Genomic DNA, 44,237 nt, shown 5'->3' on the forward strand with positions numbered 1-44,237 from the left:
TTCCGTGAGTGTGGACACACGGGCACGCGAACGGCCGGTGCGGTTCGGGTAAACACCGAACCGCACCGGCCTCACGAGACAAACTCGCGGGGGCTACCCCGCCATGGGACTCAGCCCGCGTGCTTCTGCACCAGGTCGCCCACGCGCGGCAGAGCCTCGACGACGTGCTTCTTGGCCGACCCACGCATGGAGGAGTACACCTTCTGCAGGGCGGGACGACTCGACGACTCGGCGCGGGCGTCGGTCACGGCCAGCAGCGACTCGGCGACCTCGTCGGACTTCGCGGTCAGCAGGTCGGCGAAGGTGCCGGCACCCGAGGCGGCGAATTCGGCCCAGTACGGCTGGAGCTGGTCGAGCAGCTTCGGCGCCAGCGAGGCCAGCGCGTCGGGAACGATGGTCGGGCTGATCTTCTTGACCGCCGCGTAGCCACCCTTCACCGCCAGGCCGGACGCACCACCTTTGTCCGAGACCTCGGCGTCGAGAACCTCGACGGCGTCGGCAAGGAAAGCCGGACGCTTGGTCTCGTCGAGCAGGGATTCAGACAGCGCTGCAACCACTTTCAGGTTCCTCCGGATCGGTTCGTTGAACGAGCAGCCGCAACTATACGCACCGGGTGCGCGAAACACGCGATGACGGCTCGAGCTGCGGTGTTACGACCTCGTACCGGTCCGCCGGGCGATAGGGCAATAATCGTGGTCGTGACTTTCGATCCGAAGCTGTGGCGGCCCGTCCCCGGGTTCGAGGACCTGACCGACATCACCTACCACCGACATATCGAGCAGGGCACGGTGCGGGTGGCGTTCGACCGGCCGGAGGTGCGCAACGCGTTCCGCCCGCACACCGTCGACGAGCTCTACCGCGCGCTCGATCACGCGCGGATGTCGCCGGATGTCGGCGCGGTGCTGCTCACCGGCAACGGACCGAGCCCCAAGGACGGCGGCTGGGCCTTCTGCTCCGGCGGTGACCAGCGCATTCGCGGCCGCAACGGCTACCAGTACGCCGACGGCGAGACCGCCGACACCGTCGACACCGCGCGCGCGGGCAGGCTGCACATCCTCGAGGTGCAGCGGCTGATCCGGTTCATGCCCAAGGTCGTCATCGCGCTGGTCAACGGCTGGGCGGCGGGTGGCGGGCACAGCCTGCACGTGGTCTGCGATCTGACGCTGGCCTCGCGCGAGCACGCGCGGTTCAAGCAGACCGACGCCGACGTCGGCTCGTTCGACGGCGGTTACGGCAGCGCGTATCTGGCGAAGATGGTCGGGCAGAAGTTCGCCCGCGAGATCTTCTTCCTCGGCAGGCCGTACACGGCCGAGGAGATGCACCAGATGGGCGCGGTGAACAAGGTCGTCGACCACGACGAGCTGGAGAACGTCGCGCTGGAGTGGACCGCCGACATCAACGGCAAATCGCCGCAGGCCCAACGGATGCTGAAGTACGCGTTCAACCTGCTCGACGACGGCCTGGTCGGTCAGCAGCTCTTCGCGGGCGAGGCGACCAGGATGGCGTACATGACCGACGAAGCGGTCGAGGGCCGCGACGCGTTCCTGGAGAAGCGCAAGCCCGACTGGGCTCCCTACCCCTGGTACTTCTGAGTAGACGGGCAGGTCCATGGAAATTCTCAACAGCCGGATCATCGTGCGGCCCAGCGACTATGCCACCACGCTGGCGTTTTACCGGGACAGCCTCGGGCTGGCGATCGCGCGGGAGTACCCGGGCGGCACGGTGTTCTACGCGGGGCAGGGACTGCTCGAGGTCGCCGGACACGGCGGCAGCGGGGAGCCGGGCCGCTTCGACGGCGCGATCTGGCTGCAGGTGCGCGATGTGGCCGACGCGGCGGCGGAGTTGGCGCTGAAGGGAATTGCGATCGAGCGCGCGCCGGTGCTCGAACCATGGGGACTGTGGGAGATGTGGGTGCGTGACCCGGACGGTGTGGCGATCGTGCTGGTACAGGTTCCCGCCGAACACCCGATCCGGCGGGATCCGCGCTGGTCGGCGGAGTGAGCGAGTGGCTGTCGCGGCGGACCCGAGTTGCCGATCCGGGTCCGGCCGCGCACGATAGCTGCGAGCAAGCGCCCGACCGCCGTCGTCCGGACCGCAGTGCGAGTTGTCGTCCATCTACTGAATCGCAGTCGCTATGCCTGCCTTTTGGCGAACCGTTTCCCGGCAAACCGACCCGTTGGCCGGGTCTTGTCGGTCGCATGACACGATCGAAGCCGTGAGGGAGCGCAACAAGCTGTATCGGGAGGTGGTGGCGTGAGCAGAACCCTGCGGACGCTGCAGATGCCGACCGGTTCCGGTGTCGGCGAAGTGCTTCCCCATCTGCGTCAGGCGCTCGACGGCAACGGCCCGGCGTGGCTGCCGATTCCGACCACCGATCGCCGCGAGGCGCGCAGGCTCTCCGACGCGCTGAAGCCGGGCGATCCGATCGACGACGACGTCGCACTGGTGGTGACCACCTCCGGCACCACCGGCATCCCCAAGGGCGCGCTGCTCGGCGCCGAAGCCCTGCGGGCCAGCGGCAATGCCACCCACGACCGGCTCGGCGGACCCGGCAGCTGGCTGCTGGCGCTGCCGACCCACCACATCGCGGGCATCCAGGTACTGCTGCGCAGCATCCTGGCCGGCACCGAGCCGACCGTGCTCGACGTGTCGGGCGGGTTCCTGCCCGAGGCACTGGCCGGCGCGGTCGCCGCGATGCGCGGGCCGCGCCGCTACACCGCGCTGGTGCCGACGCAGCTGATCAAGTCGCTGGATTCGCCGGTGGCGGCCAAGGCGCTGGCCGAGCTCGACGGCGTGCTCGTCGGCGGGGCGGCGACGCCGTTGCCCGTCTACGAACGTGCGCTCGACGCGGGCATCACCGTCGTCCGTACCTACGGGATGAGCGAGACCTGCGGCGGGTGCGTCTACGAGGGCGTGCCGCTCGACGGCACCGAGGTGCGGATCGAGGACGGCCGGGTGCTGCTCGGCGGCGCGATGATCGCCCGCGGCTACCGCAATCTGCCCGACCACCCCGCTTTCGCCGAACCCGGCTGGTTCCGTACCGAGGACGCCGGCACGTATGAGGACGGCGTGCTCTCGATCACCGGCCGCCTCGACGAGGCGATCATGACCGGCGGTCTGCTGGTGATTCCGCAGGTGGTGGAGGCCGTGCTGGCCAATCACCCCGGGATCAGGGAGTGCATCGTGCTCGGCCTGCCCGACGAGCGGCTCGGTCAGCGGGTCGCGGTCGCGATCGTGCCCGCACCCGGTGCCGCGCCGACGCTGGACGAGATCCGCGCCCATGTCGTCGCCGAGCTCGATTCGATCGCGGCGCCGCGTGAGCTGGCCGTCCTGACCGAGATCCCGCTGCGTGGACCGGGCAAGCCCGACCGTGCCGCCCTGCGCGAACACCTGCTGGCCAACACCACACACTGACGCTTGCGTGGCTCACGCCATCGCGACGCAAGGGCCGTGCAAGGCGGGCCGGGCACCGTAGGTCACATGACATACACACCCACTTCAGCGCTCGCCGTCGAGGCGGACGGTCTGGTCAAGGTGTTCGGCAATCAGCGCGCCGTGGACGGGGTGAGCCTGGCGGTGCCGCGCGGCTCGGTCTACGGGGTGCTCGGACCGAACGGCGCGGGCAAGACGACGACCATCAAGATGCTCGCGACCCTGCTGCGTCCCGACGGGGGTAGCGCGCGGATCTTCGGCCACGACGTCGTCGAGCGACCCAACGCGGTGCGCTCGCTGATCGGTGTCACCGGCCAGTACGCGTCGGTCGACGAGATGCTCTCCGCCACCGAGAACCTGATCATCTTCGCGCGGCTGCTCGGGCTGAGCAGGCCCGGCGCCCGCCGCAGGGCCGCCGAACTGCTGGAAGAGTTCGACCTCACCGAGGCGGCGAACAAGCCGCTCAAGAACTTCTCCGGCGGCATGCGCAGGCGCCTTGACCTCGCGGCCAGCCTCATCTCCACCCCGCCACTGCTGTTCCTCGACGAACCGACCACCGGCCTCGACCCGCGCACCCGCGCCCAGATGTGGGACACCATCCGCAGGCTGGTCACCGAGGGCGCGACCGTGCTGCTCACCACCCAGTACCTCGACGAGGCCGACCAGCTGGCCGACCGGATCGCGGTGATCGACCACGGCCGGGTGATCGCCGACGGCACCGCCGACGAGCTCAAGGCCTCCATCGGCGGCTCCTCGGTGCACCTGACGCTGCTCGATCGCGAGCAACTCGACGAGGCCCGCCGCATCGTCGGCGACTTCCTCGGCGTCACCGCCCAGATCAGCCCGGAGGCGGGCAAGCTCACCGCGCCGCTGCCCGACCCCAACCTCACCGCCGACCTGCTGATCCGCCTGCGTGACTGGGAGATCGGCGTCGAGGAGATCACCGTCTCCAAGCCGACCCTCGACGAGGTCTTCCTCACCATCACCGGCCACCCGGCCGACGAATCCGACGACACCGAACGGAGCGCGGCATGACCGCAGTCCTCACCGCTCCCGCGCACACCGACGACATCGCCCAGGTCAGCGATCGGGTGGGGCTGCGCGAGACGATCTCCACCTCGTTCACCATGGCCTATCGCGGTCTGCTCAAGATCAAGCACAATCCCGAGCAGCTCTTCGACGTGACAGTGCAGCCGATCCTGTTCACCGCGCTGTTCACCTATATCTTCGGCGGCGCGATCTCGGGCAGCGTCGACAGCTACCTGCCCGTGCTCATCCCCGGCATCCTCGTGCAGACCGTCGTGCTCACCTCGGTGGTCACCGGCACCCAGCTGCGCGAGGACATGGACAAGGGCGTGTTCGACCGCTTCAAATCCCTGCCCATCGCCCGGGTTTCGGCCCTGGCCGGCGCGCTGCTGGCCGACATGGTGCGCTACGGCATCGCCTCCACGCTGACGATCATCGTCGGACTGTGCCTCGGCTACCGCCCCGGCGGCGGTTTCGCCGGCGTCATCGCGGCCTGCCTGGTGGTCGTGGTCTGCTCGTTCGCGATCAGCTGGGTGTGGGCGCTGGTCGGCGTCACCGGCAAGAGCGCCGCCTCTGTGCAGGGCGTCTCGATGATGGTGATGTTCCCGCTGACGTTCATGTCCGGCGCCTTCGCCCCGGTGAGCACCATGCCGGGCTGGATGCAGGCGATCAACCACGCCAATCCGGTGTACTACATGGTCAATACCTGCCGTGACCTGATGAACGCCAATGTCTACAGCAGCGACCTGGTGTGGTCGCTGATCGGTTCGCTCGTGGTGGTCGCGGTCTTCGCGCCGCTCACCGTGCGCGCCTACATGCGCCGGGCCTGAACCCGCGCTACCGCAACGGCATCCGATCCGTCAGGGTCGGGTGCCGTTGCCGTGTCCGTCCAGCTGGCTGACGATCTCGACGATGCGGGTGGCGGCGGCGAGCCGGCGCACACCCGCGGCACGGTGCGCAGCTTGCGCCGCGGCGACATCGCCCACCACGCCCCGGTGCATCGCGAGGTGGCGGGCCAGCTCCATCGACGGAGAGTCCTGTCTGGCCACCGACGAGGCCGCGAGGGTGAGCAGTTCGAGCCCTTCCGGCCGACCGGGATCGGTCGCCAGCAGGTAGGAACCGACAGCGCAGGCGACCGCGCCGATCTGCGGCAGGTCGAGGTACTGCGACGAGCGTTGCTCGGTCGTCGCGACGATCTGGGCCACCAGCTCGGCGGCGGCGTCGGCTCTCCCGTGCAGCACGTGGGCGCCGACCGCGGCGGCCGACACCATCATCGCGCCGGGGCCGGGACTGAGTTCGAACTCGGGCCAGCCGAGCAGATCGAGCGCCCGGTGGTAATGCCGGAGCCCGGCGTCGACGTCGCCGTCGGCCAGTTCCAGTTCGGCCACCGCGGCCGCGACGGTCGAGAGCCGGTGATTGCGGCGGACGGTGGGGTCGTCGACCTGGCCCACCCCCGCAGCGTCGGAACGCAGGACCAATGCCAGTTCCGCCCGCGCCTCTTCGCGGCGGCCGCTGCCGAGCAGGACGGCGACCAGGAAGCACCGGCTCTCCAGGATCTCGTCGTGGACGCGCAAGCGGTGCATCTGCTCCAGCGCCCTGCGGTAGTACGTCACCGCCTCGTCGTAGCGGGCGGACTGGCCGGACAGCTGGGCGAGGTGCTGGTACACCATCGATGTACCCCAGACGTCCCCGGTCTCCAGATCGGCCAGCGCGCGTAGCGAGTCGCGGACCGAGCCTGGCACGTTGCCCGCGTTCTCCCAGAAGTTGGCACGGCCGACCAGGGCGGCGACCCGCTCGGTCGGGTCCGCCGAGCGGACGCCGTCGGCGAACAACCGGCCGATGCGGAAGCCGTCGGGCCGCGCGGTGATCAGCCTGCCGAGCAGACGCAGAGCTGGGTCGAGGCCGGGGTGGGCGAGCAGCCGCCGGGCCCGCAGCCGGGCCAGCGCGACCGGTCGCATGTCGCCGCCGCTGTGGAACATCAGGTGCAGGCAGGTCAGCATGTGCGTGACCATCTGGAGGTCGACGTCCTCGCTCGACACCGGCGCCGGGGGCGCGATCGCGACCAGGAGCACCGCCCAGCCGATGAACTCCAGGTGCGCGCCTCGCATCACCCACACCGTCGCGGTCACCGGGAACACCGTGTACACGGTGTTCGCGTCGCCGTGCGCGGTGGCCGTGCGCAGGATCGCGACCAGATTGTCGAGCTCGGCGGTCACCGCCAGCACCATCGGCACCTGGTGGCCCGCGCGATAATCGCGGACGGCATCGGTCGCGAATTCCCGTGCCCATCTGGCCATCCGGTCACGTACCAGCGCGGTCTCGGCGTCCCCTGTCGCGGCGTCGACGGCCGCGAGCTGTTCGGCGCCGAACTCGCGCACCGTCTCGAGCATGCGGTAGCGGATGCCGGTGCCGTCGGGGTCGTCGAGGACGGTGAGCAGCGACTGGCCGACCAGGCCGTCGATCGCCGCGGCGACGTCGTCTCCCGCCGCGACGACTTCCGCCGCGGCCAGGGTGAATCCGGCCGGGAACCGCGACAGTCTGCGCAGCACGACCTGCTGGTCGGGATCGAGCAGGTTCCAGCTCCAGGCGATCACCGCGTGCAGCGTCCGATGCCGCTGCGGCGCGGCGCGATCGCCGCTGCGCAGCAACGCGAATCGATGTTCGAGCCTGGACTCGATCTCGGCGACGCTCATCGTGCGGACCCGCGCCGCGGCCAGTTCGATCGCCAACGGCAAGCCGTCGAGGGTGCGGCACAGCCGGGCCACGATGTCGGGGTCGAGTCGCGCGTCGGGCCGCACCGCGCGCGCACGCGCCGCGAACAGGTCCGTCGCGGGCGAGCCCGCCGCGTCGACAGCCAGCGGCGCCAGCGGATAGACCGATTCGGCGGTGATCGCCAACGGCGACCGGCTGGTGGTGAGAACGGTCAGCTGGCCGCAGCTGCCGACCAGATCGGCGACCAGCTCGGCGGCCGACTCGATCACGTGCTCGCAGTTGTCCAGGATCAGCAGCATCGGGCGTGCGTCGAGCGCCTCGCGTAACCGTCTGCGCGCGTCGACCTGCCGGGCAAGACGCAGTCCACCCGGCTCGCGCATCACCTCGCCAAGCCCCATCACGTGCCCGATCGCCGCCTCGATCTCGACGCGCGTCTTCGACCCCGCCGCTTCGGCCTGCACCGGCGCCAGCTCGACCAGCACCACCGGCAGCATGCCGGTGAGCCGTTCGCCGACCGCGTTGGCCACCCGGGTCTTGCCGGTGCCGCCGGGGCCGAGCACGGTGGTCACCCGCGAGCGGTGCACGAGTTCGGCGATCGCGTCGAGATCGGCGGCGCGACCGAGCAATTCGTTGGGCGCGGCGCGGAGACCGACCGCGGTGGACGGGCGGTTGTGCTGTTGCCCGTTCGGCCGATCGAACGGATCACCGGCGCTGTCCGATGCGGCGGGTGGCGTGGGCCGGCCGTCGGCCGTGGCATCCGGCCTGCCCGACGCCGGATTACGGGCTCGGCCCGCAACACTCGCCTGCGGACCTCGTGCCGGCTCCGCGAGCGCGGGGGAACCGGACGCCGCACTGTCGACAGCATCCGGCCCCTGACCGTTGCCACCGCGAACGCCCCGATCGGTGGTCGATGAACCCGCGACACCGTGTGGGGAGGGGTGGACCTCGGCCGAACGATCCGCAGAGGGGCGCGACTCGACCGCACGATGCGGGGCAGATCGGACGCCCGGGAGTTCGATCGGTTCGCCCCGGAGCACAGCGGTGTTGAGGGCGAGCAAGGTCGGGCCAGGGTCGGCGCCGAGTTCTTCGATCAGGCGCAGTCGGTAGGCGGCGAAGGTTTCCAGCGCGTCGCCGGAGCGGCCCGCGGCGGCGAGCAGGCGGATGAGTGTGGTGTGGGCGGACTCGTCCAAAGGGTGGGCCGCGGCTCCGGCGGCGGCCAGTGGGATCGCGGCGGAGAAGTCGCCGCGGTGGGTGTGGGCGGCGAGTTCGGTGCGGTCCAGATCGCGATGTAGCTGACCGGCGGCGGCGCGCAGGTCGTCGGCGGGGCCGGAATCGGGGAGGTCGGCGCCCGGATCGCCGCGCCACATCGCCCGGGCCGCGGCGATCGCGGCGAGGCTCGCCGTGGTCTCTCCGGTCGCGAGGAGGTCGTCCGCTCGGCGGGCCAGTGCGGTGACCGCGGTCAGGTCGACGCTGTCGGCGGGCAGGGTCAGCCGATAGCCGGCGGGGCCGATCTCCAGCGCGCCGTCGGGCAGCAGGGCGCGCAGCCGGGAGACCTGCGTGTGCAGGGCGTTCATCGGGGCGCGCGGCGGCTGATCACCCCAGACCTCGTCGACCAGCGACTGTGCGCTGCGGGCCCGGCCAGGTCGCACGGCGAGTGCCGCGAGCAGCAAACGCGCCCGGGCGCCCGGCAGCGCGAGCAGGGCGCCGTCACGCCGGATCGCGATCACGCCGAGCACCCCCACGACGAGGGGGGAGGCGACCACCGCGACGGTGGGAGGTGGCCCGTCCGGGCCGAGATGCTGTGCAGACATGCCGCAAGACATCGTAGGCGAGCGCGGCGACGAGCTCCCGTTTCCCGCGGGACGCGACACCACGGACGCACGCCGCGAAATTGTCGGTACGTCGGCTTAGGCTGACGCGCATGGGCGACTTCGAGGTGACCCGGCGCACAACCATTGCCGCCGAACCCGCACGCATCCACGGCTTCATCGACAACTTCCGCCAGTGGCGACTGTGGTCGCCCTGGGAGGATTCCGATCCGCAGCTCGCGCGCACCTACACCGGGCCCGAATCCGGCGTCGGCGCACGCTACACCTGGCGCGGCAATCGCAAGGCCGGTGCCGGCGCGATGGAGATCAAGGCCGACGCCGAGCGTGAGATCGGCATCGAGCTGGCCTTCGAGAAGCCGTTCAAGGCCACCAACTTCGTCACCTTCAGCCTCGCTCCGAAGGCGGGCGGCACCGAGGTGACCTGGCAGATGACCGGAAAGCATTCGGGCATGATGGGCGTGCTCGGCAAGGTCTTCCCGATCGACAATCTGATCGGCAAGGACTTCGACAAGGGCCTGGCCCGCCTCAAGACGATCGCCGAATCCGCCTAGTACCTCCGCCGGGGCTAGGCTTCGATCCATGGCTACAGCAGCGGAATGGATCGAGGGCGCCCGGCCGCGGACGCTGCCCAACGCGATCGCGCCGGTACTCGCGGGTACCGGCGCCGCCGCATCGATCGACGGGGCCGTCTGGTGGAAAGCGATACTGGCGCTGCTGGTTTCGCTGGCACTGATCGTCGGGGTGAACTACGCCAACGATTACTCCGACGGCATCCGCGGCACCGACGACGTGCGGGTCGGCCCGCTGCGGCTGGTCGGCTCGAAACTGGCCTCCCCCACCGCCGTCCGCAATGCCGCCGTGCTGAGCCTGGCGATCGGCGCGGTCGCCGGGCTCGTGCTGGCCGTCACGACCGCGTGGTGGCTGGTACTCGTCGGCGCGCTGTGCCTGGCGGGCGCCTGGTTCTACACCGGCGGCAGCAAGCCCTACGGCTACAGCGGTTTCGGTGAGATCGCGGTGTTCGTGTTCTTCGGTCTGATCGCGGTGCTCGGCACCCAGTACGTGCAGGCACTGCGGGTCGACTGGGTCGGGCTGCTGCTGGCGATCGGGGTCGGCGCGTTCTCCAGCGCGGTGCTGGTGGCCAACAACCTGCGTGACATCCCCACCGACACCGAAGCCGGGAAGGTCACCCTGGCGGTGAAACTCGGCGACGCGCGCACCCGAACCCTGCATCTGGTGCTGCTCGCCGCGCCGTTTGTGATCAGCCTCGCGCTGATCGCCCGCACGCCGTTGGCGCTGGCCGGACTGCTGGCGTTGCCGCTGGCGATCCGGGCCAACGCCCCCGTGCGTACGGGCAAGGGCGGGCTGGAACTGATTCCCGCCCTGCGCGATTCCGGGCTGGCGCTGCTGGCCTGGTCGGCGCTGAGCGCGCTGGCCGTCGGACTCGGCTAGTCGCCGTCCGGCACTTCAGCGGAGCCCGAGCAGAGCCTGCTAGTCGCCGTCCGGTACCAGGATGCCCAGTACCCAGTTGACCAGCGTGATGATCACACCACCCCACAGGGCTGCCCAGAAGCCGTCGACGCGCAGGCCGTAGTCGGTGATCTCGGTGATCTTGGCGGTGAGCCACAGCATCGCCGCGTTCACCAGCAGCAGGAACAGGCCGAGCGTGAGGATCACGAACGGCAGCGACAGGAGCTTCACGATCGGCTTGATCACGGCGTTGACCCCCGTGAACACGAGGGCGACGATGAGCAGGACCAGCGCCTTACCCCAGTTCCCCCACTCGGACGACCACTCTGGCGGCACGTAGATATCGATCTTGTCGATCCACGCGGCCGCGGCCCAGATGGCTATGGCGTTGATGACCAACCGTATTGCTAGCTGCATACGCGCAATGCTAGGCGCGAAATCGGACAATGCGGCGAGACTGACACACACCCGACACGGAATTCACGCCGCGCGGTCGAGCATCCCGTAGATGTCGGTGCGCAGTGCGGAGGCTCCCTCGCGGCCGCCGAGCAGGTCGGTGGTGGCCGGGTCGGCAGCGCGCAGGATCCCGAGCAGCAGGTAGGCCGTGGAGATCTCACGCTCCTTGCGGTGAATCGCCTCGCGCAGGGCGAGTTCGAGCGTCTTCTTGGCCGTGCCGGTGAACGGGATGTGCCCCGCGCCGAGCAGCCGGCCGAAGACGCCGCGCTTGACCTCCGGTTCGGCCCGATCCCAAGCCTTCGGGCCGAAGTTCTCGGCGATGCTGGCCTGCACCGCATCCAGGTCGATGCCGATCGAGCGCAGCGCCTCGGCGTCGTCGGCGCCGAGCGGCGTCACGCTCGCGCGTTCGGCGAGAGCGGTGCGCACACCGTCGGCGGTGATGCCGCGGGCGTCGAGCACCGCGCGCAGGCCGGGTTCGGCGTTGGCCACCACGCCGAGCAGCACATGCTCCGGCCCGATCTGCTTGGCGCCCAGCTCCTTGGCGTCGTCCTGGGCGCTCACCACCGCCACTCTGGCATGGCGCGTGAATTTCTCGAACATCAGCGGGTTCCGCCCTTCCGATTGTGTTTCTGATGCACCGCCTGCTTGCTGACCTCGAGCGCTTCGGCAATCGCCTGCCACGACCAGCCGTTGGCCCTGGCATTGGCCACCTGGATGGATTCGAGCCGGTCGGCCAGCCTGCGCAGGGCGAGCACCGCGCGCAGACCGACCGCCGGATCGGGATTCCCCGCCGCCGAGGCGAGCGTTGTTGCATCGGTCATGGCGTCAATTTTGGTTGACGACCCCGAGGTTTGTCAACAAAAATTGACGCCAGACGTCAGCTCAATCGGTAGACGAGTTTGGCGAATTGACCCATGCGCTCGACGTCGACCAGGCGCATCCGATCGGCGAGAATGCGGCGCGGCAGCAGGGGCGCGCCGCCACCGAGAGTCACCGGGGTGATGCCGACAATCACCTCGTCGAGCAGTCCGGCATCGGCGAACTGTCCGGCGAGGTCGCCGCCGCCGACGATCCAGATGTCGCGTCCAGCGGCGGCGGCGACCATCTGTTCGTGCACCGCCGCGACCTCACCCGCGACGAAACGCACGTTCGCCCCGGGCAACTCGGGCAGCTCACGGTGGGGCGGGTCGTCATAGAGACCGATCCTGACAGCGAAACCTGACAGCCCCGGTCAGGTTTCGCCGGCGAGAATCAGCCGTTCCAGCGACCTGTCGCGGCGAATTCGGTGAGGACAGCGGTCGGACCGGTCAGGTCGAGGTTCTGGCTGTCGACCCAGGCGTCGTCGAAATAGGTGCCCGCGTAGCGGTCACCGCCGTCGCACAGCAGGGTGACGATGCTGCCGCTGCGGCCCTCGCTCAGCAGTTCGGACACGAGGTGGAAAGCGCCCCACAGATTGGTGCCGGTCGAGCCGCCGACGCGACGGCCGAGGACGGTGCTGGCGTGGCGCGCGGTGGCGACCGAGGACGCGTCCGGCACGACGATCATCCGGTCGACCACCTGCCCGACGAAGGACGGCTCGACCCGCGGACGGCCGATTCCCTCGATCCGCGACGGCATTCCGGTCTCGTAGCCCGCGTCACCGGTCTCGTAACCGCCGAAGAACGCCGAGTACTCGGGGTCGACGACGGCCAGGCGCGTCGCGTGCCTGCGGTAACGGATGTAGCGGCCGATAGTGGCGCTGGTGCCGCCGGTGCCTGCGCCGACCACGATCCACTCCGGCACCGGGTGGGTCTCCAGCGCCAGCTGCTCGAAGATGGATTCGGCGATGTTGTTGTTGCCGCGCCAGTCGGTGGCGCGCTCGGCGTGAGTGAACTGGTCCATGAAATGCCCGCCGGTCTCGGCGGCGAGGCGCTTGGCCTCGGTGTACATCTCCGGCGCCCGCTCCACGAAATGACAACGGCCGCCCTGGGCTTCGATCAGCGCGACCTTCTGCGGCGACGTGCTCGCCGGCATCACCGCGACGAAATCCAGGCCGAGCAGCTTCGCGAAATAGGCCTCGCTCACCGCCGTCGACCCCGACGACGCCTCGACCACGGTCGTGCCCTCGGTGACCCACCCGTTGCAGATCGCGTACAGGAACAGCGAGCGTGCCAGCCGGTGCTTGAGGCTGCCGGTGATGTGGGTGGACTCGTCCTTGAGGTAGAGCTGCACCGGCCAGTCGGCGGGCAGCGGATACCGCAGGAGGTGGGTGTCGGCGGAACGCTGGGAGTCGGCGTCGATCAGCCGGACGGCATTGTCCACCCAGTCACGCGGGGCGCTGCGGTCGAGGTATTTCACGCGGCGGACCCGTCGTCGTCACCCCGCAATCGGGCCCGCAGCTGCGCCTTGTCCTGGCGGCGGCGCGCGTCGACGACGGCGATGTCCTCGTTGACCTTCGTGCGCAGCTTCTTGAACAGGGTCAGCGACAGCGGCATCGCGACGATCAGCGCGAACAGCGCCGCGACGATGATCGGCACCTCGACGCCGATGAGCTTGGCGACACCGACGATCACCGCGGCGATCACCACGACGAGCCCGAGGCGGGCCAGCGTGTAGAGGGCCAGATTGCGGACCAGCCGCTTCCCCGCGCCAGAACCTTGCTGACCAGTTGCTTCACTCACGACAACAGCGTAACCCCGCCGCGGCCTGGGCCGATGCGGCCCCGTTCGCGGCTTTTGTCTATTACTTCCCCTTTACCAAAAGTAGGTGGTTCGACTACGTGGGGGTCGCAGTGCGACGATGACGCCATCTGATGAGGGAACTGTCGAGAACGGAGAGGTTAGCTATGACTGCGATCACCGTCGGCGGCCAGGACACTCTGCTGACACCAGGCCAAGTGGCCGCCATGTTCCACGTAGACCCCAAGACCGTCACCCGGTGGGCTCATGCGGGCAGGCTCGGTTCGCTGCGCACGCCGGGCGGACATCGCCGATTCCGCGAGTCCGAGGTTCTGCAGTTGCTCAAATCGCTCACCACCGAGGCAGCGCCCCGCTGACCCGACCGGCCGACGCGAGTCCGCAGTGGGCTCGCGTTTGCCGGAAATTTCCCTTCCGTTGCGGATGTGCACACGGCGCGTACACGGCTACCCTCGATAGCAGGAGGTGAGCGACGTGACGTACCTGTTGGCCCTCATCGCAATCGCGGCCGTCGCGGTGTTGTGCTGGAAGGCGTTCGGACCCCAGAGGCCCGGCCCATCTCCGCGCAGACCGATCCTCGGCCCCGACGACGATCCGGAATTCCTCTGGCGCCTCGGCAAGCAGCACCGCGACGACTCCGGCCCGTCCGAGCCGTAGAGCTCGCGCGCGTGAGCTTACCCACATACCCCCGATGCACCGCGAAAAACCCGGGTAGATAACGTATTCCGGTGATCGATGTGCAGCAGAGTTCCATCCCGACCACCTGGCGCGCGGCCGACGGCAGCGCCGTGACGTTCACCGAGGCCAGGTCGGCGTGGACTCGCGCGGCACACGAGGTGCTCGCCGACACCGCGACCAGGTTCAACAACTTCATCGTCAACACCGAGTTGGCCGAGCTGGTCCAGGAGGAATCCGGGATCCGCACGCAGGTGAAGTGGCAGCACTGGCTGCCGGTCGTGCTGGACAAGGTCGCCGAGCACTGTCACAAGAACAACGAGCCGCCGCTGAGCGCGCTGTGCGTGCGCAAGAACCAGACGGTGGGCACCGGCTACCGCTACATCCTCGAACTCGCGGGCCTGCCCATCCCCGACGACCTGGAAATGCACGCCGCCGCCGCCCGCTGGCAGTGCTACCAGCACTACGCCACCGACCTCCCCGCCGACGGCGGCCTCCCCACCCTTCCCCCCAAGGTCGCGGCCCTGCGCCACCAGACCTCCCAGGACCTGGCCACCGCCGAAGCGGCCGAAGCGGCCACCAAGCCCAAGCGCACCGCGGCCTCGTCCAGCCGCAGCGTCACCGTTCCCAAGCCGGAACCGGTCCGCAAGCCCGTCTGCCTCAACTGCCACGTCGAACTCCCGGCCAACAAGATCTGCTACTACTGCTGATCCGAGCACCGACCGATGCCCGGACGCTCACCTGAGCATCCGGGCACAGTTGTCTCTGGAGCCCCTATGAGGTGCGCCATATCCCCCTTCACCTCAAGCATGGTTGAGCAAATAGCGTCTTTCGCATGAGCACGAACATGATTCAGCCCCCGGTCGTCGACGACGACACCGTGGATCACACCGCCGACATCGCCGCGATCCGCCAGATCGTCGCCGACACCCAGACCGCGTTCAACACCAACGACCCCGAACTGATGACCGCGCCATTCCTGGCGAACGCGGTGGTCGGCAACGCGATCGGCACCCTGATCACCGGGCGCGACGCGCTGCTCGACGCGAACCGCCGCGGATTGGCGGGATTCCTCGCCGACGAGCACGTCCGCTACGACGTCACCGACATCACCTTCCTTCGCCCCGACGTCGCCATCGCCCACAAAGAAGCCCGCGCCACCACCGCCGACGGCACCCTGATCGACACCACCCCCGCCATGGTCGCCCTGTACGTCCTGGTCAAGGAGAACAACCGCTGGTGGACCGCAGCCCGCCACAACACCCCCGTCCCCACCTCCTGACCACGGACGATCAGTGCAGTAGGCAGCCACTCACGATGAGGATCAGCGTGGAATCGGCTGCGGATCATGTCGCAATATCGGCGGTGCGGACGACGAAACGAACTTGGCCGGCGATCGATTCCGACCACCGGAGATCGAGACCGGCCTGGCTCGAACCATGCGTCGAGCCGGTCAGCCGCGATCAGGCGGCCATCGACTCAATCCTGACTCGATAGACAACCTCGGTGCCCCGTCCGGCTCAGGACGAGTCCGCGCGGGCGAGTGCCTCGGCCTCCATCGCGGCGATGAAGTCGGTGAGGTCCGAACCGTAGATGCCCCAGCTGTTCACGCCGCCGAGCTCGACGAGGCGCAGTGCGCCGTCGGGGCCGACGCCGACGTCGACGGTGAGCATGGTGGAGCCTTGCGCGAGCATGCGCGCCGCCACGGTCTCCGCGAAGGTGCGTACATGGTCGGGCACGGGGAGGTACGGCTCGAGTGGATACGAGCTTCCGCAGAAGAAACGCCCGCTACGGCAGAAGCAGCGGTACTCGTGCTCGAAGGCCACGACCTCGGACACGACGACGAGCTCGTCCCGGTGCTCGACATAGGACTGGACCAAGCGATCCAGCTCCGCGACCGCATGCACGCCCGCGGGGAAGAGCTTGTAGTTCGTGTCGCTCCGAACGAAGACCTGCTCACTGCCGAACATACGCCGCAACGGCAGACCGGGAATCGCGGAGAACGGCACGAACACGGCCGTACGCCCGAGCAGGTCGTACACGTGCCGGTAGTACGACGAGCAGCGCAAAGTCGCGTAGTCGTCGAACACCGCTTCACCCAGCCGCGGCACCCGTCGCAGCCGCGTCATCGTCGGCATGGTCCCGTATCCGACGACCGCGCGCCCCTCCTCGACAACCGGCCAGCGCCCCATCATCACGTCATATGGCTCGACGATCAGAGCATCATCGAGCGTGGCCGCGACAATGGCCGAGCCAGGGAATTCCTCGTGCAGATCGATGAGCCACAGCGGTCGCATCGCCCGATGCTACGTGCGCGACCGCAACGAGATTCGCCCGTTCAGTTCAGGCCTGCGTAGCTGTGCAATCCGCTGATCACCATGTTGATGATGAAGAGGTTGAAGAGCATGGCGACGAAGCCGGCGATGTTGATCCAGGCGGCCTTGGTGTCGCGCCAACCCGAGGTGGCTCGGGCGTGGAGGTACGCCGCGTAGAGGACCCAGGCGATGAAGGAGCAGGTTTCCTTGGGGTCCCAGCCCCAGAAGCGGCCCCAGGCGGCTTCGGCCCAGATGGCGCCGAGGATGACGCCCGCGCCGAAGAGGGGGAAGCCGATGATGGTGGTCTTGTAGGCGAGCTGGTCGAGAGTGCGGGCGTCGGGGAGGCGGCGGGCGATGGTGCCGAAGACGTTGTTCGACTCTTCGCCCGCGGGCTGGCGCATGCGGTACAGGTACAGCAGGCTGGCCACGCCGGAGACCAGGAAGACGCCGCTGCCGATGCTGACGATGGTGACGTGGATGGGCAGCCAGAACGAGCGCAGCGCGGGGACGACGGGCGCGGCGTCGGCGTAGAGGACCGTACCTGCCAGGAACATCAGGATCAGCACCGGGACAAGCAGGAACACCCACATCGACCGGTAGCGCTGATCGCGCAGGAAGTACAGGCCGATCACCACGGCGGCCGCGGTGGCCATGGTGGTGAACTCGTACATGTTGCCCAGCGGGAAGCGATGGGTGGCGAACCCGCGCAGCACGATCGAGCCGACGTGCAGCACAGCGCCGACCAGCAGCACCGCGAACGCCATATTGCCGAGCCGCTCGGCGGTCGGCTTCGCCACCGGCGTCTCGATGCGGCCGGGCAGCGACGGGTCGGCGGGCGCGCCCGCGGTGACCAGTTCGCGCGCGGCAACCTGCTTGGCCCGCGCCGAGGCGTACTGCACGAGCAGCAGCACCGTCGCCAGGGCATAGACCGCCATGGCCGACATGAAGGCGAAGTCGCTGTAGCGTGACAGCGTTTCGTCGATCGGCATCAGTTCTCCGTTTCCGCGTCCAGTACCCGCGCGCGCAGCCGGTCGAATTCGCCGCCCCAGCCCGCCTGATCGCTTCTGGCCAGACCGCCCATTTCTACTACGGTCCGTCGTTGATCCACGGTACCTGCCGCGGCCTCGGCCGGGTACGCCCGGATCCAGATCCGGCGGCGTTTCACCAGCAGCGACACCAGCAGACCGGCCATCATCGTCAGCGCGCTCACCAGCACCCACTGCTGCGCCGGATCGTGCGAGACCTGCAGGTTCACGAACTCCTGCGCGCCGTCGAAGGTCACCTTCGCGCCGCTGGGCAGCGTGGTCGACTCGCCGGGACGCAGGTTGACCCGCGCTTCCTTGGTGAGTCGGCCCTGCTTGATCATCTCCGGGTCCAGCGAGAACAACGACTGCGAGCGGCCGGTGTCGAGGCCGGTGTTGCCGCGGTAGATGTCGACCGCGACGGCCGGATCGTCCATCGTCGGGAACGACGAGGTGAGCAGGCTGCCGTGGAACATCGCCGTCGGCGCGAACAGGCCCTCGATGGCGATCTGGTTCTGACGGCGCTCCTCGTCGGTGGCGGACATGCCACCGGGCGGGTCGATCCGCAGCACACCGCTGGACAGGAATGTCTGGGCGTCGTCGGGCCGCCACTGGATGGTCTCGGTGCGGGTCTGCCCGTTCGGGAAGGTGACGGTGAACGTCGGCGCGAACCCGTGGCCCTGCAGGTAGACGCGGTCACCGGCGACACGCAGCGGATGGTTCACCCGCAGCTCGGTGCTGCGCCAGGTGTCGGTGCTCAGGTCCTGGCCCGCCTGGTACTCGATGTTCGAGCGGAACATCTCGGCCTGGCCGGTGGGCAGGTAGTCGGCCTTGAAATCCTTCACCTTGATGCACAGCGGCGTCATGCCGGTGCCGTCGTTGGTGTTGCCTGCGCGGAACGAGTCGAACACCGCGGGCGAGGTGGTGCAGAAGCCGGGGCCGTTGTTGGCGATCACGATGACATTGCCCTCGTAGCCGAACAGCTTGCCCAGCGCGATCGCGACCAGCAGCCCCACCAGCGACAGGTGGAACACCAGGTTGCCGAACTCGCGCAGGTAGCCCTTCTCCGCGGACAGCGTCACCTCGCCGTCGCGATTGCCAGGCCGCACCTCGACGCGCCAGCCACGCAGCTGTCCGCGCGCCTGCTCGACGACGTCCTCGGCGCCACGGTCGACGGTCTCGCTGAAGTGGTGCGGCAGCCTGCCGAGATTGCGCGGCGCGGCCACCGGCGGGGTGCGCAGTGCCTTGTAGTGGTCCCAGCAGCGCGGCAGGATGCAGCCGACCAGCGAGATGAACAGCAGCACGTAGATGGCGGTGAACCAGAAGCTGCCGAACACGTCGAACAGTTCGAACCGGTCCATCCACGGGCCAAGGGTCGGGCGGTCGGCGATGTACTGGTCGACCTTCTGCGCATTCAGGCTGCGCTGCGGCAGCAGGGCGCCGGGAATGGCCGCCAGCGCCAGCAGGAACAGCAGCACCAGGGCGGTACGCATGCTGGTGAGGCCGCGCCAGGTGTTGCGGGCCAGGGCCCAGGCACGGCCAGGCAGCGACTGCCGGACGGGCGGGGTGGGGGTGGTCGGAGTAGTCAGTGTGTCAGTCATCAGATCGGGAGAGTCACCTCGGAGACGAACCCGTCACGCACCCAGCCGACGAACTGATCCCATGCCCCCGTGACCAGCGCGACGCCGACGGCGACGAGCAGAACACCCCCGATTACCTGAATGGTGCGCGAATTGCGCCGCAGCCAGCCGACCCCGCGCAACGCACCGGCCGACCCGAACGCCAGCACGACGAACGGCAGCCCGAGCCCGAGGCAGTACGCCACGATCAGCACGACACCGCGCGCCGCGGTCGTGCCCTCGGTACCGGCCGACACCGCCATCACACCGGACAGCGTCGGGCCGAGACACGGCGTCCAGCCCAGCGCGAACACCCCGCCCAGCAGGGGCGCGCCGACGATGCTGGTGAACCTGCGCGGCTCCATCCTGGTGTCACGCTGCAGCGCGGGCACCAGGCCGATGAACACCAGACCCATCAGAATCGTCACCACACCGCCGATGCGCTGCAGCAGTTCCCGGTTGACGTTGAGGGTCTGGATCACGCCGAACACGGTGGCCGTGGCCAGCACGAACACCACCGTGAACCCGGCGACGAACAGTCCGGCGGCGCCGGCGACGCGCATCTTCGCGCTGCGGCGCTGCGCGGTCAGGACGCCTGCCTGCGCGGCCGTGGCCGGTGGCGCCTCGGCACCGACCAGCCCGGCCAGATACGACAGGTACCCCGGCACCAACGGCACGACACACGGTGAAGCGAACGACACCAGGCCCGCGAGCAGACAGGCACCCAGCGCCAACAGCAACGGACCCGATGCCGCGGTCTGCTGGAAGGAATCCCCGACTGCGGCGAGCACCATCACTCGGTGCTGTCCTCGTCATGCTGCTCGTCGCGGGGCAACGACAGAGTGCGCTCGGTCTCGGCCGGCTCAGCCGGACCGAAATCGAACAGGCCCGCACCGGCCACGCTGCGCGGGACGGTCGCGATGCCCGCCCAGCGATCGTCGACGGTCCACCCCGCTCCCATGCGGCGGGCACCCTGGCGGGGGCGACACGCGGTCAGATTTCCGGGACGACGACGGCTCACTGCTTCTCCTCGGCGGCGATGCGCTCGACCACGGGCTGCAGATCTTCTGCCAATAGCGAGCGAAGGAAGACCGCGGCGACCCGGTGCTGACGATCCAGGATCAACGTGGTCGGAATGACACTGGTGGGAAAGTTTCCGCCGAGAGCGAGCAAGGTTCGCATCGACGGGTCGTAGATGGACGGGTATTCGATCTTGTTGTCCACTACGAAGTCCTGGGCTTTGTCGCGCTGGTGGTCGCGGACGTTGATTCCCAGGAACGCGACGCCCTTGTCTTTGGTCGCCGCGTAGACCTTTTCGAGTGCGGGCGACTCGGCGCGGCACGGGCCACACCACTGTCCCCACAGATTGACGACCACGATCTGGTTCGGGAAATCCTCGACCGAGACGGTCTTTCCCTCGTTCATCAGATCGGGCCCCGAGAGCTTGCCGATCGTGCCGCGCGAGGCGGGCGGGTCGTAATAGATATCGGTTTTACCACCGGGCGAGACGAATTCGAAGGTGCCGCCACCGGTAGCCACCGCATCGGTACCTGTCGAACAGCCCGCGGCCGCGACGATCACCAGCAGCGCGGACAGGACGGCAGTGATCGCCCGCAGCCGATGGCTGCGGGCGGAGACCGACGTGGTGGAGCGTGTCATGCGCCGTGAACCGAAGGGTCGGAGGCGCCCGCTGGTTCGGAGTACACGATGTCTACCAGGGTATCTCCGTGGTAGACCAGCGACGTCAACGAGGCGAGCGAGCACTGGCGGTTGCGTGGGTCGTGCCACAGCCGCTGGCCCTGCAGGAACCGGCGCAGCGTCCACACGGGCAGCTGATGCGAGACCAGCACCACCTCGTGACCGGCGCCCTCGACGCGGGCCTTGTTGACCGCGGCCAGCATGCGATGCGCGATCTGCAGGTACGGCTCGCCCCACGACGGGGTGAACGGGTCGCGCAGCTTCCACCAGTGCCGGGGCTTGCGCAGCGCGCCGTCGCCGACGGACACGCGCAGGCCCTCGAAGGTGTTGCCCGCTTCGATCAGGTTCTCGTCGGTGCGCACGATCACGTCGTGGGCGGCGGCGATCGGGGCCGCGGTTTCCTGGGCGCGCTGCAGCGGGGAGGCGATCACCAGGGAGATGTCGTGGTCGGCCAGCGAGCGGGCGACGGCGCCGGCCTGCGAGCGGCCCGCCACCGAGAGGCTGAAACCGGGCAGGCGGCCGTAGAGGATGCCGTTCGGGTTGTGCACCTCGCCGTGGCGGAGCACATGCACGATGGTCTCGACGGTCGACGGGTCGTCGTCGAGGCCGGGCGGCGCGGCGGCGGGCGCGGGATGCGGCGCCTCGTCACCGTCGACCGGGGTGGCGAATTCTGCGTCGGGCTGGTCGGAGCTCACGCTGGGGATCCTTCGGGGGTTGCGGCCGCGGCCGCGAGGGCGGCGGCGGGCAGAGCGGCGGCGATACGGTCGAACGCGTCCTCGTCGAGCGCCGCGGAGACGAACCAGGCCTCGAACGCGCTCGGCGGCGCGTACACGCCCGCGTCGAGCAGGGCATGGAAGAAGGCTGGGTAACGCCAGGTCTGGCTCGCCTTGGCGGCGGCATAGTCGGTCACCGGGCGGTCGGCGAAGAACACGCTCACCATATTGCCTGCGAACTGGACCTGATGCTCGACACCGGCTTCTGTCAGGGCTTTCGCGAACAGCGAGCCGAGCCGATCGGCATTGCGGTCCAGCGCCGCGTACACCTCGGCGTCGGCGGCGCGCAGCGTCGCCAGGCCTGCCGCGACCGCCACGGGGTTACCGGAGAGGGTGCCCGCCTGATAGACGGGGCCGAGCGGGGCGAGGTTGTTCATGATCTCGGCGCGACCGCCGAACGCGGCGGCGGGCAGGCCACCGCTCATCACCTTGCCGAAGGTGTAGAGGTCACCGGCGACGCCTTCGCGGCCGTACCAACCCGACGCGCTGACCCGGAAACCGGTCATCACTTCGTCCATGATCAGCAGTGCGCCGCTGTCGTGGGCCAGCGTGCGCAGGCCCTCGTTGAAACCGGGCAGCGGCGCGACCGCGCCCATGTTGCCCGCGGCGGCCTCGGTGATGACGCACGCGATCTGGCCGGGGTTGACCTCGAACGCTGCGGCGACGGCGGTGAGGTCGTTGTAGGGCAGCACGATGGTGTCGGCGGCCTGCGCGCCGGTGACTCCGGGCGACGTGGGCAGACCCAGCGTCGCGACGCCGGAGCCGGCGTCGGCCAGCAGCGCGTCGACGTGGCCGTGGTAGCAGCCGGCGAACTTGATGATCTTGGTCCGGCCGGTGAAGCCGCGAGCCAGCCGCACGGCGCTCATCGTGGCCTCGGTGCCGGAGTTGACCAGGCGCACCCGCTCGACCGGGTCGACCCGCGCGGCGATCGCCTCGGCCAGCTCGATCTCGGCCTCGGTCGGCGCACCGAACGACAGTCCGCCCGTCGCGGCCCGCTGCACCGCTTCGACGACCGCCGGGTGCGCGTGGCCGAGGATCATCGGGCCCCACGAACAGACCAGATCGACATAGGAATTGCCGTCGGCGTCGATCAGGGTGCAACCGTTGGCCGAGGCGATGAACCGTGGAGTTCCGCCGACCGAGTTGAACGCACGGACCGGGGAATTGACACCACCCGGGATCACCGAAGCAGCCCGCTCGAAGAGCTGGGCGGAAACCGGCACCGATGACCTGGTCGCGCGCGGAGAAGAACTCACGGATTCCAGTCTCTCAGCTCGCCTCGGCGCGCCGGACGACAGGGTGGAGCACAGTGACCCAGACCGCAGCGACCCACCGGCGACACGCCCGACACGCCGCCCCCAGGCGCTGATGATTTCGATCAAGGCACGTTGGCCTGCGGCTACGCTGCGGGCTGCTCAGGCACTGAGCGGTGGGAACTCAGCGATAGCGGAAGGGTATTTCATGCGTTTCGGCGTCACCAGCATTGCCCTGGGTACAGGGTTCGTCGCGGCCGCACTGATCTTCGGCGCGGGCTCGGCCACCGCCTTCGCGCCGCAGGTCCAGCCGGATCGGATCGGCGCCCAGCTCGATCACGAGGAGACCGTCGCGCTCGGCGCCGGTCCGGTTCCGGCGCTCATCGCGATGTTCGTGCCCCCCAACCGGATCGGCGCCGGCCTGCACCGCGACACGACTCTGCACCGCGACGCCGACGGCGGCATCCGCGCCACCCTGCGTCAGGTGGTAACGGAGGCGGCGAGCCATCCCGACGGCGCCGTCACCGTGTACCTGAACGCGCCGGGCACGCGCGGCGGCCGCGTCGTCGACGTCTACCAGCACTGGGCCGATTAGGTGTACATGCAGGGAACTTCAGCCGAGATCGTGTGCAGCTGGCACATGATGCCGTTGTAGATACCGCTCGAGCCGGTCTCCGGGGCGAAGCCGCCGGCGGCCGGCTCGGCAACCATGGGGGTCAGGGGCAGGCCCGCGGCCTGGGCGGGTGCCGCTGCCAGGGCGATCGCCGCCACGGCCGCGGCCGCGGTACAGAATCCTGCGGTGAGCTTGGTCATCGATGTTCCTCCGTGCACTGCCCGCTGCGCGAGCGTCGAGATCCGCGCCGAACCCCAACGCGCACATCGAAATTCGGCCTCGTTCAGTGCATCGTTTCGGTAACGCGCGGTGCTACATTTCCGGTCACGATCCTGGCGACGGCATCGATGACGAGAACGCCGGCCAGGATCACCAGCCCGGTGGCCAGGATCAGCAGCGGTGGCACGTAGCGGACGGCCTCGAACGCGGGATGATCGTCGGCGGTGACGTATTCGGTCGTGCGCCGGGCATGGCTCCAGCTGTACGCCGCGCCGGCCAGGCAGAGCACGGCCAGGCCGAGCTCGAACAGCGCGGCGGCGATCCAGCGTCTCATCCTTGCGATCCTGCCAGGGCGGAGCGCAGTGCGGCGCGCAGGCCGATGTGGTCGATCGCCCACGCCTGCACGATCCGGCCGTCGACCAGGCGCAAGCCGATGCCGCGGCGACGGCGCGGGATGCCGCTCAGCGCGCCGAGCGGGCTGGCCTGCTCGGCGTCGTCGTCCTCGGCGGGGAGCACGGCGGCGACCTCGGCCAGTGCCAGCGATTCCACGCCCTGGTGCAGCGTGGAGTCGGTCAGTTCGACCCGGCCATGGGTGCGTCCCGCGATCACCTGGAGCACGGTGAAACCGCCGATGGCGACGGCGCAGAAACCCAGGGCGAACCCGTGCAGGGTGGCGCCCGCGAGCCATTCCACCAGCAGGATGACAGCGCAGAGCAACGGACCGTACGCGACGGCGCGCCATCGCGCGCCGGGCTCGGAGAACAAGACCATGGGGGTACTGCGACGAAGGATCAGCTGACCAGGCTCGGCAACAGAATGAGAGCGATGGTGACGACGGCGAGCAGAACCATCAATCCGATGACCAGCAGATCGCGTCGCAGGCTGTGTGGCTGTTCGATCACCACGCGCATCATTGCCTCCGCTCCGCCGGTTCCCTACCGGCTATGTCACAGTGAGTACCCCAAATCACTGTGAGCATGCTCACCATACACTGCGGCGATCCGGCGCAACGAGACGGCGGGGGTCTACCTCGCGTTCACCGACGGTTCAGCTGGAAGTACTTGGTGGAATCCGGCCGGTAACTCAGATACGCGGCGCCGACCGCGAGTACGCCCTGCACGATCGCGGTGCCACCGGCGATCATCGTGGCCACCGAGGTGTCGCCGGTGAAGGCGAACATCGTGGCGACCGCGCCGAGGCCGAGCCAGACCGCGACGACCGTGAGCACCGTGCGCGCCCACGACTTACCGCGGGCGAGTTGCTGGGCGATCAGCACGGTCACCCCGGCCAGCACGAGCCCGACGATCGCGGTCAGCACGAACGCGACCAGCACCATCACATCGACGGTCGACGCCGGGAAGTTCGGGTCCGACTTGTGCATCTCGTCGAGGAACTGCTTGCTCAGCTCGTCGCGCTGCCCGGTCATGGTGGCGATCCCGGCGCCGGTGTACACGACACCGAGCCCGGCGACGGCCCACCACAACTGGCGTGCGGTGCCGACGTCTTCGGGCATCGGGCGGGTTTCGGGTTTGCGCGGCGGAACGATCACGACAGCCAGTGTGCAGCCTCGGTCGCCCAGTAGGTGAGCACGATGTCCGCGCCCGCCCGCCGGATGCCGATCAGCGACTCCAGGATCGCGGCCCTGCGGTCGATCCAGCCGCGCTCGGCGGCGGCGGTGATCATCGCGTACTCGCCGGAGATCTGGTACGCGGCCACCGGGACCGTCGAGCGGTCGGCGACGTCGCGCAGGATGTCGAGGTAGGACATCGCCGGCTTCACCATCACGATGTCGGCGCCCTCGGCGAGGTCGAGATCGAGTTCGCGCAGCGATTCGCGGCGGTTGGCCGGATCCTGCTGGTAGGTGCGGCGATCACCTTCCAGCGACGAGCCGACGGCCTCGCGGAACGGGCCGTAGAAGGCGGAGGCGTACTTGGCCGCGTAGGCCAGGATGGCGGTGTCGGTGCGACCGACCGCGTCCAGCCCGCGCCGGATCGCGCCGACCTGGCCGTCCATCATGCCGCTGGTGCCGAGCAGATCGGCGCCTGCCTCGGCCTGGGCCAGCGCCATCTCCACGTACCGGTGCAGGGTGGCGTCGTTGTCGACCGCGCCGTCGGTGCCGATGACACCGCAGTGGCCGTGATCGGTGAACTCGTCCAGACAGGTGTCGGCCATGACGACGGTCGCGTCGCCGACCTCCTCGGACAGCGCGCGCAGGCCGCGGTTGAGGATGCCGTTGGGGTCGCTGGCCTGGCTGCCGGTGGCGTCCTTGTCCTCGGGCCGGGGCACGCCGAACAGCATCAGGCCGCCGACACCGGCGGTCACCGCTTCGACGGAAGCCTTGCGCAGCGAGTCGAGCGAGTGCTGATACACGCCGGGCATCGAGCTGATCTCGCGCGGTTCATCGATACCGTCGGCGACGAACATCGGCAGCACCAGCTGACGCGGCTCGAGCGTGGTTTCGGCGACGAGCCGACGCATAGCGGGAGTCCTGCGCAACCGCCGCGGGCGGTCGAAAGCGGTCATAGACCGCAGAATACGCCTGCGCGCGCGGCCTCGCGTCGGCGCCTACGCGGCCTCCCCCGCACGGGCCACCTCGCCCAAGATCGACTCGAAGGTGGCAAACACCGGGAGTGGACCGGCCGAGCTCCACGTCTGGTTGGTGAGCAGGATGCCGGTCACCGCACCGTCGTTGGACCACGTGGAGCCGAGGCCGCCGGACCACCCGTACGAGCCGGCGCGCGGACCGTCCGCCAGGTCGCTGAGCTGGACACCTACCCCGTAGCCCCAGCCCGCGCTGCCGTCCGGGTTCGGCCCGCCGCGGGCCAGCTGTTCGGCGGTGAGGTGGTCGCGCGTCATCGCGGCCACCGCCTGTTCGGACAGGATCCGGGTGCCGTCGAGTTCGCCGCCGTCGCGCAACATGCGGGCGAACCGGTGATAGTCGGCGAGGGTGGAGACGAGTCCGTCGCCGCCGCCCTCGAACGCGGGTGGTGTGCTCCACTGTCCGTCGACCGGGTCGAAGACGATGCGCGTGCCGTCCCGGTCGGCGTAGTGCGGCCCGAAGCGGTCGATCGTGTCCGCCGAAACAGAGAAGCCGGTGTCGACCATGCCGAGTGGGCCGAAGACGCGCTGGGCCAGGAACTCCGAGAGGGGCATGCCCGCGGCCCTGGTCACCAGGAAGCCCAGGATCGGCGCGCCGACGTGATAGAGCCAGCGCTCCCCCGGCTGGTACTGCAGCGGCAGCGTGCCGAGCCGTTCGAGCCAGGTGTCCGGCGCAGGCATCCGGGCGGGCATCGGCGGGCCCCAGCCCAGGCCGAGCTCGCTCCAGGCGGCGTCGAGCGGCTTGGGCGAGAAGTCGGCGAAGTCCATGCCCCAGCCGAGCCGGAAGGTGAGCAGGTCGTCGACGGTGATCGGGCGCTGCGCCGCGACGGTATCGGTGATCTCGGCGGCCGGATGCGTCAGCACGCGGCGGCCTGCGAGTTCGGGCAGCAGGCGATCGACGGGCTCGGTGGGGTCGAGCACGCCGTCGTCGATCAGGATCGAGGCCGCGACCGCGGTGACCGGTTTGGTCATCGAGGAGATACGGAAGATGGTGTCGGTGCGCACGGGCGCGGCGCGCGACTCGTCGAGATGACCCGCCGTGCCGGTCACCACCTGGTCGCCGGTCGAGACGAGCCAGGCCAGGCCGAGCAGTTCGTCCGCCTCGACATGGGCGCCGAGGCGCTTGCCGATCTCGTCCACCGTCATCGTGTCTCCTCCCGTGACATCTGTGGCCCACTAGACCACACGGGTCAGACAGCCGCCCGGCGACGAGCCGCGGCGCACCTGTGGATAAACTCGAATCCCACTGGAGCTCAATGGCTTCCGCGCGAGATCGACGAAACTTGTCGGACCCCCTCGCTACAATCGAAAGCGTGTTCGAGGGTTCCCGACGATCGGGGGCGGGACCCATTCGCGACGGGAGGACGCCATGAACGCCATTGCCGCATCGAAGTCCGGGTTCATCACCGCACCGTATGTGCCGCTGGAGAAGAAGCGCCTGCCCGCCGGCAGGCCGCGTCGCTGGTACGTGGCGCACAACCGCAGGCTCAAGGCCATGCGATTGACGATCGCGCTCCTGGATTCCGGGGTGTATCTGCCGAACCAGGCCACCAACGAGACGATCCGGCGCACCGCCGACCAGATCGAACTACGCCCGCCGTCCGACGCCACCTGCCGGCTGGTGCGCACGCTGCTGCGCTACAGCCGATGACGCTGATACGCCGAAGGCCCGCCACGGTGGGCGGGCCTTCGGGGTGTCTGCGCGGACTAGCGGCTGCTGCTGCGGCGGCTCTTCTTCCGCGGCGGTGGCAGCAGGCCCTCCGCGCGCAGGCGCGAGGCGTGCTCGGCCAGCGCCTCCACCAGCGGACCAACCTGCGCGGTCTCGGGCTGCACGTCCACGCGCAGACCGAACTCGATCGCGGTCTCGGCCGTCTTCGGGCCGATGCAGGCAACGATGGTGCGCGCGTGCGGCTTGCCCGCGATTCCGACCAGGTTGCGGACCGTGGAGGACGAGGTGAACAGGACCGCGTCGAAGCCGCCGGTCTTGATCATCTCGCGGGTCTCCGCCGGCGGCGGCGAGGCGCGCACGGTGCGGTAGGCGGTGACGTCGTCGATCTCCCAGCCGCGCTCGCGCAGGCCCTCGGCGAGGGTCTCGGTGGCGATGTCGGCGCGCGGCAGCAGCACCCGGTTGACCGGGTCGAACACGTCGTCGTAGGGCGGGAAGTCGGCGAGCAGGCCCTCGGAGGACTGTTCGCCGCTCGGCACCAGCTCGGGGTTGATGCCGAACGAGCGCACCTTCTCCGCGGTGGCCTCGCCGACGCAGGCGATCTTCACACCGGAGAACGCCCGCGCGTCGAGGCCGAACTCGGCGAACTTCTCCCACACCGCGCGCACCGCGTTGGTGGAGGTGAACACCACCCACTGGTAGCGGCCGTCGACCAGGCCCTTCACCGCGCGCTCCATCTGCGCGGGGCTGCGCGGCGGCTCGACAGCGATGGTCGGCACCTCCATCGGGATGGCGCCGTGGGTCACCAGCCGCTCGCTCATCTCGCCGGCCTGGTCCTTGGTGCGCGGCACCAGCACGGTCCAGCCGTACAGGGCACGCGACTCCCACCACGACATCTTCGAGCGCTTGTCCACTTCCTTGCCGACCGTCACGACCAGCGGGCCGACCAGCTCGGAGGCGGCGTTGTTCAGGGTGGCCAGCGTCGCCTCGATGGTGCGCTGCTGACGGGTGGTGCCACGCACGGTCACCGCGACCGGAGTCTGCGGGGCAAGGCCGTGTTCGACCAGCGCGCTCGCGGTCTCGGCCAGGTGCCCGGAGGTGGCGCTCAGCACCAGCGGACCGGGGGCGGCGGCCAGCGCAGCCCAGTCGACCTCGCCGCGCACGTCCGCCTCGGTGTGCCCGGAACCGAGGGCGATACCCGCGTAGCTGGGCACCGCCGAGCCGTTCGGCAGGCCGGGCAGCACCTCGAACACCATGTGCGAGCGGGTGACGGCGTTGACCTCGTTGATCACCGAATCGGTGGTCAGCGGATCGCCCGCGACGACGCGCACCACATCGTGTCCGCCGCGGGCCTCGGCGATCAGCGTCTTGGCCACCTCGGCGGGTTCGCCGAGCGCCGGACGCACGTCGACCGGGCGCTCGCCGTCCTCGCCCGCCTCGACGGCGATGCCGATCAGCGCGAGCACGCCCTTGTCGACGTCGGGGTCGGTGAACGCCAGCGTCGCCCGCTCGAGCACCTCACGGGCGCGCACGGTCAGCAGGGCCGGGTCGCCGGGGCCGGATCCGACGAAAAGGATCCGCCCTGGTTGCTTCTTGGTGCCTCGGCTGCTCATCGGTTGTTCTCCATCGGGCTGGAATTGGTGAAGTCTGGGGCGGGGGTGTTCACCGCCTGTGTGGGGGAACCGACCTCCGGTTCCGGCTCGTCCGCGACGCTCAGCAATGCGCGAGCGCCCAGATCCAGCAGATCGCGCGCGAGTGCGCGGCCGAGCTCCTCGGCGTCGCGCGGCGCGCCGACGATCGAGGCGCGCAGGACGTCGGAGCCGTCGATCGCGGCCGCGCAGGCCCGCAGCGACAGTTCCTCGAAGATGCGGCCGTCCTCGTCGATCGACTCGACGACCTCGGCGATGGCGCCGATCGGCGCGGTGCAGCCCGCCTCGAGCTCACCGAGCAGCGAACGCTCGGCCAGCACGGCGGCCCTGGTCGGCGCGTCGTCCAGACCGGCGAGGATCTCGATCAGCTGCGGGTCGTCACTGCGGCATTCCACCGCGAGGGCGCCCTGCGAAGGGGCGGGCAGCATCTGCACCGGCTCGAGCGATTCGGTGATCGCGTCGGTCCGCCCGATTCTGGCCAGACCGGCGCGGGCGATGACGATCGCGTCGAGTTCACCCTCGCTCACCTTGCGCAACCGGGAGTCGATGTTGCCGCGCAGCGGGACGATGTCGAGGCCCAGGCCGAGTGCCCGCAGCTGGGCGGCGCGCCGCGGCGCCGAGGTGCCGACCTTGGCGCCGGCGGGCAGTTCACCGAGGACCAGTCCGTCGCGGGCGACCAGCGCGTCGCGCGGGTCCTCGCGGGGCGGGATGGCGGCGATGGTGAAGCGCGGGTCCTGCGCGGTGGGGAGGTCCTTGTAGGAGTGCACCGCGATGTCGATGCCACCCGCGGCGAGCTCGTCGCGCAGCGCCGAGGTGAACACGCCGACGCCGATCTTCTGGACCGGATCCGACGACAGATCACCGGGCGTCTTGATCACGACCAGTTCGGCGGGCTGACCCGCGGCGATCAGCGCATCACGGATGGTGCCCGCCTGTGTCAGCGCGAGCAGGCTGCCGCGCGTGCCGATCCGCCACGGCGCACTGCTGCTGCCTGCGGTCACGGTGTCCTCTTCCTGCACTGTCGTGATCATGAGTCCTGCCCATCGCCGAGGTGTCCTGCGGTGAAGTCGTCGGCCAGCGCGGACTCGCCCGCAGCGACCTCCATGGGAGCGGCAACCGCTTGCACCGCACCGGGTTTCAGTTCGAACAGCTCACGCAACGCCTCGGCGTAGCTGTCGCCACCCGGCGTCGATGCCAACTGCTTGACGCGCACCGTCGGCGCGTGCAGCAGCTTGTCGACGACGCGGCGAACGGTGCGCGCCACCTCGTCGCGAGCCGGATCGGCCAAGTCGGGTAGCCGCGAATCCAGGCGGAGCAGTTCGGCTTCCACCACTTCGGCGGCGCGCTGACGCAGTGCGGCCACCGTCGGGGTGACCTCCGCCATGCGTTGCCCGGCAAGATATTTCGCGAGTTCGTCGGCGACGATCTGACGCGCGGCGGCGGTGTCGTCGGCCGCGGCGCCCGCGGCCGGATCGCGCTGCAGCGATTCGATGTCGATGACGGCGACGCCGGGCAGACCCGCCACGGCGTGCTCCACATCGCGAGGCAGGCCGAGATCGCAGAAGACCAGCGGATGTTCGGCGGCGTCGGTGCGGGCCCGGTCAGCGAGCGCGCGGTGGGTGTCGGCCAGTGTGACGACCGCACCGACCGCGCCGGTACAGGTGATGACGACGTCCGCGGCCGCCATCGCCTCGGTGAGGCGCGACATCTCCACGGCCTCGGCGTCGACGCCGTGCATGCTGCGACCGGTCTCGGCCAAGCGCTGCGCACGATCGAGCGTGCGGTTGACGACGATGATCCGGCCGATGCCGGCCCGCGACAGATGCGCGACGGCCAGCCCGCCCATCGCACCGGCGCCGAGCACCACCGCGGTGCGGCCCGCGAGATCGCCGACGACGCCACGCGCCCGGTCCAGCGCCACCGACACCACCGAGGCGCCCGCCCGGTCGATGCCGGTCTCCGAGTGCACCCGCTTGCCGACCCGCAGCGCGTGCTGGGCCAGCTCGTGCATGGTGCGCCCGACCGCCTGCTGCCCGTCGGCGCTGGCGTAGGCGCTGCGGATCTGGCTGAGCACCTGCTGCTCGCCGACGACCATCGAGTCGAGGCCGCTGGCGACCGCGAACAGGTGCTCGGCCGCGGCCTCGCTGTAGCGCACGTAGGCGTGCCTGGTCAGATCGCCGAGCGGCAGGCCGGAATGCTTGGTCAGCAGTTCGCTGACCTCGCCGAGCCCGCCGTGGAAGGCGTCGACCACGGCGTAGACCTCGACGCGGTTGCAGGTGGAGACGATCATCGCCTCGGACACATGGCTCGACTCGAGCAGCCGGTCGACCAGCTTCGGGCGGTCGGCCTCACTGATGGCGACCTTCTCGAGCACCGAGACCGGCGCACTCCGATGAGAAATTCCGACGAGCAGGACACTCATGACCGCACCTCGCTTGCGCTCGGCGCCGTCATGCGCGTCCGCGCGCTGGCCTGCTGATTCGCTCGCTGGCGCTCGCTCATGGCGTGATCACCGATCCCTTGGTGCTTGGCTCCGTTGCCGAATGCGGGGTGGCCGAGTGCGGCGCGGTGCGGCGCTGCGGCCTGCCGCGCGCCGGTTCGACCGGCGCGGGGTGCGTGAGGGCGGGATGGTTCTGCGTCGGCACCCGGCGCGCGATCCGGCCGGACCCGGCCTGAGCCACCTCGGGCAGGGCGGGCGCGTCGTTGCGGGCGGCGTCGAAGGAGAGCATCTGCAGCTCCATCGCCAGGTCGACGCGGCGAACCTCCACATGGGCCGGCGTGAGCAGGGCACACGGGGCGAAGCTCAAGATCGACGGGAGCCCGGCGGCGACGAGCCGGTCACACACGTCCTGGGCGGCCTCGTCCGGCACGGCGAGTACCGCGATGGTCGGCGCGAGCGCCGGAATCTGCTCGGTGAGCTGCTCGACATCGCGCACGACGAGACCGGCGTACGTCTGACCGATCACCGCGGGGGCGTTGTCGAAGATCCCGACCACGGTGAAGCCACGTACCCCGAAACCGCCGTAGCCGACCAGGGCGCGGCCCAGATTGCCCGCACCGATCAGCACCACCCGATGTCCCTGCGACAGACCGAGCACATCTTCGATCCTGGTGCGCAACTTGGCTACGTCATAGCCGACACCCCGCACGCCGTTGGGTCCGAGGAAGGAAAGATCCTTGCGCAGCTTGGCCGAATTGACACCCGCCGCGACAGCAAGTTCCTCACTCGATACGATGGCTACACCCTCGTCGGCCAACCCGGCGAGAACCCGGAGATAGGTAGCAAGACGAGTCACCGTGGCCTGGGGGATATCCCTCTGAAGAGCCTTGCCGGAGACGCCACCTGGCGTCTCATGCTGCTCTGTCACGTCGTCGGCTCCTCGTGCCGGGCCTGATCGCGGTCCGGTTCCTGTCGTTCGTTCACCGGTGTGGGTCACTGCGTCGCGAGCGCGACGCGTGCCATGGGGGGCTGTGCAAACCCGGCCACCGCCGCTGCTTGGGGCGGCGGTGCGGATTGCGTGCCACCACCGTAACCGCTTGTGCAGGCGTTCACAAAGTCGGTGAAATTGGCCTCATTTTCCGCCGCGACCAGCGAAACGGCTCAAGTCGGCCCGCAAACGTGGCTCGTCGACGTCGAAATAGCTGTGTTCACGGCCGTCCAACAGGACCACGGGCAGCCGATCGCCGTATTCGGCGCGCAGTCCGGGGTCGCTGACCGCGGCTTCGTCGACGTCTACGGTGTGCACCGGGAGACCGAAATCACCACAGATCGTCTCCAATTGCGCCAGTGCGATGCTGCACAGGCCGCAACCGGCTCGCGTCAACAGGGTCACGGTGGGTGTGGGATTAGTCATGAGCTCTATTTAATCCTCGGGCCCGCCGCGGGTTGTCGGTGAATCCGGTTACTGTGGACATGGTTCGCGCGACTAGCGGAGGGTACTGGTGCCGGAACGTTCGAAGGTGGCTAGGGCCGGATTCGTCGCAGGACGATTCGGGGAGTTCCCTGCGCGGTGGCAGCCAAGCCGCCTCGGCCAGGAACTGCAGGAACAGTTCGCACGGCTGCCGCGCAGTCCGTTCGGGCCGAGCGAGGAGGAGCTGCGCGCCAACCTGGCCGGTGAGGCCAGCGCCGACGCCGCGCTCACCCTGCACGATGCCGAACTCGCCGAACAGGGCGACGACGCGGGCCCCGAGGTACCGCGCGATCTGACGGCGGCTGCGTTCTTCGACGTCGACAACACCCTGGTGCAGGGCGCCTCGATCGTGCACTTCGCCCGCGGTCTGGCCGCGCGCAAATACTTCAAGACCTCCGACCTGGTCGACGTCGCCTGGAAGCAGGTGAAATTCCGGGTCACCGGCAAGGAGAACTCCTCCGACATGGCCTCGGGCCGGGAGAAGGCGCTCAGCTTCATCGCGGGCCGCCCGACCGCCGAACTCGCCGCGCTCGGCGAGGAGATCTACGACGAGATCATCGCCGACAAGATCTGGCCCGGCACCCGCGCGCTCGCCCAGATGCACCTCGACGCCGGCCAGCAGGTCTGGCTGGTGACCGCGACGCCGGTGGAGCTGGCCAATGTCATCGCCAAGCGCCTCGGCCTGACCGGCGCCCTCGGCACGGTCGCCGAGAGCGTCGACGGCAAGTTCACCGGCAGGCTGGTCGGTGACATCCTGCACGGCCTCGGCAAGGCGCACGCGGTGCGCACCCTGGCCATCCGCGAGGGCCTCAACCTCAAGCGCTGCACGGCCTACTCCGACAGCCACAACGACGTGCCCATGCTGTCGCTGGTCGGCACCGCGGTCGCGATCAACCCCGACTCGGATTTGCGCGAGGTCGCCAAGAACCGGGGCTGGGAGATCCGCGACTTCCGCACCGGCCGCAAGGCCGCCAAGATCGGCGTCCCCACCGCCCTCGCGCTGGGTGCGGCGGGCGGCGCGGTCGCCGCGGCGATCACCCGAAAGCGGGCGGGCTAGCCCGCCTCCCCGCGTATTCAGCGGGCCTTCCGGAAGCTCGACCGTTGGCTGTCGGTCTTGCGCTATGAGGGCGGCAGCTGGGAGCTGGTTGGTTGCGCGTTCTAGCCCATCACGGTGTTTCTGCGCTTGGCGAGCAGTTTGTAAAGGGTCTGCTGGATTGTTTCCCGGACCTGGTCGGTGACCTCGAACATCGTCATCGGGTCGTCGGCCTCTTCCGGCTCGTAGGCCGTGGTGGCGATCGGCTCGCCGAATTCGATGTACCACTTCGACGGCAGCGGAATCGCGCCCAGCGGGCCAAGGTGCGGGAACAGCGGGGTCACCGGGAAGTACGGCAGGCCGAGCAGGCGGGCCAGCGGCTTGATGTCGGCCAGCTTCGGGTAGATCTCCTCGGAGCCGACGATCGAGCACGGGATGATCGGCACCCCGGTGCGCACGGCCGCGGAGACGAATCCGCCGCGGCCGAAGCGCTGCAGCTTGTAGCGGTCGGCGTAGTTCTTGCCGACGCCCTTGAAGCCCTCGGGGAACACACCCGCGATCTGGCCGGAACGCAGCAGACGCTCGGCATCGGGATGGCAGGCCAGCGTGTGCCCGGCCTTGCGGGCCAGCGCACCGAGCATCGGCAGCTCGAAGATCAGGTCGGCGGCCAGCAGCCGTAGCGCGCGCCGACTCGGATGCTTGTCGTGGATGGCCAGCTGCAGCATCAGCCCGTCGAGCGGCACGGTGCCCGCGTGGTTGGCGACGATCAGCGCGCCACCGGACGCGGGGATGTTCTCGATGCCAGCGACCTCGACCCGGAACCAGTAATCCGACAGCGGCCGCAGCGCGGGCAGGATGACCGACTCGAGCAGGTGCTCGTCGTAGCCGAACTCGTCGACCTGGTAGTCGCCGGTGAACCTGCGCCGCGCGAACTCCGCGGCGTTCTCGATCTGCGCGCCGAGGGCGCCGCGGACGATCTCGGACAGGGTCTTCGGCGGCCTGGTCGGCATGCCGGGCCTGCGCTCGCTCAGCGAGGTGACCGGGGTGGCCTGCACCGGCTGGTCGGGCCAACGCCGCGCCGGTGGTCTTTGTCGGGCCTCGACATTCACGTCGAGACGAATTACTTTCGCTCCCTCGTTCATGTATGCGCTCCCGAACCGGCCCCGATGAGGCCGAGCAGTTTGGTTTCCGCGGCGTCGATCCATTTCGGATCGACGACGGGCCGCAACGCTGCGCCCGCGATGAAATCGTCGAATGCCTGGACCGTGGTCCAGCGGGGGGTGAAACCGAGTTCGGTCCGCATGCGGGTGGTGTCGAGCCCGCAACCGAAGTAGAAGTAGTCGGGTTGTTCGCCACTGAATCCGCGCATGACCGGGCCCATCAGCGTGCGCCCGACAGTGCGGAAAACGAAGAACGGCACCGGCGCGACTATGCGCCCTGCCCGGCGGATCGCCTGCGACATGGCCAGCGCGCCGTCGCCCGCGATATTCACGGTACCGCCGTGCGCGCGTAATGCGGCGTGCACCAGTACGGCGACAGCATCTTCCTCGTGCAGCAATTGCAGCCTGGCTTCGCGACCGAGCACGGTCGGCGTGATCGGCGAACGCAGATATTGCACGCCGCGATCGGCCAGCCGGGGACCGACGATCGGCGCGAAACGCAGAATCGATGCGGAAATATCGGGCCTGCGCCGCGCCATTCCGCGCACCAGCGCTTCGATATCGATCATGTCGCGCGCAAACCAACCGGACGGTGGGGTACGCGCGCCCATTTCCTCGGTGAATTTCACCGGATCCTTGGCGCTGCAGCCGTACACCGCCGAGGACGACCGGACGACAACGCGCCGCACCGACGGCGCCTTCTGACACACGGCGAGCAACTGCATCGTGCCGAGGACGTTGAGATCCTTCATCACCGCGCGACCGCCACCGGCGGGCGGACGGGTGAGCACGGCCGCGTGCACGACGGTATCGACGTCGTTGCCCTCGACGACCTTGCGGATCAGCGGATTCCTGATGTCGGCGCGCACGAACTCGGCGCTGCCCATGCGACGGCGGAGCTCCCGGCTCGGGGTCATCGTGTCGACGGCGATCACGTGCTCGACACCCGGTTCCACGGCGAGCCGGGACGCGACGTTGCTACCGAAGAAGCGGCTGGCACCGGTCACCAGCACTACCTTCGGAACGTGTCGTTCCCGTGTATCAGAACTCGGACCTGGCCCCACTCAAAGCCCCCTGCTTCTAGTGTTTTCCCGCGTACCAGAGTAGCCGCATTCGCGCCACCCACCGACACGATCAACAAGCTTTTAACGATGACGCTGTAAGAAAACACAAGCCCGCCACCTCCGAAGGTGACGGGCTCGCGTAGGCACGCAGGCTTACTTGCCGAGTTTGCGCCGCTGAACACGCGTGCGGCGAAGCAGCTTGCGGTGCTTCTTCTTCGACATACGCTTGCGGCGCTTCTTGATCACAGAACCCATAGGGTTTCCTCGCGTTTCTCTACTCGGCATACACACGCGGTGTCGCGTGCGTCGTCTGGTGCCCGCGCCGCCGGGGCGCACCGGACACCACGAAGCGGTGCCACCGGCAGGCGGACACGAACCGAGGGTTCATGCTACCGGGACACCCGAGCAGCGACGAAACCGCCCTTGTACCTGGCGGGCTGGTTCAGCCCGCGTCGAAGTAGGACGTCTCCAGGTAGTCGTGCACCGCCTTCGCGTGCACCCGGAACGAGCGGCCGACCCGCACCGCGGGCAGTTCACCCGAGTGCACGAGCCGATACACCGTCATCTTCGACACCCGCATGAGATCGGCGACTTCGGCGACGGTGAGAAACTGCGTGCCACCGCCGATCACCGGTTGTCCCTGCGTGGAGCCGACCCGCGGACCGGAAGAACCCGATCCACCGCCCGACGCCGGTGAATTGCTTGCAGACATTCTGTTCGCAGACATCATGGCACCATTGACCTCCGGCACGTCCGCGCCACCGGCTTCCCCACCGGCGGAACAGACACGCACGTGCTTCTACGAGCTTAGCGGGACCAGTGGGATTACTGCGACGGGTGTGAGAAATCGGTTTTCATCCCGGGTACCCGATCGTCATTCGTGCGACGCGCCCTGTTCCGCGGAACGTTGCTTGGAGGCGTGTAGCGCCTCGATGAAGCTCGACCGCAACGCGCCGCGCTCGAGCACCCGCAGCGCCGCCGCCGTCGTGCCTGCGGGCGAGGTGACCGCGGCCCGCAGATCGACCGCGCTCTGCCCGGTCTCGTCCAGCAGCGCGGCCGAGCCGATCATGGTCTGGACGACCAGCTGGCTGGCCACATCGCGGGTCAGCCCCAGGCTCACGCCCGCATCGATCATCGCCTCGACGACGAGGAAGAAATACGCCGGTCCCGAACCCGACACCGCGGTGACCGCGTCCATCTGGGCTTCGGGCACCGTCACCACCTGACCGACGGCTTCGAGCATCTCGCCGACGATCTCCAGCTGCTCGGCGTCGGTGTAGCGGCCGGCGGCGAGCACGCTCATGCCCTGCCCGACCAGCATCGGCGTGTTCGACATGACCCGGACCACCGCGAAGCCCGCGGGCAGCTTGGACTCCAGCCGCGTGGTGGTGACGCCGGCGGCCAGCGAGACGAGCACCTGCTCCCGGCCGGTGTCCAGGTCGGCCTTGGACAGGTCGGTGAGCACCGAGTCGACATCGCCCGGCTTGACCGCGACGACGACGATGTCGGCACCGACGACCGCGTCGGCGACCGATCCGGTCACCCGGATCTTGAACCGCTCGGCGAGCTGAGCCGCCCGCGCGGCGACCGGCTCGACGACGACCAGTTCCTTGGTCGCCCTACCGGATTCCAGCAATCCGGCGACCAGCGCCTCACCGATCCGCCCGCCACCGACCACCGCAATTCTCGTCATACAGACAAGGTTAGTGGTGCGGTGTCCCTCAGCGCGCCGCCGGGATCAACGCCAATTGGCGGCTCTGGGCGACGACGGCGCCGGTGGAGTCGATGACCAGCTGGTCCTCGTCGAACATGCGCTCACCGACCTCACGGGCGGTCGCGATGACCCGCAGCCAGCCCGGGGCGGGGATGCGGCGCAGGTAGGTGGTCATCTGGACGGTCGGCGACCAGCCGAAGTGGCCGAGGTTCATCGGCACCGGCGGGCTCATGTCGGCGGCCATCATGGCGAAGGCGGCGCGCACGCGCGGGTCGGCCTCGTCGCCGTCGAGCGGCCGGATCCACAGCCGAGCCCGGGGCGGGCCGGTCTCGCCGCGGGCGAAGTCGGCCCAGGTCGCGTCTAGAAAGACCCGTGACACCTCGCCGACGTGCACGATCTTGCCCATCGGCGAATCGGGGGTGTACTCGAGCGCGCCTGCGTCCGGCTCGGCGGGCATGTCGGTGCCGGTGTCGCTGAAGCGGGTGCCGTCGGTGTCGAGGTGGCCGAAGGTGAAGGCGGTGCGCACCAGCGTGCGCCCGTCCTGGATCAGCTCCGCGTCGGCGAGGCAGATCTGGCGGCCCTTCTTGCGGATGTGGACCGCGTACTCGACCTCGCCGGGCTCGGGGGCGCCGAGGAAGTCGGAGCTGGCCGCGATGGGCGCCATCTGCGCGAGCGCGGGGTCGGCCTCGGTGAGCCAGCGGGTGGCCGCGGCGGCGCTGGCGGCGACCATGGTGCCGCCGTGCACCTTGGGACCGATGGTCCAGGTGGGCGCGATGATGCCGACGTAGCGCCCGGTGTCGGCATCGGTGGTGGGGAGCTCGGTCAGGTCGACCACCTGACTGAACGGCGCGTCGGTCGCGAGTTCTCGCGTCATCGTCACTCCTGGTCGCTGTGCAACGGCAATTCGTACAGCGTACAAGCAGGCAACGGCGACCACCATGGCGCGGCGGTGTGATGTGTCAGGAGCGGTCGGCGTGGGTCGCGCCGGTGAGATGCCTGCGCGCGAAATCGAGGGTGCGCCCGAGCAGCGCCGAGCGCTCGGCGGTGGTCCGCGCGGTCTGGGTGTTGATCTCGGCCACCGCGTGCCCGGTGAAACCGGTGTGCACCAGGTACTCGCACAGCTGCGCGCACGGCTGGGTGCCCTCGCCGGGGACCAGGTGCTCGTCGTGCGCGGCGCCGCGACCGTCGGCCAGGTGCAGATGCACCAGGCCGTCGCCCATCCGCCGCGCCAGCTCCAGCGCGTCGGCGCCCGCGGTCGCGGTGTGCGACAGATCGAGGGTGTAGTGCTCGAAGCCGATGTCGGTGGGATCGAACGACGGACTGAACGCGCTCACCGCCCTGCCCGGCCCCGATCGGCGTTCCAGCCTGCGCACCGCGCCCTCACGGAACAGGGTGTCGGCCCGCATCGGGAACATGTTCTCGACCGCGACCTTCACCGGATAGCTCGCCTCGAGCTCACCGACCTGGTCGGCGAAGCCCTTGGCGTAGCGGCGCTGCCAGCGAAACGGCGGATGCACCACCACGGTGTCGGCGCCGAGCGCCTGCGCGGTACGCACGCTGCGTTCCAGCTTGGCCACCGGGTCGGCGCCCCAAACCCGCTGGGAGATCAGCAGACACGGCGCGTGCACGGCGAGCACCGGAACGCCGTAGCGCTTGACGTAGGACTGCACGGTCGCGATGTCCTGGCTGGCCGGCTCGGCCCACACCATCAATTCCACACCGTCGTAACCCAATTCGGCCGCGTAGCGGAACGCCGCCTGCGTGTTCTCCGGATACACCGATGCCGTCGACAGCCCGATTCCGATGTCCGCCCGCGCGTTCCCCACAGCCCACTCCCTGCTTCAGCTGGTACTGAGGAGAAAGGCTAGCGGTCCCAGCGTCACGAAGACGCCTACGACGACGGCGATCACAGTGCTGAAGATGTCGTCGGTGCGGCGCAGCACCCGGACCAGGGCGACGAGTCCGAGGATCACGACCATCGCGAGGGCGAGCGCCACCCACGGCAGCGTCTCCCACATCGTCTCGAAACCCTTGAACAGCAACATGCCCGCGACCGCGGCGCCGACGCTCTGCCCGGCGAGGATCAGCCACTGACGGCGGTTGGCGTCGTCGGTGGCGCTGCGCGCGGAGCGGGCACCGGCCCGGCCGGCCGCCATCCGGCCTGCCGCCACCCGGCTCGCACCGACCCGGCTCGCGGCCATCCGGCTCGCGGCCCGCGACTTGGCCCTGCGCGCCACCTTGGACGCGGCGGCCTTGGTCGCGGCCCGCCTGCTCGCCCTGGTCGGCTTCGGCTCGGGCTCGTAGTCGTCGTAGTCGTCCTCGTCGTCGTACTCGCCGTCGTCGTAGTCGGCGTCGGAATAGTCGTTGTCGGCGTAGTCGCGGTCGACGTAGTCGGACTCGGCGTAGTCGTCGGTGTCGGGGTCGGCGCCCGGCTGCTCGGCGCCGACACGATAGACCTCGGTGCGCGCGTCGGCGTCGTCGGCGCGCTGCCGCAGCAGGTCACCGGCCACCGACTGACCGGCGATCAGGGGTTGTTCCTGGCTGACCGGCGACCACGCGGCCGTGGCGAAACCACCGCTGTCGGGTGCGGATCCCTCGGCGTCGGGGCGATGCCTGCGCGCCGACCACGACGGCAGTCCGCCCTTCTTCTCCGCGTCGGGTGCGGAGCGTCGGCGATCCAGCGACGGGCGCTGATCGGCCTCGGGAGCCTGCGGCCAGCCGGTCCCCCGCGCCTGCGGTGCGTCCGGAGCCGGCTTGAAGGCCTGGGTGGCGTCGTCCTGGCGCCTGCCGAGCGCCGCATCGACATCGGCGAAACCGCCGAAGCCAGGGACCGAATCCGGACGTGGCCCGAAGGCGGGTCCCGCATCGGGGTAGCCACCGAAGCCCGGTGCCTCAGCACCCGGATAGCCGTTGAACGGTGGCGCGTCCTGGCGGCCGTTGAAGCCACGCGGAGCCTCATAAGGTTCGTAACCGGCAGGCGTGTAACCGGACGGCTCCGCGACAGGCGCGGCGGCGGCTTCCTCCGCGGCCTCGGCGGCCCGCCTGCGCGCGGCGCGGCCACCGGTGACCGGGGGCGCCTGCGGCGGCTCGGGAACCTCTTCCGGATCGGGCTTACGACGACGGCCACCAGCGGCTCCCGGCACCGCGGGCAGCGCGCCGGAGCCGAACATCTCGGCGATGCCGGGATCGACAGGCTGCGCCGAGCCTGGCGCGCCGAGCCTGCCGGGACCACGCCCGGTGGCACGTGTCGAGGTGTCGCGGGTCGAGGTGTCGCGCGCCTCCGCCCGGAACGGACCGAACGGATCGGACGACGGACGCGGCCCCGCCACGCCGAGCGGATCGTTCGGGTCGGGAGCGGAGAACCCCGAGTGGGGGTCGAAGCGGGTGATCGGCCCTGACATCGGCGAGAACGCCGGCTCGGCCGGGCCCGGCGGCGGATACGGCGCGGGCTCATAACTCGCGGGCGGTGCGTAGCTCGCGGGTGGTTCGTAACTCGCCGGTTCCGGCGCAGGCTGGTAGGTCGGGGCGGCCGGTTCGGGCGCGGGCGCGGCGTGCGAGTTCGGCTTGACGGCCGCGTTCTCCCCGGTCAGATCGTTGACCGAGAGCCCGCGCCCGCTGCGTCTGCGGCGGCCACCGCCACCCGACGGCGCCGAGGCGCCCTGCGCGGCATTGCGCGCGAGTAGTTCGGCGACGGATAGCTGTTTCGAATCCTCACCACTCATGCCGACTCCGCTCTCGCCGCCGGTTCGGCCGGCGGCAGGATGACCGGCCCTCCATTGGGCTCGCTGTCCAGTTTGCGCAGGATCAGGCCTTCGCGCAGCGCCCATGGGCAGATCTCGATGCTGTCGAGCGACAACGCCCGCATACTCGCCTCCGCGACCAGTGCGCCGGCCACCAACTGCTGGGACCGGTCCGAACTCACACCTTCCAGCTCGGCGCGGTCGGCCGCGGTCATCCGGGAGATGAACGCGATCAGCTGGCGCAAACCGGAGCTGGTCAGTGTACGGCGCACCCGTGGACCGGCGGCCGAGGGTGCCGCACCGGTCAGCCTGGCCAGCGAACGGAACGTCTTCGAGGTGCCGACGGCCAGGTCCGGCTTGCCCGGTTCGATGAGGGTCTTGCTCGGCGCGACCAGCTCCGCGTCGAGCCAGTCACGCAGGACCGCGATCTTGCGCTTGCCCGGTGGATCGTCGCGCAGCCACTCCCTGGTGAGCCTGCCGGCGCCGAGTTGCAGCGACAGCGCGACGTCGGGTTCCTCGTCGCCGCCGTTGGACATCTCCAGCGAACCGCCGCCGATGTCGAGATTGATGATGCGGCCCGCGCTCCAGCCGAACCAGCGGCGCACCGCGAGGAACGTCAGCCTCGCCTCGTCGTCGCCGGAGAGCACCTCCAGATCGACACCGGTCAGGGCGCGCACCCGGGCCAGCACTTCCTCGGAATTGGTCGCCTCACGCAGCGCCGAGGTCGCGAACGGCATCAGCTCGACGCACTTGGAATTGCGGGCCAGATCGGCGAACTCGGCGATGGTCGCGACCAGCCGCGCCTCGCCCGCCTCGGTGATCCGCCCGTCGCCGTCCATGTTCTCCGACAGCCGTAACGCCGACTTCGACGAGCTCATCGGCATCGGGTGTCCACCACGATGCGCGTCCACCACGAGCAGGTGAACGGTATTGCTTCCGACATCGAGAACACCAAGCCGCACAGGAATACGGTACTTGGTGATCCCGTCCTACAGGTCAGGCGACTGAACTGTTAGCGTCATAAGTTGTGACCGAAGGCGCATCTGGTTCCGCGGAGACCGGGCTCCGACCTGGGCGAAAGATCAATCCGAGCCCCGAGGTCGAGCTCGACTTCCCGCGCGAATGGATCGAGTTCACCGACCCAGCAAACGACGAGCACCAGATCGTCGCCGACCTGACCTGGCTGCTGTCGCGCTGGTCGTGTGTATTCGGCACACCGGCCTGTCAGGGGATCATCGCCGACCGCCCCGACGACGGGTGTTGCTCGCACGGCGCATTCCTCGCCGACAAGGACGACCGCAAGCGCCTGGCGAGTGCTGTGAAGATGCTCACACCCGAGGACTGGCAGCTGATGGGCGAGGCCACCGAGAAGGGCAAGGTGGTCAAGAAGGGTTACCTCGAACTCGACGAGCTCGAGGACGAACCCGCCCTGCGCACCCGCCGCTTCGACGGCGCCTGCATCTTCCTCAACCGCCCCGGTTTCGCCGCGGGCCCCGGCTGCGCGCTGCACATCATGGCGGTGCGCAAGGGCATCGAACCGCTCGAGGTGAAGCCCGACGTCTGCTGGCAGCTGCCGATTCGCCGCACCCAGGACTGGGTGGAGCGCCCCGACGGCGAGCAGATCCTGCGCACCGTGGTCACCGAGTACGACCGCCGCGGCTGGGGCCCCGGCGGCCTCGACCTGGATTGGTACTGCACCGGCTCCCCCGACGCGCACGTCGGCGCCAAGCCGGTGTGGCAGTCCTACGGCCCGGAACTGCGCGAACTGCTCGGCGCGCCCGCCTACGAGGAACTGGCTCGGCTCTGCCGCAGGCGCGAGGGTCTCGGCCTGATCGCGGTGCATCCGGCGACGGTCGAAGCCGAGCGAATGCGAACCGAGGATCACATTTCGGATCAGTCGGCGTGAGGTCCTCGTAAC

At 69.4% G+C, this 44,237-nt stretch carries 51 protein-coding genes; 15 read left to right on the forward strand and 36 right to left on the reverse strand.

The window, feature by feature from the left end:
* Nucleotides 1-110 precede the first annotated feature (110 nt).
* Nucleotides 111-557 (reverse strand): DUF6918 family protein, encoded by a 447-nt coding sequence (locus tag ACFWF2_RS20115; RefSeq protein WP_379308952.1) that lies wholly within the window; start codon nucleotides 555-557, stop codon nucleotides 111-113.
* Nucleotides 558-698: 141 nt separating this feature from the next.
* Here ACFWF2_RS20115 and ACFWF2_RS20120 point away from each other — a divergent pair, with 141 nt between their 5' ends.
* From ACFWF2_RS20120 to ACFWF2_RS20140, 5 genes are all read left to right on the forward strand, one after another.
* Complete coding sequence (locus ACFWF2_RS20120) at nucleotides 699-1,592, forward strand: 1,4-dihydroxy-2-naphthoyl-CoA synthase (RefSeq protein ID WP_316576188.1); 894 nt, start codon at nucleotides 699-701, stop codon at nucleotides 1,590-1,592.
* Between the two features lie 16 nt (nucleotides 1,593-1,608).
* A complete protein-coding gene (locus ACFWF2_RS20125; protein ID WP_379308953.1) occupies nucleotides 1,609-2,001 on the forward strand; it encodes a VOC family protein in 393 nt (130 codons plus the stop codon).
* A gap of 279 nt (nucleotides 2,002-2,280) precedes the next feature.
* Nucleotides 2,281-3,414 (forward strand): o-succinylbenzoate--CoA ligase, encoded by a 1,134-nt coding sequence (gene menE / locus ACFWF2_RS20130; RefSeq protein ID WP_189027369.1) that lies wholly within the window; start codon nucleotides 2,281-2,283, stop codon nucleotides 3,412-3,414.
* A gap of 66 nt (nucleotides 3,415-3,480) precedes the next feature.
* Nucleotides 3,481-4,467 (forward strand): ATP-binding cassette domain-containing protein, encoded by a 987-nt coding sequence (locus ACFWF2_RS20135; RefSeq protein ID WP_379308954.1) that lies wholly within the window; start codon nucleotides 3,481-3,483, stop codon nucleotides 4,465-4,467.
* Complete coding sequence (locus ACFWF2_RS20140) at nucleotides 4,464-5,288, forward strand: ABC transporter permease (RefSeq protein WP_379308955.1); 825 nt, start codon at nucleotides 4,464-4,466, stop codon at nucleotides 5,286-5,288. Before ACFWF2_RS20135 ends, ACFWF2_RS20140 begins: the two co-directional genes overlap by 4 nt.
* Before the next feature lie 30 nt (nucleotides 5,289-5,318).
* On the opposite strand, the gene ACFWF2_RS20145 is transcribed toward ACFWF2_RS20140, so the two are convergent.
* On the reverse strand, nucleotides 5,319-8,981 hold the full coding sequence (locus ACFWF2_RS20145; protein WP_379308956.1) for a BTAD domain-containing putative transcriptional regulator: 3,663 nt from the start codon (nucleotides 8,979-8,981) through the stop codon (nucleotides 5,319-5,321).
* 110 nt (nucleotides 8,982-9,091) lie between these two features.
* Here ACFWF2_RS20145 and ACFWF2_RS20150 point away from each other — a divergent pair, with 110 nt between their 5' ends.
* Both ACFWF2_RS20150 and ACFWF2_RS20155 read left to right on the forward strand, forming a co-directional pair.
* Complete coding sequence (locus ACFWF2_RS20150; protein ID WP_379308957.1) at nucleotides 9,092-9,550, forward strand: SRPBCC family protein; 459 nt, start codon at nucleotides 9,092-9,094, stop codon at nucleotides 9,548-9,550.
* A 28-nt stretch (nucleotides 9,551-9,578) separates the two neighbouring features.
* Nucleotides 9,579-10,448 carry a 1,4-dihydroxy-2-naphthoate polyprenyltransferase gene (locus tag ACFWF2_RS20155; RefSeq protein ID WP_379308958.1) on the forward strand — a complete coding sequence of 290 codons (870 nt, stop codon included), beginning with the start codon at nucleotides 9,579-9,581 and terminating at the stop codon, nucleotides 10,446-10,448.
* Between the two features lie 39 nt (nucleotides 10,449-10,487).
* On the opposite strand, the gene ACFWF2_RS20160 is transcribed toward ACFWF2_RS20155, so the two are convergent.
* From ACFWF2_RS20160 to ACFWF2_RS20185, 6 genes are all read right to left on the reverse strand, one after another.
* Complete coding sequence (locus ACFWF2_RS20160) at nucleotides 10,488-10,883, reverse strand: phage holin family protein (RefSeq protein ID WP_189025549.1); 396 nt, start codon at nucleotides 10,881-10,883, stop codon at nucleotides 10,488-10,490.
* A gap of 63 nt (nucleotides 10,884-10,946) precedes the next feature.
* Nucleotides 10,947-11,522 carry a Clp protease N-terminal domain-containing protein gene (locus ACFWF2_RS20165; RefSeq protein ID WP_379308959.1) on the reverse strand — a complete coding sequence of 192 codons (576 nt, stop codon included), beginning with the start codon at nucleotides 11,520-11,522 and terminating at the stop codon, nucleotides 10,947-10,949.
* Complete coding sequence (locus ACFWF2_RS20170) at nucleotides 11,522-11,743, reverse strand: helix-turn-helix domain-containing protein (protein ID WP_189025545.1); 222 nt, start codon at nucleotides 11,741-11,743, stop codon at nucleotides 11,522-11,524. The genes ACFWF2_RS20165 and ACFWF2_RS20170 overlap by 1 nt, the downstream gene beginning before the upstream one ends.
* A gap of 56 nt (nucleotides 11,744-11,799) precedes the next feature.
* On the reverse strand, nucleotides 11,800-12,069 hold the full coding sequence (locus ACFWF2_RS20175) for a dihydrofolate reductase family protein (protein ID WP_379308960.1): 270 nt from the start codon (nucleotides 12,067-12,069) through the stop codon (nucleotides 11,800-11,802).
* A gap of 104 nt (nucleotides 12,070-12,173) precedes the next feature.
* Nucleotides 12,174-13,259 carry a PLP-dependent cysteine synthase family protein gene (locus ACFWF2_RS20180; RefSeq protein ID WP_379308961.1) on the reverse strand — a complete coding sequence of 362 codons (1,086 nt, stop codon included), beginning with the start codon at nucleotides 13,257-13,259 and terminating at the stop codon, nucleotides 12,174-12,176.
* Nucleotides 13,256-13,582, reverse strand: coding sequence for a DUF4229 domain-containing protein (locus ACFWF2_RS20185; protein WP_379308962.1), 327 nt, complete (start codon nucleotides 13,580-13,582; stop codon nucleotides 13,256-13,258). The genes ACFWF2_RS20180 and ACFWF2_RS20185 overlap by 4 nt, the downstream gene beginning before the upstream one ends.
* Nucleotides 13,583-13,746: 164 nt before the next feature.
* Between ACFWF2_RS20185 and ACFWF2_RS20190 the strand changes: the two genes are divergently transcribed.
* From ACFWF2_RS20190 to ACFWF2_RS20205, 4 genes are all read left to right on the forward strand, one after another.
* Entirely contained in the window at nucleotides 13,747-13,956 is a 210-nt protein-coding gene (locus tag ACFWF2_RS20190; protein WP_019049435.1) for a BldC family transcriptional regulator, read from the forward strand.
* A 115-nt stretch (nucleotides 13,957-14,071) separates the two neighbouring features.
* On the forward strand, nucleotides 14,072-14,254 hold the full coding sequence (locus ACFWF2_RS20195) for a hypothetical protein (RefSeq protein WP_379308963.1): 183 nt from the start codon (nucleotides 14,072-14,074) through the stop codon (nucleotides 14,252-14,254).
* A gap of 71 nt (nucleotides 14,255-14,325) precedes the next feature.
* Nucleotides 14,326-14,982: a hypothetical protein gene (locus ACFWF2_RS20200; RefSeq protein WP_379308964.1), complete on the forward strand. Its 657-nt coding sequence runs from the start codon at nucleotides 14,326-14,328 to the stop codon at nucleotides 14,980-14,982.
* Nucleotides 14,983-15,107: 125 nt separating this feature from the next.
* A complete protein-coding gene (locus ACFWF2_RS20205; RefSeq protein ID WP_379308965.1) occupies nucleotides 15,108-15,554 on the forward strand; it encodes an SgcJ/EcaC family oxidoreductase in 447 nt (148 codons plus the stop codon).
* A gap of 238 nt (nucleotides 15,555-15,792) precedes the next feature.
* Here ACFWF2_RS20205 and ACFWF2_RS20210 read toward each other — a convergent pair whose 3' ends face one another.
* The 8 genes from ACFWF2_RS20210 to hemL form a co-directional block, all read right to left on the reverse strand.
* Nucleotides 15,793-16,569, reverse strand: a complete 777-nt coding sequence (locus ACFWF2_RS20210; RefSeq protein ID WP_379308966.1) for an ATP-grasp domain-containing protein — start codon at nucleotides 16,567-16,569, stop codon at nucleotides 15,793-15,795.
* Between the two features lie 41 nt (nucleotides 16,570-16,610).
* Nucleotides 16,611-17,576 carry a c-type cytochrome biogenesis protein CcsB gene (gene ccsB, locus ACFWF2_RS20215; protein WP_379308967.1) on the reverse strand — a complete coding sequence of 322 codons (966 nt, stop codon included), beginning with the start codon at nucleotides 17,574-17,576 and terminating at the stop codon, nucleotides 16,611-16,613.
* Nucleotides 17,576-19,210 (reverse strand): cytochrome c biogenesis protein ResB, encoded by a 1,635-nt coding sequence (locus ACFWF2_RS20220; RefSeq protein ID WP_379308968.1) that lies wholly within the window; start codon nucleotides 19,208-19,210, stop codon nucleotides 17,576-17,578. The genes ccsB and ACFWF2_RS20220 overlap by 1 nt, the downstream gene beginning before the upstream one ends.
* A complete protein-coding gene (locus ACFWF2_RS20225) occupies nucleotides 19,210-20,022 on the reverse strand; it encodes a cytochrome c biogenesis CcdA family protein (RefSeq protein WP_189025531.1) in 813 nt (270 codons plus the stop codon). Before ACFWF2_RS20225 ends, ACFWF2_RS20220 begins: the two co-directional genes overlap by 1 nt.
* Nucleotides 20,022-20,189, reverse strand: coding sequence for a hypothetical protein (locus ACFWF2_RS20230; RefSeq protein WP_379308969.1), 168 nt, complete (start codon nucleotides 20,187-20,189; stop codon nucleotides 20,022-20,024). Before ACFWF2_RS20230 ends, ACFWF2_RS20225 begins: the two co-directional genes overlap by 1 nt.
* A 56-nt stretch (nucleotides 20,190-20,245) precedes the next feature.
* Entirely contained in the window at nucleotides 20,246-20,887 is a 642-nt protein-coding gene (locus ACFWF2_RS20235; RefSeq protein WP_379308970.1) for a TlpA disulfide reductase family protein, read from the reverse strand.
* Nucleotides 20,884-21,501 (reverse strand): histidine phosphatase family protein, encoded by a 618-nt coding sequence (locus tag ACFWF2_RS20240; protein WP_378847931.1) that lies wholly within the window; start codon nucleotides 21,499-21,501, stop codon nucleotides 20,884-20,886. Before ACFWF2_RS20240 ends, ACFWF2_RS20235 begins: the two co-directional genes overlap by 4 nt.
* Before the next feature lie 116 nt (nucleotides 21,502-21,617).
* Entirely contained in the window at nucleotides 21,618-22,955 is a 1,338-nt protein-coding gene (gene hemL / locus ACFWF2_RS20245; RefSeq protein WP_379308971.1) for a glutamate-1-semialdehyde 2,1-aminomutase, read from the reverse strand.
* A gap of 205 nt (nucleotides 22,956-23,160) precedes the next feature.
* Between hemL and ACFWF2_RS20250 the strand changes: the two genes are divergently transcribed.
* Nucleotides 23,161-23,547 (forward strand): hypothetical protein, encoded by a 387-nt coding sequence (locus tag ACFWF2_RS20250; RefSeq protein ID WP_379308972.1) that lies wholly within the window; start codon nucleotides 23,161-23,163, stop codon nucleotides 23,545-23,547.
* Here ACFWF2_RS20250 and ACFWF2_RS20255 read toward each other — a convergent pair.
* From ACFWF2_RS20255 to ACFWF2_RS20280, 6 genes are all read right to left on the reverse strand, one after another.
* Nucleotides 23,544-23,765 carry a hypothetical protein gene (locus ACFWF2_RS20255; RefSeq protein ID WP_189025524.1) on the reverse strand — a complete coding sequence of 74 codons (222 nt, stop codon included), beginning with the start codon at nucleotides 23,763-23,765 and terminating at the stop codon, nucleotides 23,544-23,546. The genes ACFWF2_RS20250 and ACFWF2_RS20255 overlap by 4 nt on opposite strands.
* Nucleotides 23,766-23,848: 83 nt before the next feature.
* On the reverse strand, nucleotides 23,849-24,118 hold the full coding sequence (locus ACFWF2_RS20260; protein ID WP_379308973.1) for a hypothetical protein: 270 nt from the start codon (nucleotides 24,116-24,118) through the stop codon (nucleotides 23,849-23,851).
* Nucleotides 24,115-24,555, reverse strand: a complete 441-nt coding sequence (locus tag ACFWF2_RS20265) for a hypothetical protein (RefSeq protein WP_379308974.1) — start codon at nucleotides 24,553-24,555, stop codon at nucleotides 24,115-24,117. The genes ACFWF2_RS20260 and ACFWF2_RS20265 overlap by 4 nt, the downstream gene beginning before the upstream one ends.
* 265 nt (nucleotides 24,556-24,820) lie before the next feature.
* Complete coding sequence (locus ACFWF2_RS20270) at nucleotides 24,821-25,333, reverse strand: hypothetical protein (protein ID WP_379308975.1); 513 nt, start codon at nucleotides 25,331-25,333, stop codon at nucleotides 24,821-24,823.
* A complete protein-coding gene (hemB, locus tag ACFWF2_RS20275) occupies nucleotides 25,330-26,307 on the reverse strand; it encodes a porphobilinogen synthase (RefSeq protein ID WP_378847921.1) in 978 nt (325 codons plus the stop codon). The genes ACFWF2_RS20270 and hemB overlap by 4 nt, the downstream gene beginning before the upstream one ends.
* 42 nt (nucleotides 26,308-26,349) lie before the next feature.
* On the reverse strand, nucleotides 26,350-27,528 hold the full coding sequence (locus ACFWF2_RS20280) for a serine hydrolase domain-containing protein (protein WP_379308976.1): 1,179 nt from the start codon (nucleotides 27,526-27,528) through the stop codon (nucleotides 26,350-26,352).
* Nucleotides 27,529-27,751: 223 nt separating this feature from the next.
* Here ACFWF2_RS20280 and ACFWF2_RS20285 point away from each other — a divergent pair, with 223 nt between their 5' ends.
* On the forward strand, nucleotides 27,752-28,033 hold the full coding sequence (locus tag ACFWF2_RS20285) for a hypothetical protein (RefSeq protein WP_379308977.1): 282 nt from the start codon (nucleotides 27,752-27,754) through the stop codon (nucleotides 28,031-28,033).
* Between the two features lie 56 nt (nucleotides 28,034-28,089).
* Here the strand turns inward: ACFWF2_RS20285 and ACFWF2_RS20290 are convergent, their stop codons facing one another.
* The 5 genes from ACFWF2_RS20290 to ACFWF2_RS20310 all read right to left on the reverse strand — a co-directional run bounded on the left by ACFWF2_RS20290 (nucleotide 28,090) and on the right by ACFWF2_RS20310 (nucleotide 33,551).
* Nucleotides 28,090-29,661 carry a uroporphyrinogen-III synthase gene (locus ACFWF2_RS20290; protein ID WP_379308978.1) on the reverse strand — a complete coding sequence of 524 codons (1,572 nt, stop codon included), beginning with the start codon at nucleotides 29,659-29,661 and terminating at the stop codon, nucleotides 28,090-28,092.
* Nucleotides 29,658-30,728, reverse strand: coding sequence for a hydroxymethylbilane synthase (gene hemC / locus ACFWF2_RS20295; RefSeq protein WP_379308979.1), 1,071 nt, complete (start codon nucleotides 30,726-30,728; stop codon nucleotides 29,658-29,660). The genes ACFWF2_RS20290 and hemC overlap by 4 nt, the downstream gene beginning before the upstream one ends.
* Entirely contained in the window at nucleotides 30,725-32,119 is a 1,395-nt protein-coding gene (locus tag ACFWF2_RS20300) for a glutamyl-tRNA reductase (RefSeq protein WP_379308980.1), read from the reverse strand. Before ACFWF2_RS20300 ends, hemC begins: the two co-directional genes overlap by 4 nt.
* Nucleotides 32,120-32,195: 76 nt before the next feature.
* Nucleotides 32,196-33,065 carry a redox-sensing transcriptional repressor Rex gene (locus ACFWF2_RS20305; RefSeq protein WP_379308981.1) on the reverse strand — a complete coding sequence of 290 codons (870 nt, stop codon included), beginning with the start codon at nucleotides 33,063-33,065 and terminating at the stop codon, nucleotides 32,196-32,198.
* Nucleotides 33,066-33,269: 204 nt separating this feature from the next.
* Nucleotides 33,270-33,551: a glutaredoxin family protein gene (locus tag ACFWF2_RS20310; protein ID WP_379029014.1), complete on the reverse strand. Its 282-nt coding sequence runs from the start codon at nucleotides 33,549-33,551 to the stop codon at nucleotides 33,270-33,272.
* A 184-nt stretch (nucleotides 33,552-33,735) separates the two neighbouring features.
* Here ACFWF2_RS20310 and ACFWF2_RS20315 point away from each other — a divergent pair, with 184 nt between their 5' ends.
* Nucleotides 33,736-34,665 carry an HAD family hydrolase gene (locus ACFWF2_RS20315; RefSeq protein WP_379308990.1) on the forward strand — a complete coding sequence of 310 codons (930 nt, stop codon included), beginning with the start codon at nucleotides 33,736-33,738 and terminating at the stop codon, nucleotides 34,663-34,665.
* Nucleotides 34,666-34,766: 101 nt separating this feature from the next.
* On the opposite strand, the gene ACFWF2_RS20320 is transcribed toward ACFWF2_RS20315, so the two are convergent.
* The 9 genes from ACFWF2_RS20320 to ACFWF2_RS20360 all read right to left on the reverse strand — a co-directional run bounded on the left by ACFWF2_RS20320 (nucleotide 34,767) and on the right by ACFWF2_RS20360 (nucleotide 43,281).
* A complete protein-coding gene (locus tag ACFWF2_RS20320) occupies nucleotides 34,767-35,783 on the reverse strand; it encodes a lysophospholipid acyltransferase family protein (RefSeq protein WP_379308982.1) in 1,017 nt (338 codons plus the stop codon).
* A complete protein-coding gene (locus ACFWF2_RS20325; protein ID WP_379308983.1) occupies nucleotides 35,780-36,814 on the reverse strand; it encodes an NAD-dependent epimerase/dehydratase family protein in 1,035 nt (344 codons plus the stop codon). Before ACFWF2_RS20325 ends, ACFWF2_RS20320 begins: the two co-directional genes overlap by 4 nt.
* 204 nt (nucleotides 36,815-37,018) lie before the next feature.
* Nucleotides 37,019-37,120 carry a 30S ribosomal protein bS22 gene (locus ACFWF2_RS20330; RefSeq protein WP_003402602.1) on the reverse strand — a complete coding sequence of 34 codons (102 nt, stop codon included), beginning with the start codon at nucleotides 37,118-37,120 and terminating at the stop codon, nucleotides 37,019-37,021.
* A 187-nt stretch (nucleotides 37,121-37,307) separates the two neighbouring features.
* The gene (locus tag ACFWF2_RS20335; protein WP_229739639.1) at nucleotides 37,308-37,577 is read right to left on the reverse strand and encodes a helix-turn-helix domain-containing protein; all 270 of its coding nucleotides are present in this window, start codon (nucleotides 37,575-37,577) and stop codon (nucleotides 37,308-37,310) included.
* A gap of 162 nt (nucleotides 37,578-37,739) precedes the next feature.
* Complete coding sequence (gene proC, locus ACFWF2_RS20340) at nucleotides 37,740-38,558, reverse strand: pyrroline-5-carboxylate reductase (RefSeq protein WP_379308984.1); 819 nt, start codon at nucleotides 38,556-38,558, stop codon at nucleotides 37,740-37,742.
* A gap of 28 nt (nucleotides 38,559-38,586) precedes the next feature.
* Nucleotides 38,587-39,453: a thioesterase family protein gene (locus ACFWF2_RS20345; protein WP_379308985.1), complete on the reverse strand. Its 867-nt coding sequence runs from the start codon at nucleotides 39,451-39,453 to the stop codon at nucleotides 38,587-38,589.
* Between the two features lie 85 nt (nucleotides 39,454-39,538).
* Nucleotides 39,539-40,405 (reverse strand): sugar phosphate isomerase/epimerase family protein, encoded by an 867-nt coding sequence (locus ACFWF2_RS20350; protein ID WP_379308986.1) that lies wholly within the window; start codon nucleotides 40,403-40,405, stop codon nucleotides 39,539-39,541.
* A gap of 15 nt (nucleotides 40,406-40,420) precedes the next feature.
* Nucleotides 40,421-42,301 carry a hypothetical protein gene (locus ACFWF2_RS20355; protein WP_379308987.1) on the reverse strand — a complete coding sequence of 627 codons (1,881 nt, stop codon included), beginning with the start codon at nucleotides 42,299-42,301 and terminating at the stop codon, nucleotides 40,421-40,423.
* Complete coding sequence (locus ACFWF2_RS20360; protein WP_379308988.1) at nucleotides 42,298-43,281, reverse strand: hypothetical protein; 984 nt, start codon at nucleotides 43,279-43,281, stop codon at nucleotides 42,298-42,300. Before ACFWF2_RS20360 ends, ACFWF2_RS20355 begins: the two co-directional genes overlap by 4 nt.
* A gap of 65 nt (nucleotides 43,282-43,346) precedes the next feature.
* Here ACFWF2_RS20360 and ACFWF2_RS20365 point away from each other — a divergent pair, with 65 nt between their 5' ends.
* Entirely contained in the window at nucleotides 43,347-44,225 is an 879-nt protein-coding gene (locus ACFWF2_RS20365; RefSeq protein ID WP_379308989.1) for a hypothetical protein, read from the forward strand.
* Nucleotides 44,226-44,237: the final 12 nt, after the last annotated feature.

Source organism: Nocardia sp. NPDC060259 (assembly GCF_042728775.1).
Lineage (GTDB): Bacteria > Actinomycetota > Actinomycetes > Mycobacteriales > Mycobacteriaceae > Nocardia.

Bases quoted from the DNA above. Each gene is read 5' to 3' on its own strand.
- ACFWF2_RS20320 (WP_379308982.1), bottom strand. From the start codon at position 35,783: ATGAACGAGGGAGCGAAAGTAATTCGTCTCGACGTGAATGTCGAGGCC.
- ACFWF2_RS20230 (WP_379308969.1), bottom strand. From the start codon at position 20,189: ATGGGAGCGGGGTGGACCGTCGACGATCGCTGGGCGGGCATCGCGACC.
- ACFWF2_RS20205 (WP_379308965.1), top strand. From the start codon at position 15,108: ATGAGCACGAACATGATTCAGCCCCCGGTCGTCGACGACGACACCGTG.
- ACFWF2_RS20160 (WP_189025549.1), bottom strand. From the start codon at position 10,883: ATGCAGCTAGCAATACGGTTGGTCATCAACGCCATAGCCATCTGGGCC.
- proC (WP_379308984.1), bottom strand. From the start codon at position 38,558: ATGACGAGAATTGCGGTGGTCGGTGGCGGGCGGATCGGTGAGGCGCTG.
- ACFWF2_RS20155 (WP_379308958.1), top strand. From the start codon at position 9,579: ATGGCTACAGCAGCGGAATGGATCGAGGGCGCCCGGCCGCGGACGCTG.
- ACFWF2_RS20310 (WP_379029014.1), bottom strand. From the start codon at position 33,551: ATGACTAATCCCACACCCACCGTGACCCTGTTGACGCGAGCCGGTTGC.
- ACFWF2_RS20220 (WP_379308968.1), bottom strand. From the start codon at position 19,210: ATGACTGACACACTGACTACTCCGACCACCCCCACCCCGCCCGTCCGG.
- ACFWF2_RS20190 (WP_019049435.1), top strand. From the start codon at position 13,747: ATGACTGCGATCACCGTCGGCGGCCAGGACACTCTGCTGACACCAGGC.
- ACFWF2_RS20280 (WP_379308976.1), bottom strand. From the start codon at position 27,528: ATGACGGTGGACGAGATCGGCAAGCGCCTCGGCGCCCATGTCGAGGCG.
- ACFWF2_RS20210 (WP_379308966.1), bottom strand. From the start codon at position 16,569: ATGCGACCGCTGTGGCTCATCGATCTGCACGAGGAATTCCCTGGCTCG.
- ACFWF2_RS20255 (WP_189025524.1), bottom strand. From the start codon at position 23,765: ATGACCAAGCTCACCGCAGGATTCTGTACCGCGGCCGCGGCCGTGGCG.
- hemB (WP_378847921.1), bottom strand. From the start codon at position 26,307: ATGACCGCTTTCGACCGCCCGCGGCGGTTGCGCAGGACTCCCGCTATG.
- ACFWF2_RS20355 (WP_379308987.1), bottom strand. From the start codon at position 42,301: ATGAGTGGTGAGGATTCGAAACAGCTATCCGTCGCCGAACTACTCGCG.
- ACFWF2_RS20225 (WP_189025531.1), bottom strand. From the start codon at position 20,022: ATGGTGCTCGCCGCAGTCGGGGATTCCTTCCAGCAGACCGCGGCATCG.
- ACFWF2_RS20170 (WP_189025545.1), bottom strand. From the start codon at position 11,743: ATGACCGATGCAACAACGCTCGCCTCGGCGGCGGGGAATCCCGATCCG.
- ACFWF2_RS20265 (WP_379308974.1), bottom strand. From the start codon at position 24,555: ATGGTCTTGTTCTCCGAGCCCGGCGCGCGATGGCGCGCCGTCGCGTAC.
- ACFWF2_RS20150 (WP_379308957.1), top strand. From the start codon at position 9,092: ATGGGCGACTTCGAGGTGACCCGGCGCACAACCATTGCCGCCGAACCC.
- ACFWF2_RS20125 (WP_379308953.1), top strand. From the start codon at position 1,609: ATGGAAATTCTCAACAGCCGGATCATCGTGCGGCCCAGCGACTATGCC.
- ACFWF2_RS20300 (WP_379308980.1), bottom strand. From the start codon at position 32,119: ATGAGTGTCCTGCTCGTCGGAATTTCTCATCGGAGTGCGCCGGTCTCG.
- ACFWF2_RS20290 (WP_379308978.1), bottom strand. From the start codon at position 29,661: ATGAGCAGCCGAGGCACCAAGAAGCAACCAGGGCGGATCCTTTTCGTC.
- ACFWF2_RS20250 (WP_379308972.1), top strand. From the start codon at position 23,161: ATGCGTTTCGGCGTCACCAGCATTGCCCTGGGTACAGGGTTCGTCGCG.
- ACFWF2_RS20165 (WP_379308959.1), bottom strand. From the start codon at position 11,522: ATGTTCGAGAAATTCACGCGCCATGCCAGAGTGGCGGTGGTGAGCGCC.
- menE (WP_189027369.1), top strand. From the start codon at position 2,281: ATGCCGACCGGTTCCGGTGTCGGCGAAGTGCTTCCCCATCTGCGTCAG.
- ACFWF2_RS20345 (WP_379308985.1), bottom strand. From the start codon at position 39,453: ATGACGCGAGAACTCGCGACCGACGCGCCGTTCAGTCAGGTGGTCGAC.
- hemC (WP_379308979.1), bottom strand. From the start codon at position 30,728: ATGATCACGACAGTGCAGGAAGAGGACACCGTGACCGCAGGCAGCAGC.
- ACFWF2_RS20285 (WP_379308977.1), top strand. From the start codon at position 27,752: ATGAACGCCATTGCCGCATCGAAGTCCGGGTTCATCACCGCACCGTAT.
- ACFWF2_RS20135 (WP_379308954.1), top strand. From the start codon at position 3,481: ATGACATACACACCCACTTCAGCGCTCGCCGTCGAGGCGGACGGTCTG.
- ACFWF2_RS20260 (WP_379308973.1), bottom strand. From the start codon at position 24,118: ATGAGACGCTGGATCGCCGCCGCGCTGTTCGAGCTCGGCCTGGCCGTG.
- ACFWF2_RS20235 (WP_379308970.1), bottom strand. From the start codon at position 20,887: ATGACACGCTCCACCACGTCGGTCTCCGCCCGCAGCCATCGGCTGCGG.
- ccsB (WP_379308967.1), bottom strand. From the start codon at position 17,576: ATGCCGATCGACGAAACGCTGTCACGCTACAGCGACTTCGCCTTCATG.
- ACFWF2_RS20140 (WP_379308955.1), top strand. From the start codon at position 4,464: ATGACCGCAGTCCTCACCGCTCCCGCGCACACCGACGACATCGCCCAG.
- ACFWF2_RS20145 (WP_379308956.1), bottom strand. From the start codon at position 8,981: ATGTCTGCACAGCATCTCGGCCCGGACGGGCCACCTCCCACCGTCGCG.
- ACFWF2_RS20330 (WP_003402602.1), bottom strand. From the start codon at position 37,120: ATGGGTTCTGTGATCAAGAAGCGCCGCAAGCGTATGTCGAAGAAGAAG.
- ACFWF2_RS20335 (WP_229739639.1), bottom strand. From the start codon at position 37,577: ATGTCTGCAAGCAATTCACCGGCGTCGGGCGGTGGATCGGGTTCTTCC.